Below are 57,671 nucleotides of genomic sequence, written 5' to 3' on the forward strand. Positions count from 1 at the left end.
TGTGCAAACATAAGTGCTTTACCTGCTTCAAGATGTGGAGCGATTTCAGCCTCATATACAGCTTTTTGACGCTCATCAGGAAGTAAAATTTGGATTACATCTGCTTCTTGTGCTGCTTCAGCAACAGTTTTTACATCTAATCCATCCGCTTTTGCTGCATCGAAAGATCCGCCTGGACGAACTCCTACTACTACATCGAATCCTGATTCTTTAAGGTTTAATGCATGCGCATGACCTTGTGAGCCATAACCGATGATTGCGATTTTTTTTCCTTTTAATACTTCCTCGTTGATGTTTTGATCATAGTACATTGTAGCCATAGTTTGTTTCCTCCTAAATTTGGGTTAATTTTTTTTAACTCTAGATGCACGGTACCAAAAAGTGCTATGCATCTAAAGCTATCCATTTTATATGCCAACTATTTTAAAATAGAGAGCTGCGTATTTGAGATTTTTTGTGTTTCACGTACTGATGCAGTAGCTCCTGTACGCGTTAATTCTTTAATACCATAAGGTCGAATTAGTTCAATAAATGCATCAATCTTATCTGGATGTCCTACTACTTGATATGTGACAACGTTTTTCGCTGTATCAATAATTTGTGGACGGAATGGTTCAACAATTGAATTCATTTCCAGTCGTAAGTTTGGTGGTGAAATTACTTTCACAAGTGCTAACTCGCGTAATACGATCGATTTATCTGTAATGTCATTGACCTTCAGCACATCAATTTGCTTTGATAATTGCTTCACTAGCTGTTCAATTTTACACTCATCCTCTACGTGTACAACAAAAGTCATTTTCGAAAAGTTTGGCTGTTCAGTATGACCAACTGTGATGGATTCGATATTGAATTGACGCTTCATAAGTAAACCTGTTACACGGTTTAACACACCGCTCTGGTTAATCACTGTTACTGTAATTACTCGTTTCACTTCTTTTTCACCCCAATCATTTCATGTAAACCTTTGCCTGGTGCTACCATTGGGTAAACACATTCCAGCTGTTTCACACGACAATCAATTAACACTGGATCATCAGAAAGTAGTGCTTCACGGAAAATACTTTCCGCCTCGTCGATTGTGTCAATTCGATAGCCTTTAATGCCATATGCATCAGCTAATTTAACAAAATCTGGTTGAATCGGCATAAGCGATGATGAATAACGCTCCTCATAGAACGTCTCTTGCCATTGGCGTACCATTCCAAGACAGCTATTATTTAAAATCACCACTTTTACTGGTAAGTTGAATTCTTGTAGCAGAGAAAGTTCTTGTGCAGTCATTTGGAATCCTGCATCCCCTACAATGGATACAACTTTTTTGTCTGGCTTCGCAAACTGGGCGCCAATTGCAGCTGGGAAACCGAAGCCCATCGTACCAAGTCCACCAGACGTTACCCATCCATGATCATTGTTTAAGCGATAATACTGTGCAGCCCACATTTGATGCTGCCCAACGTCTGTAGTGACAATCGCGTCACCTTCTGTAATTTTATGCACAAGCTCTAATGCTTCCTGCGGTAAAACTTCTTTATCGCCCGGCTTCTTGCTATACCATAATGGATATTCGTTTGCATGATTATTTAAGAATGCTAGCCATTCTGTTGTGTCCGGACCCTTGAAGTCTTTTTTCAATAATGCTTTTAATGCTTCTTTGGCATCTGCAACAATTGGAATATCGGTTGGAACATTTTTTCCAATTTCCGCTGGGTCAATATCAATGTGTACGATCGTTGCATTCGGAGCAAATGTTGCTAAATCACCAGTTAAACGGTCATCAAAACGCGCACCAATATTCAACAATAAATCTGATTTTGTAATAGCTGTATTCGCTGTTACAGTTCCATGCATTCCAGCCATTCCGATGAATAATTCATGTTCTCCATGAATTGAACCAAGCCCTAATAAAGTGTTCGTTACTGGGATACGATATTTCTCAGCCAATGCTGTTAGTTCCTCACGTGCATCTGCAAAGAGTACACCAGCTCCAGCTAAAATTAGTGGATTTTTAGCCAATGAAATTGCTTGAATAGCCTTTTGAATTTGTAAATAGTTCGGTTTGTATGTTGGCTGATAACCCGGTAAATATATTTCTTCAGGTGCTTGAGGTGGATTCTCCACATCAAATAACATTTGGGAAACGTTTTTCGGGAAATCGACAACAACAGGGCCCTTTCGACCAGTGCTTGCAATATGGAACGCTTCTTTTACAATACGTGGGATATCATTGACATCTTGCACCTGATAGTTGTGCTTTGTGATTGGTGTTGTAATTCCCATAATGTCTGCTTCTTGGAAAGCATCTGTACCAATTACAGAGGTTGCTACTTGGCCTGTGAAAATAACTAATGGGATGGAATCAATCATCGCATCAGCAATACCAGTTACTAGGTTTGTTGCTCCTGGACCACTTGTTGCAATTACAACACCAGGTTTATTGGAAACACGTGCATATCCTTCCGCTGCATGGATTGCACCTTGTTCATGTCTAGTTAAAATATGACGAACCGGATTTTTATACATTGCATCATAGATTGGTAGTACCGCTCCACCTGGGTACCCAAAAACAATTTCAACGCCTTGTTCATGCAATGCTTGCACTAATACGTCCGCACCATCTTTCGCTTGATAGGTTTGTTCAGCTTTTGCTGTTGTTGCTAATTCTTCTTTTTCATTGATAGAAACATTCGCACTCATCAAATCTGCCTCCTTCTTATCATTCAATTTCACATTAGCGATGCGCATCATTGAAGTGTCACTAGCTGGATGTCTCCTTGAAAAGGGACTCTTGCTAACATCGTCAAAAATAATAAAAAGCCTTTTTCTCCACACGCAAAGAACTACCTTACGTAGGGATGAAAAAGACTTTCCATGGTACCACCCTTCTTTATAGCAAATAATTGCTACCTCGTGAACAAATGTAAGCATTTATGCACCCATACGAGAAAAATTCGCATTCAATACCGTGTCATAAATCATTTATTCATTAATAACGAGCACTTCGATTATGCCCGGAGCTATCTAATGGCGAAAACGCGTTTAATAGCTCGCTCCGAGGGGATGTCAGATCTAGTTGTATCGCCGGCTTCCAGCACGACCGGCTCTCTGGTAAATACAAGGCTCTAGAACCTTTAACCTCATCAACGCTTTATCTTTTTCAATTGTGCCTTGGCATAATTGAGTCTGGAATCGGCTTTGTGCTTGCACAAAGAACTCCTTTCCGATTCCATGACATCCGCCGGAGGCTTTAACTTCTGAAAGAAGTTAAATTTTCATAACGCCACCTGTAGAAGCGTTTGTTACTAATTTTGAATATCTTGCTAGCCAACCGCGTTTAATTTTCGGTTCAAATACCGGTAGTTTTGCACGACGTTCAGCTAATACTTCATCTGAAACTTCTAAATTGATTGTTCGATTTGGTAGATCAATTGTGATCACATCACCATTTTCTACTAAAGCGATTGGACCGCCTTCTGCTGCTTCTGGTGAAATATGACCGATTGAAATACCGCGAGATGCACCTGAGAAACGACCGTCAGTAATTAATGCAACTTTTGTTCCGAGACCACGCCCTTGAATTGCAGAAGTTGGTGCAAGCATTTCAGGCATCCCTGGGCCACCTTTAGGTCCTTCGTAGCGAATGACGACTACATGGCCCTCTTTAACCGTCCCATTATCGATATTTTCCTGTGCTGCTTCCTGCGAATCAAAGACGATTGCTTCGCCTCTGAATACTTTAATAGAAGGGTCTACAGCTCCTACTTTAATAACAGATCCTTGCGGAGCGATATTGCCAAATAACACCGATAAACCACCAACTGGGCTATAAGGATTGTCTTTCGTACGAATAACTTGATCATTTGTAATATGATAATCCTTTACAAGCTCAGCCATTGTCACTCCTGCAACTGTTGGACGATCAGGATGAATAGCACCTGGAATAGATGTCAATTCATTAATGATGGCACTAACGCCACCTGCTTTATTAATATCATCCATTGAAATATCTGAAGCAGGCATAATTTTTGCTAGATATGGAACACGCTCTGCAACTTTATTAATATCTTCAATGTTATAATCGATTTCAGCTTCATTGGCGATTGCTAAAGTATGGAGGACTGTGTTTGTCGAACCACCCATCGCCATATCGAGTGCAAATGCATCATCAATTGCTTCTTTTGTAATAATGTCACGTGGCTTGATGTCCTCTTTAATCATACGAACTAATTGTTTAGCAGCTTCTTTAATAAGCTGATGACGTTCTTCAGAAGTAGCTACGATTGTGCCATTACCTGGTAATGCTACTCCTAGCATCTCCATTAAGCAGTTCATAGAGTTTGCTGTAAACATTCCTGAACATGAACCACATGTAGGGCATGCATTGTTTTCAATATCTAACAGCTCTTCAGCTGACATTTTTCCTGATTTAAGAGCCCCTACACCTTCAAAAACCGAAGTTAATGAAAGTTGCTTGCCTGTAGCAGAAGTACCAGCCTCCATTGGACCACCAGAAACGAAGATTGATGGTACGTTAGTACGAACTGCTGCCATTAACATTCCAGGTGTAATCTTGTCACAGTTTGGGATATAGAATACACCATCAAACCAGTGTGCATTAATAACTGTCTCTGCAGAGTCTGCGATAATTTCACGACTTGGTAATGAATAACGCATACCTATATGACCCATTGCTATACCATCATCTACACCGATTGTATTAAATTCGAATGGAATACCACCCGCTTCAATAATGGCCTCTTTGACAACATCAGCAAATGTACGTAAATGAACGTGACCTGGAATAATGTCGATATAAGAATTACAAACCCCAATAAATGGCTTGCCTAAATCTTTTGCTTTTACTTTGCCTGTTGCATATAAAAGACTTCGATGTGGCGCACGATCTACGCCTACTTTAATCATGTCACTTCTCATTTTAAACGCCCCTCATTTATTGCTATGTTCGTTGCTTTATACAAAATGTTCTGTCTATTTTGTATTTGTGTATAAGTTAATTGACTTAAAGACAACTAACTGCTGTAACGAACGTGTTAAATTGTTGTAATCATAGTACGAAAAAAAGGTCTCGTCAACACTATTTTTGAATTATTTAAACAATTCAAACAATCCAATAAATTTTGAAATCGTTTTCATGCTGACTAAGCATCACTTTTATCTCGATTTGATAAATATTTTGACATTTCGTTCAAATTTAAATTTTTTCAATAATCTTTTAAATTATTCAAAAGCGATTGGTTAGCTAGATAATAAGATTACACTTACAATGTGAATAATTTTCTTAAGTAGCCTGTAAAAAACACATGATCTGGATCATATTGACGACGAATCGCTAAAAATTTTTCGATATCTGGATATAACTCATACACGTATTTAGCTGTTAAATGATTTTGTTTACCCCAATGTGGTCGTCCCTTATATTTTTTCATCATTGTGTGAACCCATTCAAAATAGGGCTCTTCGGGCAGTCCTTTATACATGTGAAAGGCAATAAATGCTGATTCTTGACCTTGGGTAGGACTTAAATAACCTGCTTCGCCTGCCGATGTCCGACATTCTAACGGAAAATGTACATTAAAAATCTCTCTTTTCAAGGTTGCGTGTATCTCTTCCATACATGCCTCAAATTGCACTAATGGAATAGCATATTCACTTTCTTGGAACTTTACGCTACGTGGAGACGGATATATTTCATAACTGATCCCCGTTTTCTCACCTTCAACAACATTGGCTGCTGCTAATTTGCTCATAGCGCCACTTAGCGAAGGTCTCCATTTACAAAGCTCTGAAATAGCATAAAAAGCACCGTTCTCTACTATTTGAAGTTTCAATGTTTCCATTCTCTTACTCCAATCACTCTGATAAACAGGTGCTACAGCATTCATACGCTTCACTTGAATGGTTTCACTACCAGGGAAATAAAACCACTCAACATGTCGATATTGTCGAATATCTTCAGAAAATATTGCCAGTCCATTTGCTAAAGTATCTCTGGTGCCCACATAATGTAAGCTGTATAGCGGCATCACCCTAATCGTTACTTGCACAAGCACACCAAGCATGCCAAGTGAAACATGCAAAGCTTCCGATAAATCATCCATTCCTCTAGTATGCTCTCTATAAGTCCCTGTGCCATCAACAAAGCCCCATCTTGTTACGGTAGAGGATAACGAACCAAGTGTTACACCTGTTCCATGGGTGCCTGTTGATACCGCTCCTGCAATCGTTTGCTCCTGAATATCCCCCATATTTATAAGGGCTAAGCCATATTGCGCAAGTAATGGTCCAATTTCATATAAATACGTGCCAGCCCAAAGTGTCGCTTCTTGCTTCTCCTTATTCACAGCTATGAGCCCACGCATATTATGTAAAGAAAGTGCTATATGCTCAGGCATTGCAACAGCGCTAAAGGAATGAGCTGCACCTGTTACACGAATCGTTTTTCCTGATTCACGTGCATGCTTCACGATTTTTGTAACTTCTTCAATGGATTGAGGTAAGTACATCTCGGACGGATATGAGATGACATTATTAGCCCAGTTCGTCCACTTCTCTCCATTTTTCCACTTATCTATAGAAAACATTGTCCATCCCCCCTATAGGTTGTATAAGTTCCTATATACTTGTCCCCTCTAATTCCATGTAACACTTGAAATCTTTCACACAATTCACCAGCCTTCGCATGTCGAAAATACAGCGTGTCTCCCACATTAACTTTTTTACGATTAACTTTAACGGGTGTCTGAACTTCTCCTACTCCTTCTAAACTAAGATACGAAAAAAAGGTTGGTTCATAGAATACAGGTAATCGATCAATACTGATTGCACCCGAGGCGGTATAACCCCCACCATGACAAACAACAATATTTTTTTCTGGTTTTCTTGTTACCCTTAAAGCAAATCCAGCTGCTTTTTCAAGCTGTAAATGCGTAAATTGGTCAAATAAAGCTGGTGCATAAAACGCGGAACCAACCGTAATTTCTGTTACCTCCTTCTGTTGTGCCGTGTAGGCCATACTTCCTGAGCCACCACCATTTACAAAACGTAAGTTTGGGAAATACGCTTTTACATGGGCAATTGCTAATCTACGAAACTGGGTAACTTGCTTTTTTGCTTGCAATTGCATGACTTCTATAATTCTTCCTTTAACTGTATTTGCTGGACGATTACCGACTCCTGCAATTTGAGCCTCGTAACCCATCGCACCTACTACTTCAATAAACGGTTGATTTTTAATATATTCGAGAAATAGTGTTAGTAGCTCAAGTGAATGAAGTGAAGAGCGTTTTGTACCAAAATAAAGGAGCTTAAAATCATTGGATACATTAATATCAATGCATACACGCGCACGAACGCCTAACTCTTGCCCTAGCTCAGCTAAAAATTCGACATGCTCCTGCTTATCCACCATAAAAGTGACGGTTTTCCCTTCTTTTACAAAGTGCAATAACTGTCGAACAGCAGCTTCTTCCATCACTGGGTATCCTAGTAGTAAATCATCAAAATGCTGATGAAGTAGAAATATTGTTTCTGCCGCAGTAAACGTCATAAATCCCGTCACATTTGGGAGGGTTTTTTGTAAATAGCGTAATATTTCTACAGAACGAACTGATTTCGTAGCAAGGCGAATATTTTTCTCCCCACAAGCGTTGTGTACAGTTGTAATGTTGTTATCTAGTGCATCAAAGTCCAACCAAGCAAATGGACGCTCTAGTTCACGGAACACTCGATCAAATCTAGTTGTCATCCTATCACTCCTCTTTTTGTACTATATATCTGATATTCGTTAGAGACATTCCTTTTATTAGGTGCTATTTAGTATCCTCTATGCAAATTCTGGTTCATCATCATAACGTGTGGTTTATTTCCGTTCCGACTGGGGCGTCCAACCTCCACTCCAATTAACTTATATACAAGGTATATGTCTTAACAAATGTCATCCATAATTTTGGATGATGAGCACAAATTCTCTCAAGACAATAAAAAACAACCGTGGACATAATCTAATTTGTCTTCACGGTTGTTTTAGAATTGGACAAGCATTTAACTCACCTTTCTATTTTATTTAAGAGATTACGAGGCAAATAAAAAATCTGCTGCTATATTTAACATTACTAACAAATGTAAGCCTGCAATAAGAAATCCTTGTCGATTTAAACGTTTCATAGCTGTCATATTCATATAAAACACTCTCCTTTTTTCACATTATACTCTCAGAAAAATCAATTTTCAAACTATTCTTAATATTAAATTAGAATCATTTTTCTGACAAACAGGCCCAAATATGGCATAAAAAAAGTGAAATTATACCTATTAGGAGAGTGAAAAAGTTGAAAAAGGCTCTATTAGTTGTTGATTATACGTATGATTTTGTAGCTACTGATGGAAAACTAATATGTAGTGAGCCCGGTCAAGCATTAGATCAATTTCGCCTTGGCGTAATTGCCGCTGACGCTTTGCTTTCGCGCAGAAAACATTTGCCGCTGTCGCTACGCTTTCGCGCAGAAAAAACCGTGTTGCTGACGCTTCGCTTTCGCACAGATAAATTGCCACTGGATGTGCGCTCTTAGACTGAGTTCCTCTATTCCAGTAGATGTTGTTGGACACCACTGAAAAGGAATCACATTCGCATTCATCTAACACCTTTAGAGGCGGGAGTTTTACGCTGAATGAAGGTAAAACACGTTATAGCGCATTTGCCGGAACCAATTTATCGATTTTATTCAATGAAAGAGGTATCAAAGGAATTCATTTAGTTGGCGTTTGTACTAATATTTGTATTTTACATACAGCAGTTGATGCTTATAATTTGGGCATTTCAACGGTTGTTTATGCAGATGATGTTGCAAAAATTTGATGCTGCAGGTCATGAATGGGCATTACGTCATTTTGACCATACGTTAGGCGCAACAGTTGTTAAGTCATATAAACCAATTCGCGAAATTGTAATGATTACCAAAGAAGCTGGACGCGTTTAATCTGTTCCTTTCAGGGCATAACTAAGCAATCGCCATTATATCTTAATTTTAAGGAGATGAAAAAAATGATTAGCTTTATTTGGTATTTAATCATTGGCGGGCTTTTAGGTTGGTTAGCAGGCGTCATTATAGGTAAAGATGTACCTGGCGGCATCGTTGGAAATATTGTTGCAGGGATTGTCGGTTCTTGGATCGGAAGTATGGTTCTTGGGAACTGGGGTTGGCAAGTTAGTGATTTTTACGTATTCCCAGCATTAATTGGTGCTATCGTGCTGATCTTCATTGTAAGCATTATTTTAAAAAGTATGCACAAAGCAACCTAAATATGAATAAAGAGCCATCTTTTTTGATGGCTCTTTATTTGTTTTTGAAAAACCTGATTCAAGGAAATGATGAGAATAATTAACTCGCTTTCTTATGGGTGCCGAGTATTGAAATGGAACGTAAACCAACTTAGGCATCTTTTTGATGGCACTTTATTTTACTTTTCTTTATTTAAAACGACTGCTTCCTTTAGCTCATCATGATAGTCATTATACAGATTGAAATAATATAACACATCTTCAACATACTCATCACTGTGATTGTACTGAAATACGGCTTGCTTCACATCACCATCTGCCGCACCATTTTTCGCTAAATAATTCGCTGCACTAAATATTGCGTCCTCAATATCATAAGGATCCGCAACGCCATCCCCGTTAGCATCTACACCAAAACCACCATATTTTTTTATCGTTCCTGGATTCATTAATTCAGCTTTCGGTATATCTCCTTTTCCGAGTCCAGAGCAGGAAGGATGTTGCCAGCCAACAAATGTACAGGGCATAAATTGTAAATGACCTTCTGCCCCGGCTGGTGAAACAAGTGACTTCATCGTGGAAAAGCGTGTTTCAATTCGATGATGGGCGGCAAGTAAAGTCCAGGGTACACCGTATTTCTCTTCCGCCGCTACATAAATGGGAATATACTGCTCAGGAATTTCCATATCAAAATTTTGTTGAATTTCTTCTATTGCCTTTTGTTGCGCTAAATCTTCAAATATCGGTAATGTTTGAAGCTCCTTCCATGCAAAAAAAGCAAATACATAAACAGTTATCGCTATTGGTATTAATAATGCTATCATTCCCAATTGGGCGGAAGACGATAACATCGGTTTTTTCTTCTTTTTTTTCGCCATATGTCACACCTAATCTTGTATTCTATCAGGCGTGTTGATTAACCATTTTTATACATTCGAATAGACTGATTTCCGCTACGAGCTACTCGCTTTCCTTCGAGCGAGCGCCGAGCCGCTTCCTCCGCTAAAGGAACGAAGGCTAAGAGCGTCACGTCCTGTGACAATGCCTTCGTGACCAACATCGTGTTGGCCCCGTCTTCTCTTTTACGCGGGAAGCTTTGCTCTACAACGTAAGCGAAGCGGCAGGAGCACTCGAGTAGCCCTACGCTATAATCAGTTAAAATGGGTATATATTTACAAAACAGCAACAAAAAAATCTTTTATATCGCTCAATAATAAATCTATTTTTCCTAATCAACACAACTGATAATCTCTTTCTATATTACCAAAATTTCCGTTTTATGTAGTAGATTTTTCAGTATATGTTTACCACTTTAATAATAGTTGAAAAGATAGGGAAAAATATAGTAAAATATAGTTTGATTATTTTATAAGGATAAAAATAGGAGGAATTTATTTTGTGGAAAGACTTTAAAGAATTTGCTATGAAAGGCAATATTGTCGATCTAGCAGTGGCAGTTGTAATTGGTGGTGCTTTCGGTAAAATTGTTACCTCCTTAGTTGAAAATATCATTATGCCGTTAGTCGGTGTTTTAACTGGTGGTATTGATTTAACAAAAAGCTTTGTTTATGGTTCAGGCGAAGCGAAAATTCAATTAGGTGTATTTTTACAGTCAATCATTGACTTTTTAATAATTGCCTTTGCTATCTTCATGGCATTACGAATTATGACAAAGTTAACTCGTAAAAAAGAAGAGGTTGTTGTAGAGGAACCAGCACCAGAATTGGATGCTAAAGAAGAGCTTCTAAAAGAAATTCGAGATTTATTAAAAAAAGAGCAAGCTTAAATTATATTTAATTAAGAATCTGTTTTTTTCTTGGATCAACCGAGGAAATAGGCAGATTCTTTTTGTTTAATAGATTTATTCCCTTTAAGGTAGGAATTTCATGGTTCAAAAATAGTAACCTGATGACTTTACTTTTTAACCCTAAAAAACGTCCTTCAATTCTCCTCCTTTTAACATATCCTACTATTCCTAGGTGATTTCCTATAAATAATATCACCAATTTTCTGAAATTATCTTGTTCTTCTTTAGTATACATGTTAAATTGATAACAATTATTTAGAATATGGGAAATGAGTTCTAGTCTAACAGTATTTTTTTGACTTCCCGTTATTATGATGAAGAAAAGAGTGACGACATGACAAACAACAGAAGCATTGAAACAAAACTTGTACAACTTGGTAATTTAAGTGATCCGAGAACAGGCGCTGTCAGCCCACCAATTCATTTATCGACAGCATATAAACATACAGGAATCGGTGAATCCACTGGTTTTGATTATGCACGTACCAAAAATCCAACTCGTGCCCTATTAGAAGCTGGAATTGCTGATTTAGAGGGCGGAGACATGGGCTTTGCCTGTAGCTCTGGTATGGCAGCCATTCAACTAGTTCTATCATTGTTTAAGCCTGGTGATGAATTAGTGGTACCTGATGATTTATATGGAGGTACATATCGACTTTTTAATTTCTTCGAAGAGACATATAATATTAAGCCTGTTTACTCTAAATTTGAATCAGTTGAGCAAGTAGAAGCTGTAATCACTGACAATACACGTGCCCTTTTCATCGAAACGCCAACAAACCCACTTATGCAGGAATTTGATTTAGAAGTGTATGCTGAATTAGCTCATAAGCATGGCGCATGGTTAATTGTAGATAACACATTCTATACACCTTATTTCCAACGCCCTATCGAGTTAGGTGCAGATATTGTCCTTCATTCAGCTACTAAATATATCGGCGGACATAATGATGTATTAGCTGGTTTAGTTGTTGCAAAAGGAGCAGAATTAGCTGAACGTATTGGCTTTATTCACAACGGTAGCGGTATGGTATTAGGTGCGATGGATTCCTGGTTGCTGATTCGTGGCTTAAAAACGATGCATCTTCGATTAAAGCAGCACGATGCAAATGCGAAAGCAATTGCTGCCTATTTAGAGGAAGAAGAACTTGTGACAGACGTGCTGTATACAGGAAAAGGTGGCATGCTATCATTCCGCTTGCAACAAGCTGAGTGGATTGACCCATTCCTTCGTAACTTGAAGCTAATTACTTTTGCCGAAAGTCTTGGTGGTGTTGAAAGCTTTATTACATATCCTGCCACTCAAACACATGCAGATGTGCCTTACGAAGAACGTATTGAACGTGGTGTATGTGACAGATTACTGCGCTTCTCAGTTGGAATAGAAGAGGTTGAAGATTTAATTGCTGACTTAAAACAAGTATTCGATATCCTTAGAAAAGAGGCATAAAGATGAAGCAACATATTGAAACAAGCCTTATTCACGCTGGGGTTCGTGACGGCTATGAAAATAAAAAGGGTGCGGTTAATGTGCCTATGTATTTATCATCTACTTTCCATCAAGAGAGTATCGATGAATTTGGTGAATATGATTATGCGCGATCTGGAAACCCTACACGTGATGCACTAGAAAAAGCAGTCGCAGAGCTTGAAGGTGGTGTACGTGCACATGCATTCTCTTCTGGGATTGCTGCAGTTTCAGCGGCATTAATGCTACTTTCTCAAGGTGATCATATTGTGATTACTGAGGATGTTTATGGTGGAACGTACCGCTTTGTTTCCAAAGTTTTACCACGTTTTGGTATTTCCCATACTTTCGTTGATTTTACAGATTTAGCAGCGGTTGAAGCAGCCATTACTCCAGCAACAAAGCTGCTTTATATGGAAACACCGTCGAATCCAACACTTGGCATCACAGATATTCGCGGAATTGTTGCTCTAGCCAAACAGCATCATTGTTTAACGTTTTTAGATAATACTTTTATGACACCTTTACACCAACGTCCACTTGAGTTAGGCGTCGATGTTGTTATTCATAGTGCTACAAAGTTTTTATCTGGGCACTCCGATATTATCGCAGGATTGACAGTAACTGCTGACGAAAAGCTTGGTCAGGAGCTGTACTTTATCCAAAATTCATTCGGCAATATATTAGGTGTACAGGACTGCTTTACTCTTTTGCAAAATATTAAAACAACAGATGTGCGTTTTAGTCGTTCTGCTGAATCAGCACAAAAGATTGCGGAATTTTTAGCTGAAAATTCCCTTGTCGAGCAAGTATACTATCCAGGACTTGCATCTCATCCTGGCTATGAGATTCATCATCGTCAAGCCACGAGTGCAGGTGCAGTACTATCCTTCCGTCTACCAAGCTATGAAGCTGCAAAAGCACTTGTAGAAGCGATGAAAATTCCTGTTTTCGCGGTCTCTCTTGGTGGTGTTGAATCAATTTTATCCTACCCTGCTAAAATGAGCCATGCAGCCATGGAACCCGAAGAACGAGCAAAACGCGGTATTACAGATGGACTATTACGTTTCTCAGTAGGACTAGAGCATGTTGATGATCTGATTGCAGATTTCGCTCAAGCATTAGATGCTGCCGCAAAAGCTTAGAAAATGACAAAACAACCGCGTCTCTTTTATTTAGAGACGCGGTTTTGTTCAATTAAATGTAGCTTTTATATAGATGACAAATCAATTTTTCACACGAGCCAATACTCGATGCAAATAATCTCCATGTCCTTGTGCTAGTGTCACTTCCTGCTCGCTTGAGATCCAGTAAAATGAAAACACAAAACCTGACTCGTTTACACCTGTAGGACAATGCTGCCATGTATCTCGATTTTCATTCGTAGTTAAATGATAAAAATAACGTTTTTGCAGAACCCCTGAATGATGATTAAAATAATCTTGAGCAATTAACCCCTTAACTGTTAAATGGGATAAACCTGTCTCCTCAAACATCTCTCGGGTTACAGCCTCTAACGGTGTTTCCCCTTTCTCTACCGTGCCTTTAGGAATTTGAATTCCTGCTCCTTCTGTATTTTGCTCAAATACTAGCACCTGTAACCGACTCTCATGCTCTCTCGTAATATAGCCAAACGCTTTTTCAACAACTTGCATGAAGTCATCCCCCTTCGAGTAATTTAATGTTACAATAAATAGAAAATTTAGAATTGCGGGTGAAAAGTGTTGACATTAATTATACGACAGATGGTAGAGAATGACATCATTTTTGTGCAAGAAATTGCCAAGAAAAGCTGGCTTGAGCATACTCTCACTTCGTTCTAGTGATTCTGATTTTCTATCAGCGATGTTCTAGGTTTTATCAGCGATTCTGGCACTTTTATCAGCGATGTTCCAGGTTTTATCAGCGATTCTGGCACTTTTATCAGCGATGTTCCAGGTTTTATCAGCGATTCTGGTACTTTTATCAGCGATGTTCCAGGTTTTATCAGCGTTTGTGGTTCAAGTATGTAATTTAAGCAAGATTAATATGCTCGGATTGGATGACTAATGCTGTTAACCCTGTACTACTCCCAGATTCATGTGCCTCTCCAGTTTGCCAAAGAACACCGTCTCCAGTCTTTATACTTACTTTCTCTCTATCTTCACCACAAATCCATCCTTCGCCTTGAATAACAATAAATAACTGTGGGACGGGTGCCTCATGCATTCCAACAACACCACCTGGCTCTATATAAATGAAGCCAATATTTGCAGGCTCCACTGTTTTCATGATTTTCGTATAAAAAGCATCTATCGATTGATAATTGTTAATTTGATTGGCCAACTCTTGTGTGAAATTATATATTTTCATGTGATTTGCATGCTCCTTTCTATTAAAAGCTAAAATAATTATTTATGAACCATTTTATACATTAAAACATCATCTATATATTCATTGTCATGTAGCTTAATTTCATTGATTTTTCTTCCTTCTTCAACAAATCCCATCTTTTTATAGAGAGCAATGGCCCTTTCATTTGTTGAAAATACGCCAAGACTAATCTTTTCGATATAGGGGTTATGCTCTGCCCACGTTATTATCTTCTCCAGCAAAAGTTTTCCAATCCCTAGACCACGATATTCTTTTAGCACCATCATGCCAAAGGTACCTGTATGTGCTAATCGCTTTCGATGTGGTGATTGAAACATAAGCCAGCCAACCATTTTTTCTTCATATTTTGCAATAAAAATTGTTTCCCGTTCATTTGCTAATTTTGCTTGTATCCATTCTTTTTGCCCATCAATCGTTTGCTGAAATTCTTCGACTGTAGTTATTAAAAAATCTTCTTCTGCTAACACTTCTTTCTGTATTTCTAGCATAGTTGCTGCATCTTCTTCGAGAGCGACGCGAACTTTAATTTGTTGTTCCATTTCTCCACACCTCCTTTAAAAACACTGTAAAACAACCCATGCTTTATCAAATTGCTTATTTTTACAATCTTCCTCACGTATCCAGAAGTACAATCTGCCACTATCGCCCCACATTAACCCTAGATCATCCTCGGAATCAAATTGCAGCAGTAATCGCCAATCAGTTGCTCCAGCTTCTAATTCTTTTCGCAAAGGGTCGCTATACCCTGTTGAGTCGCCACAATATAAGCCATTTGTCACCAGTTGACATTCCAAATACATGTCGCCTTGAATCGCATCTGGATAACCGTCTATACGATGAGTAGCCCTAGACAAATCATCCTCCTCCATCCACTCATATTCAAAATCTCTATAGCTATCCGTCTCCTCTTCATTTAAAATTTCTTGTAATTCCATCGAGTATGGCGAGTCCCATGATGGAAGTGTTAATTCATTTTGAAATTGTAGTGCCGCGCTGTCAATGTTGCCATGCTCGTGTAATGAAGCAGGAATTTCCCTTCTATCCAGGCTACTAGTCTCTTGAGAAAAGTAGAAAACTTTAAAGCCATCATGGTCTTTCGGATCGTATCCCCAAGGTTGCTCGATAGCGTCATAGAAAAAAGACAGTATACCCTCTGCAGGTAATAAACTATTTGTATCGTAAGGCTTGATTTCTTTTAAATTTAGTTGACAAAGAAAATATAACGGTCTATTGTCGTTTGTATGTGGCCATGAGAAATCAGATGGTACATCCGGACAGCCACCAATTTTTGAGCTGCCAATCTGAATTTTTTCGTCAGGTTTTTGGTTTACCATCATTCGAATGGATTCCTTTGCGAGAGGTAATAATTCCTCCGCTTTATGTTCTAAGCCAAATTCCTTTAATCCCTTTTTCAGTTTTTCAACGTTGCTCATTTTCATTCCCCTCCTAAAAATCTATTTATTTCTTCATATATTCATTTTATCAGAGCAAGAATAAAAGTCCCATAAATTAACAACAAATAAAAAAACCCAGAATACATTCTGGGCATGATGACACTTACTTTTCTAGCATGATTAAAACTGACGGGCTTTTGCTTCACTTCTCAAGATACGGTTATGAAGGGTAATCTCCGTTTCCCCGTTAACTTGAGATTTTGAGTGCTTAATCCTTGACCAGTTGCGGTGGATTTTTTGAGATTTCGGGTCTAAATGTTCAAACCTACTCATTTGCCATCCTCCTCATCATTATAGATTTCATAAGTGAAATCTGAATTAGTATGACCTTGCAAGTAAAAATTATTCAGTTTTTCCCCACACTTCTTGCAATGTACTTCTAAATAACGCATCTAATTTTTGTGTTGGATCATCAACTTTGATATTTAAATTTTTACAGTACGTCTCAATATGCTTTATTTCTTTATCTAAATACTCATTAATACTGTCAATTTTCGGCTCCATATACAGTTCTTCTCCGGCTATTTTTCTCTTTAAAAGTTGCTGAATCTCCGTTTTTAAAGAGCCTTCAGGAATGATTTCATTTAATAATTCTTGAAAATCAATTGGTGGTACCGTTTGGTTTTTTTCAATCCATTTACATGCCAAAACCGGTCTTAGTACATAAAAATATTTTTTTATTTTAACTTCTGAACTTTGCAAATATTCCCGATAGTTGTTTTTAGCCATGTTTAAATAGTGATATAAGCTTGCGTTTGGATAAAATACTTCTTTTTCCAATAATCGTACATTGTCAATGAATGAATATTGCTGATCATAAACAATATTGCTTCGTAACCATTCTAAAAGCGGTGGATTACTTTTACGAAATAGCCTTAATGCTTTTGTTATTTCCCAGCCACTAATATCCAACAAATCATTAATAGGCACTTCAATAACATCTCTCTTAGCACCAATTCCTTGTGGATCTATTGAAAGGTACCACTGTGGTTGATGAATATATATGAAACGAACATCATAATCACTGTCCTTGGAAGGAAATCCCCAAGCGCGACTACCCGATTCTACTGCATATAAAATTTTTATTTGATACTCTTTTTCAATTTCTTTTAATTTATTTAGTATCATTTCTTTCATTTAATACATCACCTTCCAAATTCTTCAAAATATTCAAAAGCCTTCTATCACAGCTATAATTGTGGCAGCGGGGAAATTAGTCGATTCTTTTATTGCAATAAAATTTGAAGAATTGTAATACATACAGCCGCAACAATGGGCACTACTTTTAAAGATGTGTAGCCGACTGAAGATGTACATATTGGTTCTAACGGATCCTTTGTTGGTGAAGCTAAATATTGAAGAAAACGTTGCCAGCGACTTTTCTTATATGTCATTAGCTGCTTGGGAATCTCCACTTCATCTTTATCTAAGCTGTCTTTTAACCATTGCTCCTTTTGAAATTCATCCTTAAGCATCGAAATCCTCCTTTAGCTCTTCCTTTAAAGTTCTTATCGCATTATGTAGCCTCGATTTAACGGTACCAAGCGGAATGGACAAAATTTGTGCAATTTCCTCCTGTGGCAAATCATGATAGTAAACGAGCAAAATAACTGCTCGTTGCTTTTCGGGTAATTGAAGTATCGCCTCTTGTATCGTTAATTTCTCGTCAGCAGACATTCGATGACTTGACGTCGGTACTAAAAACGGGAAGAGTGTGCGCCATTTTTTGCGCCGATTCAATTTATTAATCATTAAGCGATAGGCGATTTGAAATAAAAAAGCTTTCACCGTTCCCTTTTGCTGATCAAAATCTTCTTTTATATATTGTAAACGCTCAAAGGTATCTTGCACAATATCAATGCTTAGCTGTTCTTCCCGAGTATAGCGAAATAAAAAGCAGTACAATGGCTCATATAACCGACTATAGAGCTGTTCAAAGCCCTCGATATCGCCACTTTTATAGGCCTCCATCCACTCTTCATTGTTCATCATCTAGCTCATCCCCCCAATGAGCCTTAATGGACTTTAAAGTTAAAGAAAGACGTGAAACTAAGTATCCAACTATTACAATGACCCATGTTGACGATTGATTTGCAAAAAACTGCAAATATGGATTTTCGATTGTTTGAGAGGAAGTTAAAAGTATAAAAACTGCCTGCACACAAATTATTGTATATATGGCTAAAACGAGCGTTAAAGTATCAAATACATTCCAACGTAAATAAATGGTTGTTTTTTTATAATTAATTTTCCCATTTTCGCGAACAACATATTTTTTATCCATCGGGATTGTAATTCCCAAAATAATAATACTCCAAACGCCAATGACAATTAAAGATACAATAAATCCAATTCCCATAAAATCACCTACTTACTTGTATATACTTTTTTAGCGATGGCTGCCAACACCAGGCTAAGAACTGCCAAAATTATACAATATTGATATTGCGGAAGCCATGTGTCGTTAATTAAATTCAAATACTTTTGCAAGCTATCATTTAAATAAAGCATTGGATTCCAGCTTAAAAAAATATAATAATCATGTGGGTTCTTCCCCGCAATTGATAAAAACATCGTTGTCATCGTTACTGAAAACATAAATAATATCATAATTGGCACTAACATACTTTGAGCTACTTTCTCGTTTTTAAATAGACTTGCCAATATAAAGCTCAATGGATATAATGCCAGTAAAACAAAATTACTAATCAAAATAATCATAAAATAAGATGAAAGTGAAATATCAATGATAAAGGAATAACCAATGAGTAGTAGCACTAAAAATATATTTAGTAATGTAAAGACACCTATTCCCATACCAATATAGTAAGTGTGTGGCTTAACGCCTGTTCGTTGTATCCATTGGAACGTTTTATTAGCCTTCATATCTGCCAAATATATAGTAGCGCTAGAAAATGCAAATGAGAAAATTAACATTAAAATTGAAACTGGTAAAAACTGACCTTTAATCAGATAATCAAATGATTCTTCGGTCATCATGTTTTTACAAATAACTGACATGATCAAAAAAATAAAGGCTGGCGACAAGTTTCCAATAGTCATTCCTAGGTTACGAATATTTTCCAACATATACATACGTGCAATTTGTTTCATCATCCTGCTCTTCCTCCTAAAATTTGACCTGTCACTTCATAGTAAAGACCTTCAATTCCCGGCAATTTCGCCTCTGTGTATTTTCTATGGAGCTCATCCTGTGTACTATTTTCAATAAGCTTCCCATCTTTTAAGATCACTACATAATCAAATAACGATTCTAATCCTGCCACCTCATGACTAATAATGATGATCATTTTGTTACGTTGACGAATTTCACCTTGTAAGTAAAACATCAATTGCTTTTTCTTCGTTAAGTCTAAATCAGCAAATGGCTCATCTAATATGATAATCGGTTTATTTAATAAAAAAGAAAGGAAAATCGATACTGCTTTTCGCTGACCACCTGACGCATTTTTCAACAAGATATGGTCATAAGTTGGTAAACCTAATATTTCATAGAGCTCTCCCAATTCAACTTGGTTGTTCGTTAATGTAGTAAAAAGTGCCATTACTTCACGAATTTTCAGATGCTGATAACTCGTAAAAAGTTGGTATTGCAATGCTACTTGCTCATGCACTTGTAGCGACGAATCATTGAATAAAATAGAACCTCCATCAGCTTTTTCATCTCCAGCTATACATTTCGATAATGTAGATTTCCCCGCTCCATTCTGCCCCAACAATAAATAACAATAACCCATTTTAAATGTGGCCGACACACCATCTAAAACGTTCACACCATTATAATTTTTCACAAGATCCTTCACAATAAGCTTCAAAATAAACCCTCCCTATTTTGTATTTTCACTAACTATACAAACGAGGATTGCAAAAGGTTCACTTTATTTTTAAAAAAATGAAATAAAATTATATGTTTCTATAAAATGATTTTTTATGTAAAATAAATAATTATTGGAAATTATTTAAAGACAAAGGCTCATTACCATAACGTGGGGCGATGAATATACACGGAAAATATTCCAACAAATGTTCGATTAGAATTCACCCTTCAATATCCTATTGGCTACGGTATTTCACAACGAACAAAACTAAAATCGTATTTATATAGAGAAAAAAATTTTATTGTTTTTACAGTACGAATAATAGAAAACTATGTTAAAGGGAGTTACATAAGTGAGTGATTTAAAAGAACTTAAGTATTTTTTAGGACCATATTTTGGTTCAGAAATTGGCTGGGAGCTAATCGAATACGCTGTAATTAATCATAGAAAATTAAGTAGAGAAGAACGTTCCAAATTTAAAGAAGAACTTCTTTATATAAAACAACTGTTAGAACAAAATCAGTATGATAAAATACAACAGATTATTGAGAGGAATAATTTTGAAAATACAAAGCTTTACGATATTAAAAAAATACAAAGATTTATTGAAGAGATTTTACCTATTATTGAGAAATATGAATATAAGGAAGAGATCCCCTATGTACCTTTTAAAGCGTTAAATTATTTATTTGATACAATTAATATCCCCGCTAAAGCATTTTTATCTTTTGACTTTATTGCTGTAGATATTAAAAGGCAAGGGGATACATTTATACATCATATCTTGCAGGATTTACAATATGTTAAAAAAGTCTTTATAGAGAAAGATGAGACTAAAATCGAAAAGTTACTCCAACTTGCACGAGAAAAAGGAGTTTATATTTTAGACTCTCAATATCGTGATGAATTTATCCAAGTCGTAACGAATGAACTAAGTTAATGAACAAGAAAGTCCTTTGATTAGCTTGCCAAACATCACAAAAGACCTCTCATCAAAGAAAGGTCTTTTTGTTGTTTAGGATTTAATGATTTTCCAAAATTCTGTTCCATAGCTTTTATGACAAAATTCAACAGGTATTTGTGTCTTCTCTAAGTTGTCACCGACACCTATTTTATTAACTTTATTTTGTAATGGTGAGCCAAATGAAAATGCCAGTTGCAAATCAGTAAGGTTAAATAAAATTGAATGCACTGTGCCAAAGCCTTCTTTGTAATTATGAACAGATAACCCCTTAGGAAACTCTGTTAAAAGTAGTTCTTGGATTTCATCACTAGATCTTTTTCCGCCTTCCTTACACTTTTTCTCTAATATATCGTATCTTAACTGAGAATGCTCAAGTTTGCCTGGCTCCATTTCTTGTATTGTTGAAAACAGACCATGGTTAGTTGCAATTAAATAATCTAATTCGGCACGTTTAACTTCTTTTACACCGTCATATGTTCCAACCAAAGCTGCGTCGCCATGTGCATCAGCTATAAGTAAATTCATATTCGTTCCTACCGGCATATTGTTAACCATATAAATTGCTTCTTCAACATTTTTACAATTTTCTAATAGCGCTCTGACGATAACCATAAACTGTAAACCATGTACAGCTGGTGATCTCATACCTGGATATTTGCCAATAGGCATACCACACGATGCATAAGCAACACACAGACCTTTTTCGTTTAAACCTTCACTTCGGCCGAATGTAGAAACAGAAAATCCTGTATGGGTATATTTCCCTTCTACATTTGTTGTACATAAGCGCATATCAGAAATATCAGGAGAAAGATCATAATTTCTTACAACATATGTTTTACCATCAGCCATTTTTCCTGGCAAAATAGCCCCTAAACTACATCCTCCAGGAATTAACCACGCATTTTGATAATAATTTAATTGGTTAGGTTTATAGCCAAAGCCTTCCGCAAAGCCTTCTAATTCTTCGTTTAAACCTGGGCAATACTGTGCTATTTGTGCTTTCATTTCAAAATAAGCTTTATCGGAAGTGATATTTTCCGTAAAAAAAAGTGATTTAGCAATAGGATTTTTTTGGAATTCTCGCGCTTGTTGTTTTCCAATCTCGTATGAATTGCCTTTAAGAAATGTAAATTGTCCTGTATTAGTTCTCATTGATATACTCCATTCTGTTTGTTACTAGCAAGCCATTGTTACCTTGCTAATTACAGAATAAAGTCTCCATTTACTGGAGAGTTTAGCTAGTATCGTTCTTCCTTGATCGACTTTCTTACCTTCACAAACACTTTTGTCAAAAAATCATTTGGATGTATCTCAATATTCGGTTTAATATTTATTGGGTTTACTAGTTCAGATGGGATTAACCCCTTTATGTATTGCTCCATAAACATCCCTTCTACCTGAAGGAATTGCTTTGTAAGCCATTCCTGTAAGCACCTATAACCATAATGTAGCTCTGAATAGGGTCCTTTTATATTGATACAAGCATACTTGCCTTCTGGTATTTCTTTTATATTCGAATTCTGTTGAGATGCTTTTACTGGTAACAGTAGCTCAACATCTGCTATATTTTGATGTCTATCATGTTGATGAAAAATCGCAAGAAGCTCCCCATCAATCTCTAATTGATAGGCATATATTCGTTCAAATAATTTTTGCACTAGCTTATCCATGCCAATGATATTTATCTTTTCACGGAGGGATAGCACGAGTATTTTTGGTCGTTCTTCTATGTAACAAGTGGATAATGTTGGCTTTGGGGTTAATGTCTCAGCACTCTTTAGAGAATTTTTCACCTGGACTATATTATGAATTTGTTGCACGATCATTTCTTGTTGGTGCTCTAATTCCTGAATTTTATTAGTTAATCTCAGCTCTAAATCTTCCCTATCATTTTGTCCTTTAGTAACCTGTTCAATTTCTTTTAATGAAAAATGGCAATTTTTTAGAACCTGTATCGTCTTTAGCTCTTCAATTTTATCGTAATCATAATAACGATAGCCGGTCACTTGATCTATAAAAGATGGCTCGAGTAACCCAATATCATTATAATATCGAATCGTTTTTATAGGGACATCGCACAGTTTCGAAAACTTTCCAATGCTATACATAATAAAACCTTCTTTTCAAATTTTGTTGAATTCAATTAATCGTACTATTTCTTTTACTTTCAAATCGCTCCTTGCTTAGTTATTATATATCGTACGATAGAATGTGGTAAATGTTTCAAATCGTATGACCATAACATGGGGTTGATTGGGTCGTTCGATGACCTGCTCCGTTCGCAGTCTCATCGATCAGCTTGCCCAAATACATAAGATGATTTATATAAAGAGCCCTAAGAAAACAAAAGAGTATGCTCTGATTTGAGCATACTTCCTTTGTTAGATACTAATTATGAGCATTTCTGATACTATGCAATGGATGATTATACAGTTTCGTAGGGGCATCGTCTTTCTTCCGTGGGTATTTACTAATTTCAATCGTTTCACCTCTTAATAAACAGGAGATGAATTGCTCATATAGAAACTTACTTTTTAAAGCGATTGCCTGTATTGGCGTATACAATTGTGAAAATTGTAAGCCCTATAAAGAGAATTAGCCCTACGATAAATAGCCATTCCGTCTTAAATAGCTCATTTAGCCCCCATAATAGCAAGCAAAAACAGTAGCCATACATCACCTTACCCATAAATTTAGCAAGTGCTTTTTCGTTATATTTCTCTTTTTCACTGTCAGACATCGTATTATAGCCTGCTAGTAAAAATGCTCCTTTTCCTTGAGATAAAACGATCGCAAAGATTAGGAATGGAGTCATGTATCAATTATGCCTCGGCATAATTGCGTCCGGAATCGGCTTTGTGCTAGCACAAAGAACTCCTTTCCGATTCCGTGACATCCGCCGGAGGCTTTAACTTATTTCATCGGATGTTTGAACATCTGTTGAAAGAAGTTATAAAACAAACAACGGCTTCCATATACTTAGTCTCTATTTTCATTCATAATAAATTGCTGAATGGCTGGTAGTAGTTCCTTATGAAGTGGCAATGATGGGTCTGAATACGTCGCTAAATTGCCTGCACGATCTGCTGGGGCATCCTTTAACACATGATTCATGCCGTCCATATATAAGAGCTCAGCAACTTGTTTACCTTTCTTTAACGCCTCCGCATCCGTTGCTGTTACTTGTAGGTCATTCGTACCTTGGACAAGTAGAACACGGCTATTCACTTTTGCTAACTCACTTGCAGGGTTATATTTTAACCATGACATCATATAGGGTTGAACAGAAGAACGGAATAATGCTTGTAAATCTGGTGATACGTTCTTCACTAGCTCGCCTTTTTTCAGGGATGCCAGTATATCTGTTGATTCCTTTAGAAGCTGTGGTGATAACTGACCTTTTAATTGCTCTAGCAGAACTTCATCTATTGGTCTTCCAGTGCCTGCTATGGAAACAAAGGACTCTACATTTGTTTTTTGTGCTGCTAATAAACCGATTAGTGAGCCTTCGCTATGTCCAATAATATGGACACTTGAATAAGCTTTATTAGCTAAAAGGGTATTAATTACTTGAACTGCGTCGTCTACATAATAGTCAATAGACATATCCTCTTCCTTTGTTGAGAGAGATTTATTGTCCCCAATTCCACGCTTATCGTAACGAACAGATGCTATCCCTTCATTCGCTAAGCCTTCTGCCAGCATTTTCAAACTATCATTTTTCCCAGCTAAAGCCGAATTACCATCCTTATCAGTTGGACCCGAGCCAGCTAAAATTAGTACAACTGGAGATGGCTCCTTACTAGCCTTTTGAAGTGCCACTGTTAAATCACCATCTTTAACAGGAATCTTCACTGTTTCATAAGTCACAGGTTGTTCTTTATAAGGTTTTAACACTAGTGGGAATTTGCCACCATTTTGTTGGAATGTTGCCTCAATTTGCTGATCTTTTAATGTACCGTTAATTTCAATATTAGAACCATTTAAGTTGATTGCAACCGTTACTTGATCGCCGTTATATTTAAGGTTGTTAAATGGATAATTGGCTAAGCCTTGTGCTGGTACTGATAATGTCCCACTATCCTTTTTCAACTCAACAATAATCGGAAGTGCTCCGTTTGGTGTCTCAATATTGCCTTGCCATTTTCCTACTAGCTGTTCATTCATTTTATTGTTCCCCTTAGTCTCTTTTCCTTTTGCATTATCTTCCTTCTGAGCGCATGCTGCTAATAAAAAGAGTGCGCAACATATAAATAACAGTTTTTTCATAAAATCTCCCTCTCTATTTAAAGATGGTCAATAAGATTGGCAAAAATATGACGAATAAAATGATATAGCTCCATTTATTTGCCAGATTCAGGGTCCAACCAACACCGAATTTTTTTTGTACTAATAATGAAGGGTCATTTTTATTAATGTATAAAATACCCCATTTCCAGTATCGATCATCGGCAGCAGCTGTTTCATTTGTATGTAAATCATCAAAACGTTCATTACTTTTATTGAACTTCCAAATTAAGAGGATAAGCCCACCTAAAGTGACTACATTAAAAACGATAAAGAGCGGGAAAAAGTAAGGAACTATTTGATCCTCTAAAATCACTGTCGTGTAATGTGAAACTACAAAAAGAATGGTTAAACTAAAATTAATTGCAACTAAGTACCAGCTTCCATACTTACGTTGTTTAAGCTCTCTATTGGCTGAAGCTTCTTTGTCTTGTGCACTCAACTGTATTTTGGCACTTTTCATACCTTTACTCATGATGAAAAAGCTAATTTGTAGCCCTAGTAACATAAGTGGCAATTCGATAACTGATAGCCATGTTTTTTCTGTCCAGGCATCTACCTCACCTGCTGCATTCCAATGGGTAGCAAATACATCTGGGATGGAACTGTAATTCATATAAGTAAAGGTAATCAATGCTAAAGTGATAATAATTGGTAATGTAAAAAATGTAGATGAAAGTGCTTCATCTCTGTCTCGTATAGATAAATCCATGACATAAACAGTCTTTACGTGTGCTTCCCAATCTTCTTGTTTTTTCAGCTTTTTTGTTTTTAAATGATAAAACATATAAAGTCCAGCTGATATGAGTAGCATGATGTATAGTAAAATAAAGGATAATAAAACAAATTTCTCTTCCTGAATGGACGTATATAGTAGTAAAATTTGGCCTAAAAGAAAGGCAATTGCTATGCTCCCAACGAACATGCTGTAGTGCTTTTTGAATAATCGTAATTGCTGATGTTGCACATAGGGCTCTGGAATTGAAACACCAAACACGATTGTTTTTCTAGTTAAATGTGGTGTTATTGTTTCCAATACTCCTACGAAGATAAAAATGCCTAATATAAAAAGCATATTTTCCCTACTTCCATTGTTTTAAAATTCGATGAAACAAACTCGTCATCTGATCTTTTTCAAGGCCACGTGCCAATGCTTCAGCCATAATTGGCTTTAATGCATTTTCTACTTTTTCCACTTCTGTCTCTTCCAGTTCTTTTTTTTGACCACCGATAATGATCGCCTTTGCTTTCGGCTTTAATTCAATTAAGCCTTTTTCTTCAAGTTCATGATAGCTTTTACTTACCGTACTGACATTAATACCCAAATCCGAAGCCATTGAACGAACTGACGGTAATGTATCACCATTTTTTAATTCACCCTTAGCAATTAACTCAATTAACTGATTCGCTAACTGTTTATAAAGCTGTAATTCACTGCTTGGATCTAAATGAATTTGCATCTTACCCCTCCAATCTGTATCGCTTATCACCAAACAGAAATCTGTCATACTTAGAATAATACAGATTTGTATTTAATGTCAAATTAATTACCAATCTCCTCAAATAAAAAGGACCCAGAAAAATTCTGGATCCAAGAACACTTATTTCTATTTGATTTTATTTGTATCGGTTTTTGCTTCTTCTTAAGCTACAGCAAAACAGAAGATCCTCTGCCTCACCAATTCCTTAAGATTTTTAGAAGCTCACCTTATACAACTGTGGCGGACTTTCCTGAGATTCCTGGTCTTTGGGTGTTAGACTACTCATTCTACATCCTCCTAATCATATTAGATTAATAAGTGATTCCGCACTTAATATGAACCGTTTCATAAGTGTTTATTCATGTGAAGAGCATTTCATAGGCAAATTCAATAATCATTTTACGTAAATCTGGTGCTACATCAGCTAGTGCATCTGCCTCAATCATTCGTGCCGCTTCTTCCTTTGTCACATACTGTTTAATTGTTTCGTACCCCTTTGAAAAACGCTCATTCATTGAAATCCCTCCCATTGTTATTTCTTTAAACAAAAACCCCAATTCCGCGTCTCCAGAATTGGGGATTGTCCTTCACGTATGTAAGGGTCTCTATTCCGTCTCACCCTCTGGCTCTGACGAAAAAGGATAATGGTTTTCATAGTGCCTCACTGGACAGCTTTAATGAATATCTATGCAAAAGTCACGAGGACATGCACGCTAAATTATGGTTAAGCAAAACAAGCTTTTGCTTTTTCGATTTGGATTTTTACTTGATCAAATCCTGTGCCACCTAAAGAATGACGACGACGAACTGCTGCTTCAGGCGCTAATACATCGTAAATATCCCCTTCGATCAGATCACTTTCTTGTTTCATCTCTTCAAGCGGTAAATCTAATAAATAGATGCCCTTTTGAATACATGTGAATACAAGTTTTCCTGTCACTTCATGTGCTTCACGGAAAGGCATACCTTTTGTTGCAAGGTAATCTGCAAGCTCCGTAGCATTGGAGAAGTCAGAGTGTACTGCCTGGTGCAAACGCTCTGTCTTGACAGTCATTGTGCGAATCATACCTTCAAAGATTTTTAGGGAACCAAGAATTGTATGGACGGTATCGAACATACCTTCTTTATCTTCTTGCATATCTTTGTTGTATGTTAACGGTGTTCCTTTAAGGACTGTTAATAAGCCCATTAAGTTACCGTATACACGTCCTGTTTTTCCACGAATTAACTCGGCCATATCAGGATTTTTCTTTTGAGGCATAATGGAAGAACCTGTTGAGAAGGCATCATCCAATTCGATAAATTTGAATTCGTCTGTTGACCACAAAATAATTTCCTCTGCAAAACGAGATAAATGCGCCATTAATAATGATGAATGGCTTAAAAATTCAACGATAAAATCACGGTCACTTACCGCATCCATGGAATTGGCATAAACTTCGCTGAAGCCTAGAAGCTCCGCTGATTTTAATCGGTCGATTGGGAAAGTTGTACCAGCCATTGCTCCTGCACCTAAAGGCAGAATATCAATACGCTTCATCGATTCCGTAAAACGTTGTTTATCACGCTCTAACATCCAGAAATAGGCCATTAAGTGATGAGCAAATGAGATTGGCTGTGCACGTTGTAAATGTGTATAGCCTGGAGCAATCGTTTCCACATGCTCTTCTGCCTTTTCTAGCAATGTTTTTTGGAATGTTTCAATTAAACCGATTGCTTCCTTCACACGCTTCTTTAAGAAAATATGCATATCCGTTGCTACTTGGTCATTTCGGCTACGGCCTGTGTGAAGCTTACCACCTACAGGACCAATTAAATCAATGAGCATTTTTTCCAGATTTAAGTGAATATCTTCATTGGCAACTGTAAATTCAAGCTCTCCTGCGATTGCTTTCTCTTGTAATTGTGCAAGGCCACCGAGAATTGCCTCTACGTCAGCAGCTGGTAAAATTCCTGTTGCGCCAAGCATCGTAACATGCGCTATGCTACCTTCTAGATCTTCTAGAACAAGCTGTTGGTCAAAGCCAATCGATGCGCCGAACTCGTCCACCCATGCTTCTGCTGATTTTTGGAAACGTCCGCCCCAAAGTTTTGTCATAACAGCTCACCTTTTCCTTCATGACTGATCAAAAAGGTGCAGCGCAATGCTACACTACACCTTACTTGTCAAAATTATTTTTTATTAACAGAAGAATTCACTACTGTTGGCAGACCCCATAATTCGATAAAGCCTACTGCTGAAGCATGGTTGAATTGGTCTTCTTTAGAATATGTTGCTAGCTTCTCACTATAAAGTGAATTTGGAGATTTACGTCCTTCCACAATTGCATGACCTTTGTAAAGCTTCACACGCACAGTTCCATTTACAAATTTTTGTGATTCAGCAAGGAATGACTCCAGTGCTACACGTAATGGAGAGAACCATAAACCATCATAAATTAATTCAGATAATTTTTTCTCAATGACTGGCTTGAAGTGTGCTAACTCTTTTACAAGCGTTAAGTCTTCAAGCTCTTTATGAGCCGTTAATAGCACTTTTGCTCCTGGAATTTCGTATACTTCACGAGATTTTATACCAACTAATCGGTTTTCTACGTGATCGATACGACCAACACCGTGTGCTCCAGCTACTGCATTTAGCTCTTGGATTAAATCAGCAAGCTTCATTTCTTTACCGTTTAAAGATACTGGCTTACCAGCAACAAATTCAATTTCTACGTATTCCGCTTCATCTGGAGCATTTTCTACAGAAACTGTTAAACCATATGCTTCTTCTGGTGGAGATACCCATGGATCTTCCATTACGCCCGCTTCATTTGCACGACCCCATAAGTTTTGGTCGATAGAGAATGGTGAATCTAACGTTGCAGGAATCGGTACATCATGTTTCATTGCATATTCGATTTCCTCATCACGGCTCCAGCCCCACTCACGTACAGGTGCTAATACTTCTAAGTCTGGATTTAACGCTTTGATTGAAACTTCGAAACGAACTTGGTCATTCCCTTTACCTGTGCAACCATGAGCTACTGCGTCCGCACCTACTTGGTTTGCAATTTCCACTAATTTTTTAGAAATTAATGGACGAGAAAGTGCCGATACTAGTGGATATTTTTGTTCGTACCAAGTATGAGCTTGTAATGAAATTAATGCATATTCTTCAGCAAACTCATCCTTCGCATCTACCATATATGATTCAATAGCTCCTACTTGAAGAGCTTTATTTTTTACAAATTCAAGATCCTTACCTTCACCTACGTCAAGACAAACTGCAATAACGTCCCAACCTTGTTCTTTTAACCATGGAATTGCTACCGAAGTATCAAGACCGCCTGAGTATGCTAATACTACTTTTTTATTTGCCATAACAAATGCGCCTCCAATTTGCTCTATAGGATATGTATTTTTATACATTCACTTAAAAGTTTATACACGAATAGTATCATGTTATAAAAATAAAAACAAGTGTATTTTTATAAATTTATAGACTTTTATGTTTATTGTAAAAAGTAAGTCATTCCTACACTTTCAGCCATTGTACAAACTGTGAATATTTTCACTCGGAAAAACGATTTTTTACTCGCTACATGAATGTATATAATATAAATTTTAGGAAAGTAAATGGCCCATCACCATAACGGGGTTGATTTCCGTTCCTGCTGTGCGCTTTTTGAGGACGTCCAGCCTTCACTCCAATCAACCTATAAACATGGCATATGTTTTAACAAAAATAAAAAACTGTAAACACACTCAATTCTTACTTAAGTATGTTTACAGTTTGATTAAAATTATTTTATTGAGATTTTCGTTACTTCTTATTGAAAAATGATTTGCCTAAAAATTCAACTGTTGCAGGCGCGATCGCATAAAGCTTGCTTGATAACCCCATGATTCTTGGTAAATTTACCTCTCGCACAGGGCGTTCAATTGTTTTTACAGTAGCCTGCGCCACTTCTTCTGCTGTTAATAAAAATCTTCCTAAAGACTCTCGATAGCCACTTTCATCACTCGCTTTATCTAAAAATGGTGTATCGATTGGACCTGGATGTATCGCTGTAACTTTAACATTGTACGGAGCCAGTTCCATGCGAAGACCATTTGTAAAGCCGACAATCGCATGCTTTGTTGCAGCATAGACACTGGCCTTCGGTGTCGCTACTTTCCCAGCTTGTGAGCCAATAAAGATTAACTGACCTTGCTGACGTTGTATCATTGCTGCTGCAAGACGTTTTACTAAATACATCGGTACACTGACATTTAACTCTACCATTTGTCTAATAGCTTCATCTGATAAGTCAGGTGCAATGCCAAATTTACCTACCCCGGCTGATAAAATAGCTACATCAAGAGGCGGTAGCTGTGCACATACTTCATCTATTGTTGCTAAATTAGTTAAATCTGCTTGGATCACGTTGGCGCCTACCCGTTCTAATGCTTTCAATGCCACTGTATTGCGTCCTGTTGCATAAACCGTATGACCTTGTGCGACTAATAATTCTGTAATTTTCAATCCTACACCACTTGTTGCACCTGTAACGAAGATCGTCTTTTTATTCATTTTCTTGTATAAACCTACTTCCTTTTATATAAATAGATACCTTCTTCGGTTTTCGTCGATGTAATATAATTGTTTGCTTCTAAGTAATCTATATGGCCAAGCGTTTTGGACAGTGTCAATCCAAATTGACGCTGAAAAATTGCCGGATATAAGCGTTTCGTTACTTGCACGACAGTTAATGGTTCGTCCTCAAATAATTCGCAAACTTTCAGAGATTGCTGATGTTGGCGTTCTAGTCGTTTATCAATTAAATGAGGAATATCCTCTAACTCCGCACCATGACCTGTATACATCGTTTTTACTGGTAATCGACGTAAAATTTCAAGCGATTCATTATATTGTAGTATCGATTTCGTACGCCCGATTGTCCGATCCAATGGTGGTTCAATCAATGGATTTGGCGTTATTTTTTCAAGCAATAAATCTCCACCAATGACATGATGAGATTTTTCATCCCAGAAGATGAGGTGGCTTTGTGCGTGACCCAATGTTTCAATTGCCTTTAATCCCGGATGTCCTGGCACTTCATCACCATCATATAGAATTTGTGTTAATGGTCGTTCACCTACAAGCTCTAATTCACGACGTACATGTACATTTGTTTGGATATATTGTTGAGGAACACCGTTCTCAAACAAGCGTTCACTATAAAACTGCTCATGGTAATTTAAAAATTCCTCATCATGACGAAGCCACTTATCATTATAGGCATGCCCTAAAATTTCTGCATGTGGAAAGGCATCCACCCAACCTGCATGATCAGGATGATGGTGGGTTAACACAACCTGTTCAATATCTCGCATATCAAAGCCCGCTGCGCGAATACCCCATTTTAGCGCATCATAGGCATCCATTGTTTTTGGACCTACATCAAAAATTGTCAATGCATCGCCTTTTACAACAAAAGCATTGACATCTCCTACTTCATAGGGTGTTGGTATTTCTATTTTGAATATAGACAAAGCTGTTTCCCCCTTTTGTGCAACTAGTGAATACCGATTCATTCTATTTTACAAGTTTTTCTTCTGTTCGTCATCCTTCTGTTGACAGGTTGACGTATTATCAATATAATTTTGAATAATCAAATTATTTTTGTGCGTTGATGAAGCCAAGTACGTATTTGGTGAAGGTGTTTAGAGAGTGTTACATTTGCTGAAAGTAACATCACCCGCTCCCATTACCGAACCTACTTCTGAGCAGTTATGAAAACATAACCGTCTCCCTTGCGATAAAAGGGCTGTGAGTTGTGCCAATTGGCAAACAAAGGTGGTACCGCGGAAACAATAGCGTTTTCGTCCTTCTATATAAGGACGAAAACGCTTTTTTATCTTCTTTCAGCAAATGTTTTCTATGCGAAAGCGAAGCGTCAGCTACAATTACGCCAAGGCGAAATTGATTTTGAGAACTGGAGGTTTTAATCATGAAAAAAATACTATTTATTGGTGCAGGCTCTATGGCAGAGGCATTGATTCAGGGCTGGATTAAACAAAAGGTATTTACAGCACAAGAAATTTACGTCACCAATCGCTCAGACAAAGAACGTTTACATTTTTTACACGACACATATGGTGTAAATTGCAATTTTAGCCATGATATTTATCAACAGGCTGATTTAATCATTTTAGCTATGAAACCTAAGGATGCCGTGGCAGCGATGCGTGAGTTAAAGCCTAAAATTACAGAGCAATCATCCGTTCTTTCAATTTTAGCAGGTATTGCTATTACTACTATTACAGAACATTTAGGTGCCCGTCCAGTCGCACGCGTTATGCCTAACACTTCTGCCACGATTGGGATGTCTGCAAGTGGGATTGCATTTAATGACAAAGTTACAGCTGCACAGCGCTCAATTTTCTTACAGCTTTTAGAGGCGGTTGGTTCAGTCATTGAGGTGGATGAGGATCAATTACATGCGGTAACGGCCCTTTCAGGTAGTGGTCCAGCTTATATTTATTATTTAATGGAGGCTTTTGAACGCGTCGGTACAAAGGTCGGGCTCTCAAAGGATACTGTACGACTATTAATGACACAAACACTTGCTGGCACTGCGGAAATGTTGAAGCAATCTGTTGACGAGCCTGATGTATTGCGTCGAAAAGTAACAAGTCCAGGTGGCACAACGGAAGCCGGAATTAAGGCACTTGAACAATATCAATTTAATGAGGCCATTGAAGCATGTATTAAAGAAGCTGAGGCGAGATCTCGTTCACTTGCAAATAGTTAAGTAATGAGTGCAAAATAAAGTGAAACTTTAATCAGTGGGGGTTTTCTTCATTCCCCCACTAATTATTAGTTGAACGAATCGGGCTTTTACGGACAGTTTATCTCCCATTTAACTAACTTCTTTGCTTTTGCTAAAATTTTGAGGTGGGCGTATTACTGCACGTTAATGCGGGGTAAAGTATATTTCTAGGAATTAGGGGGCTTTATTTTGACTAAATTATTCGAACCTTATCAATTACAAACTATTTCTTTAAAAAATCGTATTGTTATGGCACCGATGTGTATGTACTCAGCACAGGATGATGGGCTGGTCACACCATTCCACCAAGTACATTACGCAACGCGAGCGGCTGGTCAAGTAGGTTTAATTATTGTCGAAGCTACCGGTGTCGTTCCAGAGGGGCGTATATCTAGTAACGATCTTGGGATTTGGGATGACGCTCATATCGAAGGGTTAAGCCAATTAGTTCAAGGCATGAAGGCGTACGGGGCAAAAACCGGCATACAACTTGCACACGCTGGCCGTAAAGCAACTGTAGAGGGAGAAATATTTGCACCATCAGCCATAGCATTTAGCGATGCTTATAAAACACCAACTGAGATGACTTTAGAAGATATTAAATATATTGTAGAAGCATTTAAGCTAGCAGCTATTCGAGCAGCGAAAGCAGGCTTTGATGTACTGGAAATACATGGAGCACATGGCTATTTAATTAGTGAATTTTTATCACCAGCAACGAATAAACGCAATGACCAATACGGTGGCTCTCAAGAAAATCGTTATCGCTTCCTTCGTCAAGTCATTGATGCTATTCGTAGTGTTTGGGAGGGTCCATTACTTGTGCGTGTTTCCGCTGAAGACTATGCAGAGGATGGCACTACAATGGAAGACTTTATCGTCTTTAGCCGTTGGATGAAATCACAGGGGATCGATTTAGTGGATGTTTCTACAGGTGGTGTCGTGCACGCACATATACATGTTTTTCCAGGCTACCAAGTACCTCATGCTGAAGCGATAAAGCACGGTGCTGATATTCCAACTGGTGCAGTCGGCCTTATTACGACAGCCATCCAAGCTGAGGAAATTTTACAAAATAATCGTGCTGACTTAATTTTCTTAGCACGTGTTCTTCTTCGCGAACCCTATTGGCCACTACATGCTGCCAAGGATTTAGGAGAAGAAGTGAAACCTCCAGTGCAATACGTACGAGGTTGGTAAAAATAAACGGTATATTTACTATACCCCATAAAAAAACAGCTTGTGCAACAAGCTGTTTTTCATTTTAATAAGGCCACATCGGCGGCGATTCGATCATATTGACTCAATAGATAAGTATTCTTTGTACTTGCTGCGGCACGTAGCTCTTTCACTAACTCTAAGGTTTATACACACCAGCTTCATTTGAAGGGACAAAGGTAATACCCTTCAATTTAAGTTTTTCAGCTTCTTTTTTAAATTCTTCTGAACAAAACATCACGCTGTAAAGTTTTATATTATTAATTAGAAACACTTCAGGAAAAGTAATTGTATCTTTCAATTGTAAATCCCATATTTTTTTAAGATGTCCATTTTGCTTATAGAATTCAATGTTTGATTTTTCCATATCTATAACATTTTCCAACTTATCGAAAAATCGTACATAAAAATAATCCTTTGACGATATGCTTTTTTTATGCTTGTTCACCATATACAATTTAGTGTATTGAAAATTGTTAATTCCAAATTTCTGCAAAAGGTTTAGAAAATCTAACGATGCAAAAAATCCACCACCCCCCCATCGTAAATCAAAATCATATTTTATATCTTTTGTAACAAACCATATTTCCTCAGGTAACTCTGTCATAATATTTCTTGAGGTTCTCCATTCCCCAGCATCAGAGTCTCTTGCTTCAAAAGGATTTTTTTCAAAAAATTCTGTATGTATTATTCCTTCTAGGTAAGTGGGACAGAATATACCTTCTTTTCCGAAAATCGCAAATGTATTTCCCATATTAAAAACGACATTCCCTTCATTTAAGATATTCTATCACTTGGTGTTTTAGTTTTTATTTTTTCAGAAGTAATTTTCTTACTTAGATTTCTTTGTAGAGATTCAGTATATTTTTTACACTTGTTTCAATTTGGTGAAAACAAAAGCCTAATTCACTTCTCTAATTTAGTTCCCACAAAAATGATTCTTAATATGTCATCTATAGTTTCTATTGTAGCTGTTTTTCCGAAGCGCTTTTTATATAGACTTTTCTATTTTTTGTATATATTCAAAGATGATGGCCCAACCGTCCATAGGGCTACCATATCCCCAAAGAGGTCCCGTCATTTTATCCAATTGATTGAGCTTTTCCTGATATTGCGTCACCATGGCTTGACGCTCTTCTTGCGTATACGCGTTCAAACGTTCGTTACTTACCTTAAGTCGCATATTATGTAGGAAGTTGATCATTTCACAATAAAGTGAATCATCCTTAAATGTAATGAAATCTGGGAAAATCGCAATAACTTCGTCAAAAGCATGATGCAAATGCTGCAAGCCAAATTTCGCCAAAACCTCGGAAATATACGGCACGAGATGCGGCTGATACGCGATAATACCGTCCCAACCATCACACTGCCAGTTACCAATCATATTGATGGCGATGTGAAGTTGAAATAACTCTGGCGACACCTTCTCTTGGATGGCATCCAGTTCGCCGATCTCCCATATTTTATCGGATAATTCCGCTAAATTCATTTCATCTGCAGGGATTTTTCCATTCCATATCTCATTCAATCCAATACTCATAGTTACACCTCTCTTGGAATCAGAATTCTGCTCGTTCTCGCTTCTCTATGTTCATTCCTCCGTTGCTTTTAATTAATATTTTACATGTTTAGTTCTGTTAAAATCTCCTTGCATGCCTTTGCAATTTCTCGCATATCATCTTCCGGGCAAAACTCCGCCAAATCATAACTTAAAGGGTGATGAATAAAATCTTCCAATATTCCCCTCAAAAAAGCCATTTCTTCTTTTTCCACTTTTAAAGTAATAACAGCATTTTTGTCCATGATGTTACCAGCTAATTCCGTTAGATGAACCTTACCGTTTTTTTGACATTCCAGAATAATAGCCGTAACATCCATCAACAAATTGATCACACAGCTTATATCTTGAAAAAAATCTTTTTCTATAATAAAGTAAATGTCTTTCGTTTGGCGTAAGTCTTTTATTTCCCGAACATTAGTCAGTTGAAAGTCTTGAAAAATATTTTTAACGTTTATTTCTGTTGGAATATCCGACTCAAATTCTCTGTCAACTAAATAGTCGATTAAAGTGCATGTATCATCGGTTCCGCCAATATATTCTCCCCACCATCGCTCAATGTACATCATCGCTTTTCTATCCCCTTCCAAAGTCTTGTTTGTTTAGCAAATTGGGAAAACTGGTTGTAATTGTTTTCGCCATTCTATTTGCGTATCGTGGCAATATAGATAAAGTTTTCTTATATTTTCCTATTTCGGAAAAGGCGTAAATGAATTTCAGTTTTCAGAAGCTTTCTCACTCTCAATATGATTACTAATCAAGAGTAAGCTGACCCTATACCAATTTTTCACCAATCGCGTTCTCTAAGAGCTTCTTCAATATCGATATCAATCTCAAAATATTGTAAAATATCTTCTACTGTTACTCCGATTGAATCCCGTGCAAACGTTTCTATTTCACTGTCATTTTCATAAAACTCATTTTGTAGCTCATTGATAGCTATAGTCATTTCGTCTAACTTTTCCTGAATCGCTTCTACAGTATGAGTGCTCTCCTCAATAAAATGAACTACTTTAACAATATGTAATTTCAGTTTATCCACTAAAAACGTTGGAAAAAAAGGATCTTCGTACATATCCACTAAATATTTGAATTCAGAATCAAGTTTCTTCAAAACATTTCCTCCCTTTGATATAAAAAATAAAATCTAAGCCAATTTTTATTTAGAAAAATTTTCACCTATTCATACTTTGGAACCCCAGAGCGCCACATTTCTTCTACTGTTTTTAATGGATAGTTATCTTTACCAAGCAATCGCTGTTCTTTTAATGGATCGATCCAACGGCTATTCTCAAAAGATAAAATTAAGCGACGTACAAATTCATAACCAGTGTTGTATCCAACAATTTCATAGTTATCTAAAATTCCCAGGTCATTTCTATTGATATTATATTGGATAATTTCATTACCCATAAGACCCTTATCACCGACTGTGGGATCAATTCTCACCAAATTATATATAAGTTCATCATCACTAAATTCCGATCGCTTTCCCCACTGTCCTCTGTCACTACTAATAAAAATCTCTGGTATAGGGATATTCAAGTTAGGTTTTACATTTTTTACCTTTACGACAGAACACTTTTTAAAAAACGCGTTTAAAACCATACATACCCCAAAAGGTTTTAAATCATTTAAGTCAAGTGACTTCTCGTTAAAATTATTACTTTCACTCGAGATATTAAAAAATGCAACATATGGACTTTCTAATAATTGAGCAATGATATATAAATTATCTTTTAATTGAATTGAATGTATATCATTTTTCTTCCAGCTAAACCTTTTTAACATTCCATCAACCTTTCTTATCTATTTTGCCAGTCGGATTATTCTTTAAACTTTTAGTATATGTGTTATCAGTTTCTTAGAATCATACTAACCTATGATTTAAACTATATTCGCAACATTAAAGTTATAATTTTCATCTTCGCATGATCATTAAAACTTTCTAATTCATTTTGAAGATAAATATTGAATATGATTATCCTGAAAATTTTTTAAACCTTTTTTAAAAGCTTTTTTGACCTAACTTTTTCTTTATTTTAAAATCTTCTAACACGTCTAATGAAAATAAACAAATTCCGTAACCGGAGGCAGTTAACATTCTCATCAATTAAGATTTCCTTTTCTCCTAATGCAAGTCCAATCCAAATTGTTTTAGGTTTACCTAAAGTTATTAAATCGCCATTATCGTAATCCTCACTACATATACTATAATTACCATAAATAGTTTTATATTTCCACAAAAGTTATTACATTTTGTTTTCGCTGTAAACGTTTTATGTATTGTTATAGCCAAAATGCAATAAGCTTCTTGGCTACCATTATTACAAATTCAGTCGTAGGACGAAATCACAGGGGATCGATTTAGTGGATGTTTCTACAGGTGGTGTCGCGCACGCACATATACATGTTTTTCCAGGCTACCAAGTACCTCATGCTGAAGCGATAAAGCACGGTGCTGATATTCCAACTGGTGCAGTCGGCCTTATTACGACAGCCATCCAAGCTGAGGAAATTTTACAAAATAATCGTGCTGACTTAATTTTCTTAGCACGTGTTCTTCTTCGCGAACCCTATTGGCCACTACATGCTGCCAAGGATTTAGGAGAAGAAGTGAAACCTCCAGTGCAATACGTACGAGGTTGGTAAAAATAAACGGTATACGGGCACTCATCAAAAAAGAATAAACAGCTTGTTGATTTATGCTAGCAAGCTGTTTTCATTTTAATATAGAGGAATTTGTTTATTTATTTATCAATTGCCTTCACTGGCGCATGTTTCGCCCTATAAAATCTTAAACAATCTGAAAATAATACCTTTAATCCAATAATTCTGCACGAGAACATAAATCCGTAATAGTAGATTCATCTTCACATGTATTATTAAATGAAATAGCAAATTTCTCTAACGCTTTCTGAGGAATAAGCACAAAACATACTAGCTTCGGAATCAAACTTGACAATTCCTTTTAATTCGGGCATTTTTTCTTCAAGAAAGACAATCGCCAAAGATTCCCAATCATAACCTCCTCCTTCAAACTCCTCATCAGCTCGTGTATCAAAAAGCTCTTGCTTATATTCACCTACATAAAAACACAAGGACGCAGAATCACTCTCACGATCCACCCAAAAAAACGGAGCTATTATCTGTTTATCATTAATAAAATTCATCTTAAGCCACCATCAAAATAAAATTTTTTTGAACCTTGAAACCTCACACTTTCACCGAGCACATGATAATCACAATACTTAAAACTACATTATTACCTAGTTTAAGAGATAGAATTTACCTTAGACCATATCATGTCGGCAAATATGAATTAATTGGAGAATAATGAATTGAGTTAATGAGTGATAAAGTTTAATAAATCGAAGAAGAGAATAACTAATCAGTTAGAGGAATTAGAATCTAGTAAGAGATAGCAAAGTTATGATAATGATAGAAGAAATGGTATAATTAAAGAGTAACAGAATAAAGGTATTTAAGGGTGATTGGCGATCTTCTCTACTACTCCTAATTCAAATTTTGCTATTTAGTTCTAGGAGAGAAAGGAGGGATTGCTTATGACAACATATGAAGCATTAAACATAGCTATTGGTCTCGGTACTTTAATTATAGCTATCCTTGCATTGTCATATACTTTTTCACAAAAAAAGTAAAAGCACCCTTTCAAACCTAAGCAGGGTTAAAGTGCTTTTACTTTCGCTCTTGCCAATCGCTCTAAAAGCGTTTGTTTTGTTACTTGACCGCATGGTGTTACAGCACCATACGGTCTTTTTCTTACCCCTATTATAACACATCGCTTTTATTTCTCAAGAATTTATACCCCTATTACCCAGTATCTATGCTAAACCTGCTTGCTCAAACAATTCCTTTAACCTTGCATTTACATCTTCATGATCCTCGACCATTAAAATTCTCAATACAATCACGCCTTTTTAAAATATATCTCTCATACTATATAAAACTTAATTACATTTATAAAAATCTCACAAATAATCCCTCGTTTGAAATAAACTTAATAATTCTTCTGGAACTTGTACAGAATCCTTATAAAAAAGATAAACAGGAACACTAGGCAAATCTATTTCATCGAAAGGAACGATGTTAAACCGCCCTTCCATACGCTCTCTTCTAACAATCATCCGTGGCAAAAATGATATACCGAGCCCATCTTTTATTAAGCGCTTTACGACATAAGATTGAGATATGGAAACTTGCTTGGTAACTACATATTTTTCCTGTATTTTATGTAATAAATCCCCCCAAATAGTCGGATGATGGTGCGTAAATAACGTGTAGGTTTGAAATAATTCCTCATAATCAATATAAGCTCCTGTCTCATCATCACAAGCATCCAGTGGAATAACCAATTCTAAAGGACTCTCTACTACAAGCTCTTGACGCCAATGTCGATAATGAGTTGGCAATAAAGAAATACCAATATGTGCCTTGTCATTATTGATTAAATCTTCAATTTTTGCTGATTCCTCCACTAGAATAGATATTTCGATAGAAGGATTTTCATTAATAAACTGATAAATAACATGAGGCAATATTGTTTCCACCATTAAAGGGGTCATGGCAATAACTAGCTTTTCTTTAATTCCTTTCGTTGCTAACTGAAAACGTTCAATACTTTTTTCCCATTGAGAGATGATTTGCTGAGCTTCTATTAGAAAGAGCCTTCCCGCCTCCGTTAATTGCACACGATTTTTCTCACGTTTGAATAATTTTACATTCAAAGATCGTTCTAACTGATGAATATGGACTGTGATACTTGGCTGCGATAAATGTAATTCTTCTGCGGCCACTCGAAAATTACAATATTTAGCTGCTACTACAAAAGACTGTATCCATTTATAATCCAAAACCGCACCTCTTTCGATCAATTATGCCTCGGCATAATTGCGTCCGGAATCGGCTTTGTGCTTGCACAAAGCCGATTCCTTGACATCCGCCAGAGGCTTTAACTTCTTTCAGCGGATGTTTGAACATCCGCTGAAAGAAATTAATGTTTTTAATCAACTTCATTAACTATATTTAATTTACTAAATTATCCAATAATAATAAACTCTAAATTAGATAAATTAATTTTTTTCAAAGGGGAGAATCGTATGTTAGCTAAATTAAGTAAACAATTCCGTACTTTTGCAAAAAATGAATGTGAAAACTCAAGTCCACTTTATGAACATTTAGCAAATAAAATTGCTGATGATGATGAAATGTTAAAAATCGCCACATTCGTACCTCAAGGACAACCTGTACCTAATTTATTTTTAGCTGGGGTTCATTATTTACTGTCATCATCAAAAGACGAATTAGTTCATTTTTATCCATCCTTCACGACAACGCCAAAACCAATCAATGAAGTGTATCCTGTTTTTAAAGCGTTCGTTTTGTCACATTCAGACGAATTAAAGGCTTTATTTCAAGAGAAACTAGTCCAAACTAATGAAATTCGCCGTTGTTCATACCTTTATCCGATGATGACAGAAATCTATGAACGTCATCAAAAACCGTTAGCCTTCATAGAAATCGGAGCAAGTGCAGGACTTCAGCTCGGTATGGATCGATACAATTACTATTATAATGAAAAGCTTCACATAACTAATTCAGAGAATGCTTTCGTTTTGTCTTCAGAAAATCGTGGAGAATCACTGCCAGCCTCTATAACGAACCCTCCTGTAGTTTGTCAAAGGATTGGCATCGATTTAAATCCTATTGATATCCATAATGAAGAAGAACTTCGATGGCTCCAAGCGTTAATTTGGCCAGAGCATCAAGAACGAAGACTTTTATTAAATCAAGCACTCCCTATTTTAAAAGAGCTCAATTTACAGCTGATGAAAGGAGATGCTATTAAACTTATAAAGGAAATTAGTAGTGATATTAATCCAGATGCAATGTTAGTTGTCTATCATACTCATGTGGCCAATCAAATCCCAATGGAATTACGCCTTGAATTAATCGAACAATTAAAAGAGGTAAGCAAGGAACGACCGCTCTATCATTGTTATAACAATTTATTTGATTCACAACTGCATCAAGATTTTATTGACCAAGGAGAAATAGAATCTATACGAATCATGGAACGTCCGGATGGTCATGCGCGATGGTTCAAGTGGTCCAACCCAAAATAATAAGCACGAAAAAACGCTACATAAGATTTTCTCTCATGTAGCGTTTAAACTTTATTAAATTCGTAATCTCTAAAAATCATATTCCTCATCTTTTTTCGCACGGATTGCTGTAAACGCATCAGCTACCATCACTGTATCCTCAGCTAAACGCTCAAGGCGGAATAGGACGTCATCATTCACAATTTCCTTCCGCAAAAAATCCTTCTCCTCTATAAATACATATGTTGGAACAATATGTGCTTTCATATAAGCAAGAATTGGCTTTAACTGCTGCTCAACCATTAGATAGTGTTTAGATGTGCCTGCTGTGACAACTATACTTACCACTTTATCACGAAAAGCATTGACTGGTAGTAAGTCAAAAATATTTTTCAACGTTGCCGGAATCGAAGCCTGAAATGTTGGTGTTCCAATGACAATTGCATCTGCAGACATAATTGTTTCGTTCACATATTTTGTATCCCTATCATATTCAAAATAATTTCGTCCATCACTGAATTGCATGTTGTATTCGGCAAGATCAAGTAACGTTACTTCATGCTCTGGATATTTTTCTTGTAAAATTTCAACCACTTTACTAATAGCTGTTTTTGTTTTTGAGCCGACAATGGAACCAGCTAGTGCAACAATTTTCATACTGTCCCCCCTTATTTCGCAGTATATTTTTTAATGGCAGGCAGAATATCGTTCCCGATAATTTCAATATTTTTCATCAATTTTTCAAATGGCACACCGCCAAAATCAATTTGTGCCATAAATCGTTGCATGCCAAATAGCTCGTATTGATACAGTAGCTTTTCAATAATTTGTTCCTTACTTCCGACCATTAAGGCATCACGTGTATCTGGCGCTTGTGCGAACTGTTGCTTTGGATAACCGCCGCCACGAATTGCTTGGAAACCACCATTTATATGTGGATACATCCCTTGTAGTGCTTCTTTCGTCGTATCAGCAACATAGAAAAGGCTTGTTGTAGCAATCGGTAACTCTTTCGGATCAAAGCCACTTCGCTCTGCCGCTTCTCTATAGGCATCCACTGAAGGTTTAAAATTAACAGCTGGTCCGCCTAATGTCGTCAACATCATTGGGATGCCCATATAGCCTGCTTTAATGGCACTAGCAGGTGGTCCGCCAACAGCCCGCCAAATTGGCAACGAGCCATTTTTAGGTTGTGGCAAAATTTGCGCATTATGAAGCGGTGCACGGTATTGTCCTTCCCAAGTGATAAGCTCCTCTTCATTAATTTTTTTCAGCAGCTCTAATTTTTCCTCAAAAATTTCTTCATAATCCTGTAAATCAACGCCAAGTAAATGATATGCGCCAACACGAGACCCACGACCTGCAACGATTTCTGCACGTCCATCTGAAATTAAATCAATCGTCGCAAAATCCTCATATACACGTACAGGATCAGAGACACTCAGTACCGTTGCCGAGCTTGTTAATTTGATTGTCGATGTAGCTTGAGCGATCGCTCCTAATACAACCGTGTGTGCCTGTGTTGTAAAGTACGATTGATGACTTTCACCTACGCCAAATACATCAATACCTGCTTGCTCTGCTAGCTGGCTTACTTCAATTAGCTCCTGAATGCGTTGCTGAGCTGGAATACGTTCACCTGTTAAAGGATTTGGAATATGATCACCTAATGAATACAAGCCAAATTCAATGCCTTTTGATTGGTCAATACGATATTTTTCCATGTTCACGCTCTCTCCTTAATCTAGTGGCTCTAGAATGACCTCAATTTCAGCACGTTTTTCTTCTAAAAATGGAGGAAGATCGAGCTCTTTACCAAGATCCTCTACCGCCGCATCAACTGTAAACCCTGGGCCATCTGTTGCCATTTCAAATAAAATTCCATTACGATCTCTAAAATAAAGACTTTGGAAGTAATAACGATCCACTACTCCAGTACTATCTAAGCCCCGCTCCTTAATTTTGGTGTCCCATTCCTGCAATTCCTCGACGTTTGCGACACGTAGCGCAAGATGATGAATACTACCTCGGCCAGGTTTCTCACTCGGTCCTTCTAATTCTTTAACGACGATTTCTCCAAGTACTTCACCAGGTATAGATTGTAAAACTGCTTCTTTCTCGCCTTCAGCAACAACTGTGTAATTAAAAAGCCCTTTTAATAAATTCACTGTTCGTTGCAAGTAACGAACTGTAATTTCAACTGTACCCATTCCTAAAATGCGATGTTCTGTAGGAATTTCGGAGCCGTCCCATGGTTGCCAATGAGCCGGTTTTTCGTGACCATGGTAGTTTAAAAGCACCATTCGTAACCCTTCATGATCCTCAAAAAACAATGCATCTTTATCTGCATATGTGGAAATTTCACTATGTTCAACGTCTAGCTGTTGAAAACGATTTTTCCAATATTGCAGACTGTCATAGCTTGGCACTAGTAAGCCAATACGTGTGATGGCATTTGTGCCTCGAACGGTTCTTCCTGCTACAGGCATTTCAAAAAATGTTAATTCTGTACCTGCCGCCCCTGTTAAATCTCCATAAAATAGATGATACATGGATGGCGAATCTTGATTGACTGTTTTTTTCACACGACGTAATCCAAGAATCTTTGTATAAAAATCATTATTACGTTTGCCGTTTTTCGTTAGCATGGATATATGATGATGTCCGCTTAGTTTGTTCATTATATTTCCTCCTTGTTTTCACTTGATTAAGCAAGTGATAGTGTAAAAAAATCACGCTGGTGGTAATTTTTTTTCACGACTATGCTTTTCTATTTTTGACATAAGTGTATATAAAGATTTCATTTCTTCTTCTGTTAATACTTCTTCAAAAAATGAGGATTGAAAGTGAAGCTGACTTGGCGTCGCCGCATCAATCATCTGCTCGCCTTTAGCTGTGAGCGAGATTGTTTTCGTCTTCCAATTTTGCTTTCGCTCAATTAGTCCCTCTTTTTCAAGTCGAGCAAGCATTCGAGACATACCGCCTTGCGTGACTGTCACTTTTTCCGCTAATTGTGATTGCGTTAACGGTGCATAAGTCTTTATTTGTATAAGGACATCAAATTGTGCAGTCGTTAAGTCAAAGCGTTTTAAAAATTCATTGGATAGCTGGTTACTTTGATTTGTAAAGCGCATCATCCGAATCCATGTCAGAGATCCAAGTGTGTGTTTTCTCATCGCTTCATCCTCCTTTCAAATATCACTTTACTACGCAAGTAATAAACATGCAAGAAAAATATCTTGAATTCGAGATATTTTTTAGTGTAAAGATCACACTATATAATGCCATGCGTAGTAATTGGATATAAGTTTCCTTGAAAGGCAAACGAAATTCTCCCTGTTTCTTCAGACACCACTATGACGAGCGCATCACTTACTTCACTGAGCCCTAATGCTGCTCGATGTCTTGTGCCTAATTTCTTTTCTCCAACATCTCTCTCTGAAAGCGGCAGTACATTGGCTGCTGACTGAATTAAATTTTTGCTTACTAAAACTGCTCCATCGTGAAGCGGATTTCCAGGAAAAAAAATAGTTTCTAATAAGGAATGTGTTACTTCTGCGCCAATATGAATACCAGGCTGAATAAGAGACTTTAAAGAATCCTTTCGTTCAATCACAATTAATCCACCATGTTTTCTTGCAGACATATTTTGTACACTATGCGAAAGCTCAGGATATTTTTCAGTAAACGGGGAAAGATAGCAATTTAAATAAAACGTTGCAGCTTTCATTTCAATCGTGACAAACTTCTCTTTAATTTTTTCAAAGTCCCCAAGAAGACAGTTTGTATCAGTATCCATCGCATCTACACTTTGTTGTAATGAATTAATCACCTGCTGAAGCTCTTCCTTTAATGTTTGTTTCATTGGTGAAAAATCGCAATTCGTTGGATCCACGAAAACACCCCTTTCAAAAAATGTGAAACATCCCTTTCTGTAGTTTCCCTAAATGGAATTTTTTTATTCGCATTAGATTTGTTTAACAAACATAGTTACACCCATCTTTCAACCTGATAAACATAGAAAAGAGGAATCGTGGAATTATCTTTACGTAATTTTACGATTCCTTTTTTTAGATTAATAAAATAATATACCTCAGAGAGCTTGCGTATAAGGGAATTTAATAATAGAAAAAAACACGTGTATTTATTAGATATCTAATAAATACACGTGTTGTAATTTAACTTACATATGTCCAGCACGAATTTTTTTCACAATGCTGAATGTTGTGTAGGCAGCAGCTGGTGCAAGCACTACGATAAAAATAAGCCAAACCGTCAAGTTGTCCGTTGCTTTTAATGTGTCATAATTAGTTTTAACAAAAACAATAAGTCCAAATAGTAATAAATAGCTCAGCACATTTGGAAAAATAACGATTAAACGTAATAGTGCTGGTGGCATTTTTTGCTGATTCATCCAAACCACTCCCCTTTATTCAATTATACGAAAATCTACTATTAACCGCATTATATTTCTTTAATATCCCAAATCCTTGTTTTCACTATCTATTTTTTAGACTTTATATTTGCCTGCTGATTGTTGTAAATTGTCTGCTGTTGTATTTAACCTATCAATAATTGATGTCATTTCATTCATATTTACTGCTTGATTTTTAGCCTTTTGTGCGACATCGGTGACACTTGCTGAAGTCTGTTTTGCCAATAATGATACATCTTCCATTGTAGCCGTGACTTCCTCTGTGCTGGCTGCGATTTCCTCTGTCGTACTCGATACTAAATCTACTTGATCTGCTATTACTTGGACATCATTGTTAATGCCTTCAAAAGATTGCTGTGCTTCATGGACAATAGTTCGACCAGCATTTAATACATCAGCAGTAGAATAAATGACTGATACAATGTTAGCTGTTTCCCTTTGTACATTCATCACAACTTGAGAAATACGCTCAGCCGCTAGTTTTGAATCCTCTGCCAATTTGCGAACTTCCTCTGCCACTACGGCAAATCCTTTACCCGCTTCACCAGCTCGTGCCGCTTCAATAGATGCATTTAGCGCCAATAAGTTTGTTTGTTCTGAAATTCCAGTAATGACATTTGTAAACTCACCAATCATGCCAGATAATTTTTCTAATTCCTTTGTACTTTCTACTGAAAGATTTGTCTTTTCATTAACTTCTACTAATTGCTTCTGTAACTTGTTCATAATTTGTAAGCCATTATTCGCATTTTCTTCTGTATTGCGAGAAATGGTAGAAATCTCAACAATGGATTCTGAAATATGTTGGATACTGCGTGCTAATTCTTCCATTGAAAGTGCGCTGTCTTCTGTATTTTGCTGTTGCGCACAAGATGCTTGAGCAACCTGACTAGATTCTTTCTGAATGATTTCAGATGAATCAAGTGTATGATGAGCATTTTCTTGAATTATGTATGTTGCCTCCTGAATTTGGCTAGCTTCCTGCTTCAATTCACGCATTATGAATTGAAAGTTTTCCATCATTCCGTTAAATGATACTACTAATTGACCAATCTCATCCTTAGAGTTTACATTTATTCGCTTAGTTAAATCCGCTTCGCCCTTACTAATTTCCTCAAGTGAATCGCGTACACTTACAATTCGGGAGACCTGTTTAGAAATAGAAAATCCAGTAATGATGAAAATGACACATACAACGATTAATGAAGCAATAATTGTTCCTATCAAAATATGTGAAAGTACTTCATTTGAAACAACGATAGCTAAATATGTACCATTTGATAACGGTTTTACGTATTGAGTAACACGAGTTCCATCATAACGTCCCGAAAAGTCAGATGCTTTTTGTGTTGAAAATGTAGCTGGTAAAAAACCAATATCCGCTAGATTTCTTTCTGCTGTAGCTGCTATTGCTTCGCCTTTGTCATTCACGACAGCTGCATAAAGGACCGTTGAGGATAATGATTTGTTAAGCTGATCAATGTAATATTCACTACCGATACTAGTCTCTAAATCTAATAGCTGCTGTCCTTGTCGAGCAACCTGTACAATTTGAGGTGTTGCTGGATTCCAACTACTTACCCCAACGAACTTGTAAAATTTATCGTCTACATCACGTATTTGCGCCTTCTGTACAATTTCTTTTGCACGTCCATCTACTAGCTGCATATATTCTGCTGCTTGTCCGTCTGGATCAGAACCGAAGTTAAAATCAATTGTCGGTGCTACAGAAGTGACGGTGGTATTTCCTTTATCATCCGTACTCCATATTTCATCAATGCCTCCACGTTCAGCAATCGCCTTCAAATCTTCATATGTAGCGCCTTTATCGATAATATAAGAAGCCATTACTGATTCAGAAATCATTTCCTTTTCCATTATTTCTTCCGCTTTTTCTCTTGATTGAATAGCACCCTCCATCCCCATAACAATGGAATTAGCGAGCGCCTCCCCGTTATTCTTTACACTTTTATATGTTGCTTGATAAATATAAACAGAAAATGCACCGATAATAATTACGACTATGCCCATGATTTCCAGCAACATTTTCCATTTCATTGTTTTCCCCATCTCAACAATACCCCCTAAAATATGCGATTATTTCCATTTCATCATACAATATCAATTTTAGGTTTTTCATTACTTTTCTTTCAAATTTAATATAATAATTTTCAATAATATAAAAATCGTCACAATTTTGTCATTTTAAAATCAGGAGAAAATACTTAGATAAAAAAGACTATAAAACAAACAACTTTTCAAAAGAGAAATAAAGACAATAGCGTAACATATATAAGACGTTTTTAAAAAAATATAAATAATTAACGAATGAAATCCCACTAGTCTTAAAGTGCTAATTTAAAGAAAAGAACCTTTTAAATGACGAATCATCTAAAAGGTTCTCCCTTATCAATAATGTTATTCTAGGATAATTTATTGTTGTGCCATGTAAACACTGATTGATCAGATGTTAGGTAGGTCTGTGGGAAAATCTCCTGTGCATCTGCTAATAATAGTGGTAAATCGTGAGGTAAGAAGCGGGCACTTAAATGGTTCAGAAGTAAATAGTTTGCTCCTGCTTGTTGAGCCACCTTTGCCGCTTCGAGATTTGTAGAGTGTCCATAGCTGGCTGCTAAATCTGTCGTAGTGCCATCAAAAGTCGCTTCATGAATAACGATATCTGCACCATTGGCTAATAAAATTGCCTCTTCGCAATATTTTGTGTCTCCTAAAATAGTGAGCGTAAAGCCTTTTTTCGGCGGAGCAACAACATCTTGTGCATGAACAATGGTGCCATCCTCTAGTACAATATCTTTCCCACTTTTTAATTGTCCTAGCAGAGGACCTTTTGGAACACCAAGAGCTTGAGCTTTTCCCATTAATAACTCACCAGGCAAATCCTTTTGCTCAATACGGTACCCAAAGCATGGAACTACATGCCGCAATTCACTTGCGCTTACAGTAAAATGTTCATCTTCATAAATTACACCTTCATGGACTTCAACAAATTGTAATGGATATGTTAAATGCGTCTTTGACAAGGCAAAGGTTTGCTCGATCCATTGCTGTAAACCTTGCGGGCCAAAAATTGTTAATGGCTCATCCCCACCTTGAAATGAACGAGAGCTTAAAAAACCAGGTAATCCAAAAATATGGTCACCGTGTAAATGTGTAATGAATATTTTCGTTACTTTACGTGGCTTTAACGATGTATGCAATATTTGATGTTGAGTCGCCTCCCCACAATCAAAAAGCCACATTTCGCCCACTTCATCTAAAAGCTTTACCATCAGGGCACTTGTATTTCGTTCCTTTGAAGGCATTCCTGCGCCTGTCCCTAAAAAATGTAGTTGCACATATGCCACCTCATTTCTATTTCTATCGCTTTATTGTACCCTATCGTTGACAATAAGAAAAACCTTTGGTGACTAGCTTTCCAAAGGTTTTAATATTATTTTGGTTCCCATGATACGAGTGCAGCATGGAAATCATGACGATAATAATAACGTCCGTTCTTTTCCTCAATAAACGGCAAGAGCGCCTCCTCAACATGTGCTCTATTAAAAGTATCATTTAATATTTTTTTACTTTGTGTTGTTACAAGCTGCTCATAGCTTTCATATTCATACACTCGTTCTAATGGGATGATTTTGCACTCTGCATAAATATCCATCTCATATAGCAAATTTAAAAATTCTATATAATCTCTTCGTGGAAATTTAATATCGTAGCCATACTTTTCGTATAAAATTTCATAATGGGGCTGTATCGGCCCTGTTGTCATGCCAATAATTGCACACTTTTTAGCAAGACGATTCATATGATAAAGTGCTGATTTGATTTCATACATACGATAAAAGCAATTGACCCCAATCACGATATCATGAGCTTCTACCTCATTCTCAGCAAGGCTTTCCCATTTCGCATGAATATAAGACACATGCTGCTTATCCTGCATGCAATTTTGTAAATAGCTAAGGATGCTTTCGGAGCTATCTATACACGTTAGCTTTCTCACATGTTCAGCAAGTGGAAACGTATAATTGCCCCAGCCTGGACCAATTTCCAATACAGAGTGCTCCGGCTCAATACTTTTATTTATTTCTTGAAAAATTCTTGCAGCATAAGGATCTGTCTGTCCCGTTTTCTTTCGGGCAATTGACTGCGCCCAAAATTGCTCCTCTAACTGATCATTAACCATTCTTTCGGGCATATGACCATGCCAGTCCTTCATACCTTCCTGCCATAATGCCTCATAATTAATAGCTAACGGTCCTTTTCTTGTCATACAGATACCTCTATATTCATGATTTCGTATACTTTTTTCATATCGAGATTCGCGCGCACATGCTTAGCTAGCATATTGTAAGCGTCCTCTCTACGTTCTGCGTCACTTTTCACATCGCTAGGTAGAGCATGAAGCCCTTTTTTCACGCGTATGTCATTGACAAGCTGTCGTGTAAAGGTGCGATTATGGAATAAGCCATGGAAGTATGTTCCGATAACTTGATCATCAGCACTTACCGCTCCATCCACTCGCCCATCTGCAAGTTGTAAAAATGGTGACACTTCGTTACGCAAAATCTTTGTACGTCCAAGATGAATTTCATAGCCAGTAAACGTATCTTGTCCTCTTGTTCCTGTCATTTGAACCGTTTTTTTATCACCAACAAAAACAGTTTCCATTGGCAATAACCCTAGACCTTGTGCAGAATCGCCGTTCCCTTCAACTGCATCAGGGTCTAATAACGTTTCACCGAGCATTTGGAAGCCACCGCAAATGCCAATAATTTTTGTCCCTCGTTGACGTAAATTAGTTATCGCTTGATCAAAGCCTTGCTCCTTTAACCATACTAAATCATCCATTGTACTTTTTGTTCCAGGTAGTATAAGTAAGTCAGGCGTACCAAGCTCATTGACATTGCCGATTAATCGTACACCAACCTCTGGCTCATCAAAAAATGGATCAACATCCGTAAAATTTGAAATACGTGGCAAGCGAATCATTGCTACATCCACAGAGAATTCCCCTGGCTTTGGCTTTTTAAAGCGTAATGAAGAGAGTGCCAACGAATCCTCAGCTTCAATATTGACCTCTACATACGGCACAACACCAAGTACAGGAATGCCAGTTTCACGCTCTACCCATTCAATACCATCATCGAGTAATTCACGCATTCCTCTAAATTTATTAATGATGAGACCCTTTACACGTGCACGTTCTGCATCGTCAAGCAACGCGAGTGTTCCAACAATCGATGCAAATACACCACCTCGATCGATATCGGCAACTAGCACAACTGCAGCATCTGCTAAATGGGCCATTCGCATATTTGCAATATCACGATCCTTTAAATTGATCTCTGCCGGGCTTCCTGCTCCTTCAAGGACAATGACATCATATGTATTTTGTAAAGTTCTCACAGACTTTTCAACAATCGGCATCGCTTCTTGTACAAATTGATTACGATAGCTTTTAGCGTCCATATTTAAAAAATGCTTGCCATGAACAATCACTTCTGAAACCATATCCTGCTTCGGTTTAAGCAATATAGGATTCATATCCGTAGTGGCGACAACGCGTGCCGCCTCTGCTTGTACCCCCTGTGCACGTCCGATTTCTCCACCATCATGCGTTACAAATGAATTCAAGGCCATATTTTGCGATTTAAACGGTACTACCTTTAGCCCATCATCTGAGAAAATACGGCACAGCGCAGTACAAATCATACTTTTCCCAACATCAGAAGCCGTTCCTTGAATCATAATAGATTTTGCTGGCATAGTCTTTTTCCTCCGTATCTATAGTTGAAGCGTAGGTACACAGCTTTTTAGCGCGGGGATTCTCTTCGCTTCCGCGGGTATTTCCCTCTAAAGCGCGGATATTCTCTTCACTTCCGCGGGTATTTCCCTCCGAATCGCGGATATTCTCTTCGCTTCTGCGGGTATCCCCCCAAGCGCGGATATTCCCTTCACTTCCGCGGGTATTTCCCTCCGAATCGCGGATATTCTCTTCGCTTCCGCGGGTATTTCCACCTGAAACGCGGATATTCTCTTCGCTTCTGCGGGTATCCCCCCAAGCGCGGATATTCTCTTCGCTTCCGCGGGTATTTCCCTCCGAATCGCGGATATTCTCTTCGCTTCCTTCCGCGGATATTTGCCCCCGAATCGCGGATATTCTCTTCGCTTCTGCGGGTATCCCCCCCAAGCGCGGATATTCCCTTCGCTTCCGCGGGTATTTCCCTCCGAATCGCGGATATTCCCTTCGCTTCCTTCCGCGGGTATTTCCCCCCGAATCGCGGATATTCTCCTTATTAATAACTGCTTAGAATTCTAGGCCCTTGACTGCTGGAATTCCTTCGTCATAATAATGCTTTGTCGCATCAATGTTCGATACTAAATCTGCCATCGCGATAAGTGCTGGATTTGCGCTTCGTCCGGTAACTACTAAATGCATTGTCGATGGACGTTGTTGAATGGCTTCTATGATTTCGGCTAGTGGTAGCACATCATCAATAGGGAATTTTGTTATTGCCAGTGCATTATTCAGCTCGTCTAGTACGAGTAAATCAATATTGTCGTCTTGCAATGCTGCTTTTGTTTTCTTCCATGCTTTTGCTAAGGCAGCACGATGCTCTTCCGGTGTTTTTGTCCAAGTGAAGCCAATGCCCATCTGCTCCATTTCTACGCCAAGCTTACGAAGTGCGATTTGCTCTCCGTATGTACGCTCTGGTGATTTAATAAACTGCATATAGCGTACATTTAGACCTCGACCAATTGCGCGCAGTGTGACACCTAGAGAAGCTGTTGTTTTGCCCTTCCCTTCACCTGTATAAACTAAAAACAAGCCTTTTCTAGCCATTGTTCAAGCCTCCCTTAAAGCCATGTTGTTTTTTCTTCAAATGGTGTGCGTTTCTTGTCGTTAGGCTCCTGCTCTTCTGGATAGCCAATAAAAATAGTACCTACTACTTTTTGTGATTCATTCGCTCCGATAAATGCATGCATTCTTGCATCATGAACAAGCCCTACTCCGCGTGTACGCCATACAAAGCCAAGTCCTAGCTCCTCCGCAGCAAGCCACATCGACATGATCGCACTACATACAGCAAAGACATTATCCTCTGTCGCATCAGCATCATCTTCCACCATATCTGCCGTAACAACAATGGCAACAGGCGTCGTTTGCACAACTTTTAATGAACTTTCTACTAAATTTGGCTTTGTTGGGAATCGCTCCTGTAAATAAGCATTAGCCATTTCCTCATAGCGTTTCATCGCTTCGCCTTGAATAACATAAAAATGCCAAGGCTCGCGCATACGGTCATTTGGAGCATAGGTAGCTGCTTGTAATATTTTCTTGATTTTCTCTTGTTCAACAGGCTGTGTCGTGTAATTGCGAATCGCCCGACGATTTTTTAAAGCCTCAATTACTGGCATGATGTTTCCTCCTTTGTTAAAATCTTTGCCCTCATTTCATTACGATAAAGCAAGTCCCTGCTCTTCAAACCATTTAATTTTCTCGCGGACATTTACTACTTCACCCACAACAATCATGGAAGGATTATGATAGCCTTCACGTTCAATAATGTTGGCTATTTCATCGAGCTGACCTGTAATGGTACGTTGTTGATTTGTTGTTCCCCATTCAATCACTGCTACTGGGGTAGTTGGCTTACGACCATTTTCGACGAGCTTTTTAGTTATATAAGCAATATTGCCAACACTCATATAAAAGGCAACTGTATCAATACCTGTTGCAAGTGCAGACCAATTTAAAAAGTCCTGTCCTTTTTCCTCACGACCATGCCCTGTTACTAGAGCAAAGCTTGTCGCAAAGTCTCGGTGTGTTACAGGTATACCTGCATATGCTGGCGCAGCAATTCCTGCAGTAATACCAGGGACGATTTCATAAGCAATACCATGATTTTTTAAGATTTCGGCTTCCTCTGCGCCGCGACCAAAAACAAATGGATCGCCACCCTTTAATCGTGTGACAATCTTGCCTTCTTGTGCTTTTTCGACAAGTAATGTATGAATCTCATCTTGAATGAGGTGATGCTTACCAGGTAATTTACCACAGTACACAAGCTCAGCATCTTTTTTTGCAAACTCTAGCAATTTAGGATTCACAAGACGATCATACGCAATGACATCAGCCTTTTGAATACATTCTAGCCCGTACACTGTAATGAGCTTTGGATCTCCTGGTCCAGCTCCAACTAAATACACTATTCCGTCTTTCATCGCGCTTCTCCCATCAGTAATTGTTGTAAATAAGCTTCGCGTCTATCAATCTCTCCACTACGTGTCCATTCTAGTAAGCTCGGTTCAAGTAATGCTTGTAATAAAGCACGTCTTTGTGGACCTTTCTCAAACTTAGCAGCAATCATTAAACGTGCCTGCTGCAAGAAGCATACATAGTCATCATAAATCTCATCAAATTGCTCTTCGAGATCCGCTTTGATTTTACGCGCTAGTGATGGACTGGCACCTGACGTTGATACAGTTAACACTAATGGACCACGGCGCACTGTTGCTGGCGTTATAAAATCGCTCTCCGCTTGTGCATCAGTACGATTGATTAGCTGCCAATGCTGTGCTGCTTCTTGTACAGCTTCATTTATTGTCGTATCATTTGTTGCCGCAATGATGAGAATTGCATCATCTAAATCACGTGGTTCAAATGCTTTTTCACGCCATGTAATTTGACCTGATTCAGCAAGAGGTAGTAATGAATCATCTAGGGTTGGACTTACTATAACAATATTTGCTTTAGCCGGAAGCAGTGCTGCTACCTTCTGTGTTGCTACGTGACCTCCACCAACGATTACTACCGTTTTATATTCAACATTAATATGAATAGGAAAATAATTAGTCATAATTTTTCACCTTCTTACAAGCTGTTAACCAGTTGTCAACAAGTTTTGGGTTAGATACAAAATGAAAATGCGTATAGCCAGCCACTAGATTTCCTGCTTGGTAGCCCTCTTGTTTGTTACCAAATCGCCCTTTCGTTTGGTAAGCTGGTGTGTTATGTGTGCCACTATACTTTGAATAGTGGAATTCATGTCCCTTTGCCTCTTCATCCGTACCAATTAAGAAATTACCTTGTGTGCCAAAGATTTCACGGTAACCAAGGGCTGCTAATTTTGTTTGCATTGCAACTTCACCTGGAATAACACCTACCATGTCATAACGGTCCCCATTACTATTCGTAATAGCCTCCGTCAAGTACATATAGCCCCCACACTCTGCTAATGTTGGTAACCCTTTGGCGATTGCTTCACGAATAGATTTTTTTACAGCAGTATTTTTTGCCAGGATATCAGCAAATTCCTCTGGGAAGCCCCCCCCTATATACAATCCGTCTGCTTCAGCTGGAACAGGTTCATTTGCTAGCGGAGAGAAAAATTGCAGTGTTGCTCCCTTTGCACGTAACAGTGCCAAATTTTCTTCATAATAGAAGTTAAACGCGGCATCCTTTGCTACAGCAATGCAAATATTTTGAGAAGGTTCTTCCACAAATAGTTGCCCGGATTCTTGTAAAACAGGAGCCTTTGTTAATGCAAGTAATTGATCTAAATCAATCGTCTCTGCCATTAATGAGCCTAGCTTTTCAAAAAATGTATCGAGTTCTCCTCGTTCAATCGCAGGCACTAACCCTAAATGACGACTAGGAATATCAATCCCTACCTCACGCTTCAAGTATCCGATAACAGGGATTCCACATTCCTGCTCAATGGCAGCTTTCGCAATTTCATAATGTCCGACACTACCGACCTGATTGGCAATAACACCAACGATATTCGGCTTATCAGACAACAATTGGAAGCCTTTCACAATCGCTGCTACACTTCGTGCCATACTTGCACAATTGACAATTAAAATAACAGGGCTCTCTGTTACTACACTAATGTCCGCTGCAGAACCTTCATCAGATAATGGACTTTTACCATCATAAAAGCCCATAACGCCTTCAATAATTGAAACATCCGCATCAACGCTTGCGCGCGCAACAATATCACGCACGGCTTCATGTGAAAACATCCAGCTATCGATATTGCGCGATACCCGTCCTGTTACGGCAGTATGATACGTTGGATCAATATAATCGGGACCACATTTAAAGCCCTGCACAGTCTTGCCCTTTTCTTGTAATGCTTTCATGAGTCCAATGGTAAAAGTCGTTTTACCAACTCCACTGCCAGTACCAGCAAGTACAAAGCGATTTGTTTGCATAGGCTTCCTCCTAAAATGTTAATCTAGCAACAGAAATCGTAGCATTGCCCGATTTTTTCTTCTGTAACACAAGCGACTCCACCTGCGCATAACGCATCGCTGCAGGCTCACTCACTCCATATGCACCTGTATATTGAAAGACCGTCTCTGAAGGTGTTGGAAAATCGATTTCATTTAATTCAGTAGGTGAATATGTTACAAATTCCCAATCATATCTCTTTGTTATCTCAAGGAAGCATTGCTCATCTTTCTTCAAATCGATTGTACATAGTGCCTTGACACTTTTTTTCGAAAGTTTAAGCTCTGCAAGTGTGTCATC

At 37.6% G+C, this 57,671-nt stretch carries 63 protein-coding genes and 2 pseudogenes (2 of these 65 running past the window's edge); 11 read left to right on the top strand and 54 right to left on the bottom strand.

The window, feature by feature from the left end:
• From ilvC to BFJ97_RS10775, 6 genes are all read right to left on the bottom strand, one after another.
• Positions 1 to 320, bottom strand: the 5' portion of a protein-coding gene (gene ilvC, locus BFJ97_RS10750) for a ketol-acid reductoisomerase (RefSeq protein WP_068984644.1). 715 nt of this gene lie to the left of the window's left edge; only the first 320 of its 1,035 coding nucleotides appear in the window; it begins with the start codon at positions 318 to 320; its stop codon lies beyond the left edge, outside the window.
• A 98-nt stretch (positions 321 to 418) separates the two neighbouring features.
• Complete coding sequence (gene ilvN / locus BFJ97_RS10755) at positions 419 to 934, bottom strand: acetolactate synthase small subunit (protein ID WP_068984645.1); 516 nt, start codon at positions 932 to 934, stop codon at positions 419 to 421.
• A complete protein-coding gene (ilvB, locus tag BFJ97_RS10760) occupies positions 931 to 2,697 on the bottom strand; it encodes a biosynthetic-type acetolactate synthase large subunit (protein ID WP_068984646.1) in 1,767 nt (588 codons plus the stop codon). Before ilvB ends, ilvN begins: the two co-directional genes overlap by 4 nt.
• A 567-nt stretch (positions 2,698 to 3,264) precedes the next feature.
• A complete protein-coding gene (ilvD, locus tag BFJ97_RS10765; RefSeq protein ID WP_068984647.1) occupies positions 3,265 to 4,935 on the bottom strand; it encodes a dihydroxy-acid dehydratase in 1,671 nt (556 codons plus the stop codon).
• A 344-nt stretch (positions 4,936 to 5,279) separates the two neighbouring features.
• Complete coding sequence (locus tag BFJ97_RS10770) at positions 5,280 to 6,602, bottom strand: D-arabinono-1,4-lactone oxidase (protein WP_068984648.1); 1,323 nt, start codon at positions 6,600 to 6,602, stop codon at positions 5,280 to 5,282.
• Positions 6,590 to 7,765 (bottom strand): amino acid deaminase/aldolase, encoded by a 1,176-nt coding sequence (locus tag BFJ97_RS10775; RefSeq protein ID WP_068984649.1) that lies wholly within the window; start codon positions 7,763 to 7,765, stop codon positions 6,590 to 6,592. Before BFJ97_RS10775 ends, BFJ97_RS10770 begins: the two co-directional genes overlap by 13 nt.
• Positions 7,766 to 8,348: 583 nt before the next feature.
• Between BFJ97_RS10775 and BFJ97_RS25830 the strand changes: the two are divergent.
• A pseudogene (locus tag BFJ97_RS25830) lies at positions 8,349 to 8,996 on the top strand (cysteine hydrolase family protein).
• Between the two features lie 65 nt (positions 8,997 to 9,061).
• Positions 9,062 to 9,319, top strand: a complete 258-nt coding sequence (locus tag BFJ97_RS10790) for a GlsB/YeaQ/YmgE family stress response membrane protein (RefSeq protein ID WP_068984652.1) — start codon at positions 9,062 to 9,064, stop codon at positions 9,317 to 9,319.
• Between the two features lie 158 nt (positions 9,320 to 9,477).
• Here BFJ97_RS10790 and BFJ97_RS10795 read toward each other — a convergent pair whose 3' ends face one another.
• The gene (locus BFJ97_RS10795; RefSeq protein WP_068984653.1) at positions 9,478 to 10,176 is read right to left on the bottom strand and encodes a lytic transglycosylase domain-containing protein; all 699 of its coding nucleotides are present in this window, start codon (positions 10,174 to 10,176) and stop codon (positions 9,478 to 9,480) included.
• Positions 10,177 to 10,214: 38 nt separating this feature from the next.
• Positions 10,215 to 10,358: a hypothetical protein gene (locus tag BFJ97_RS24690; RefSeq protein WP_175401732.1), complete on the bottom strand. Its 144-nt coding sequence runs from the start codon at positions 10,356 to 10,358 to the stop codon at positions 10,215 to 10,217.
• Positions 10,359 to 10,694: 336 nt separating this feature from the next.
• Here BFJ97_RS24690 and mscL point away from each other — a divergent pair, with 336 nt between their 5' ends.
• The 3 genes from mscL (at position 10,695) to metC (ending at position 13,718) form a co-directional block, all read left to right on the top strand.
• Positions 10,695 to 11,084: a large conductance mechanosensitive channel protein MscL gene (mscL, locus tag BFJ97_RS10800; protein WP_068984654.1), complete on the top strand. Its 390-nt coding sequence runs from the start codon at positions 10,695 to 10,697 to the stop codon at positions 11,082 to 11,084.
• Positions 11,085 to 11,439: 355 nt separating this feature from the next.
• The gene (locus BFJ97_RS10805) at positions 11,440 to 12,555 is read left to right on the top strand and encodes a methionine biosynthesis PLP-dependent protein (RefSeq protein ID WP_068984655.1); all 1,116 of its coding nucleotides are present in this window, start codon (positions 11,440 to 11,442) and stop codon (positions 12,553 to 12,555) included.
• Positions 12,556 to 12,557: 2 nt separating this feature from the next.
• On the top strand, positions 12,558 to 13,718 hold the full coding sequence (metC, locus tag BFJ97_RS10810) for a cystathionine beta-lyase (protein WP_068984656.1): 1,161 nt from the start codon (positions 12,558 to 12,560) through the stop codon (positions 13,716 to 13,718).
• An 81-nt stretch (positions 13,719 to 13,799) separates the two neighbouring features.
• Here metC and BFJ97_RS10815 read toward each other — a convergent pair whose 3' ends face one another.
• The 11 genes from BFJ97_RS10815 to BFJ97_RS10865 all read right to left on the bottom strand — a co-directional run bounded on the left by BFJ97_RS10815 (position 13,800) and on the right by BFJ97_RS10865 (position 20,236).
• A complete protein-coding gene (locus BFJ97_RS10815; protein WP_068984657.1) occupies positions 13,800 to 14,228 on the bottom strand; it encodes an NUDIX hydrolase in 429 nt (142 codons plus the stop codon).
• A gap of 358 nt (positions 14,229 to 14,586) precedes the next feature.
• Positions 14,587 to 14,925, bottom strand: coding sequence for a cupin domain-containing protein (locus BFJ97_RS10820; protein WP_068984658.1), 339 nt, complete (start codon positions 14,923 to 14,925; stop codon positions 14,587 to 14,589).
• Between the two features lie 38 nt (positions 14,926 to 14,963).
• Positions 14,964 to 15,485 (bottom strand): GNAT family N-acetyltransferase, encoded by a 522-nt coding sequence (locus tag BFJ97_RS10825; RefSeq protein ID WP_068984659.1) that lies wholly within the window; start codon positions 15,483 to 15,485, stop codon positions 14,964 to 14,966.
• A 15-nt stretch (positions 15,486 to 15,500) separates the two neighbouring features.
• Positions 15,501 to 16,379 (bottom strand): YwqG family protein, encoded by an 879-nt coding sequence (locus BFJ97_RS10830; protein ID WP_068984660.1) that lies wholly within the window; start codon positions 16,377 to 16,379, stop codon positions 15,501 to 15,503.
• 141 nt (positions 16,380 to 16,520) lie between these two features.
• A complete protein-coding gene (locus tag BFJ97_RS10835; protein WP_068984661.1) occupies positions 16,521 to 16,673 on the bottom strand; it encodes a YpzG family protein in 153 nt (50 codons plus the stop codon).
• A 69-nt stretch (positions 16,674 to 16,742) separates the two neighbouring features.
• Positions 16,743 to 17,537: a nucleotidyltransferase domain-containing protein gene (locus BFJ97_RS10840; RefSeq protein WP_068984662.1), complete on the bottom strand. Its 795-nt coding sequence runs from the start codon at positions 17,535 to 17,537 to the stop codon at positions 16,743 to 16,745.
• A gap of 89 nt (positions 17,538 to 17,626) precedes the next feature.
• Positions 17,627 to 17,875, bottom strand: a complete 249-nt coding sequence (locus BFJ97_RS10845) for a hypothetical protein (protein WP_068984663.1) — start codon at positions 17,873 to 17,875, stop codon at positions 17,627 to 17,629.
• On the bottom strand, positions 17,868 to 18,371 hold the full coding sequence (locus BFJ97_RS10850) for an RNA polymerase sigma factor (RefSeq protein ID WP_068984867.1): 504 nt from the start codon (positions 18,369 to 18,371) through the stop codon (positions 17,868 to 17,870). Before BFJ97_RS10850 ends, BFJ97_RS10845 begins: the two co-directional genes overlap by 8 nt.
• A gap of 7 nt (positions 18,372 to 18,378) precedes the next feature.
• On the bottom strand, positions 18,379 to 18,759 hold the full coding sequence (locus BFJ97_RS10855; RefSeq protein ID WP_068984664.1) for a group-specific protein: 381 nt from the start codon (positions 18,757 to 18,759) through the stop codon (positions 18,379 to 18,381).
• Positions 18,760 to 18,767: 8 nt separating this feature from the next.
• Positions 18,768 to 19,517: an ABC transporter permease gene (locus BFJ97_RS10860; RefSeq protein WP_068984665.1), complete on the bottom strand. Its 750-nt coding sequence runs from the start codon at positions 19,515 to 19,517 to the stop codon at positions 18,768 to 18,770.
• Positions 19,514 to 20,236, bottom strand: coding sequence for an ATP-binding cassette domain-containing protein (locus tag BFJ97_RS10865; RefSeq protein ID WP_068984666.1), 723 nt, complete (start codon positions 20,234 to 20,236; stop codon positions 19,514 to 19,516). Before BFJ97_RS10865 ends, BFJ97_RS10860 begins: the two co-directional genes overlap by 4 nt.
• 355 nt (positions 20,237 to 20,591) lie before the next feature.
• Between BFJ97_RS10865 and BFJ97_RS10870 the strand changes: the two genes are divergently transcribed.
• Positions 20,592 to 21,179, top strand: a complete 588-nt coding sequence (locus BFJ97_RS10870; RefSeq protein WP_068984667.1) for a hypothetical protein — start codon at positions 20,592 to 20,594, stop codon at positions 21,177 to 21,179.
• A 75-nt stretch (positions 21,180 to 21,254) separates the two neighbouring features.
• Here the strand turns inward: BFJ97_RS10870 and BFJ97_RS10875 are convergent, their stop codons facing one another.
• The 11 genes from BFJ97_RS10875 to BFJ97_RS10925 form a co-directional block, all read right to left on the bottom strand.
• Positions 21,255 to 22,358, bottom strand: coding sequence for a C45 family autoproteolytic acyltransferase/hydolase (locus BFJ97_RS10875; protein WP_068984668.1), 1,104 nt, complete (start codon positions 22,356 to 22,358; stop codon positions 21,255 to 21,257).
• 86 nt (positions 22,359 to 22,444) lie between these two features.
• On the bottom strand, positions 22,445 to 23,314 hold the full coding sequence (locus BFJ97_RS10880) for a MerR family transcriptional regulator (protein WP_068984669.1): 870 nt from the start codon (positions 23,312 to 23,314) through the stop codon (positions 22,445 to 22,447).
• A 419-nt stretch (positions 23,315 to 23,733) separates the two neighbouring features.
• A complete protein-coding gene (locus BFJ97_RS10885; RefSeq protein ID WP_068984670.1) occupies positions 23,734 to 24,021 on the bottom strand; it encodes a DUF3784 domain-containing protein in 288 nt (95 codons plus the stop codon).
• 164 nt (positions 24,022 to 24,185) lie between these two features.
• Entirely contained in the window at positions 24,186 to 25,475 is a 1,290-nt protein-coding gene (locus BFJ97_RS10890) for an alpha/beta hydrolase (RefSeq protein ID WP_068984671.1), read from the bottom strand.
• 13 nt (positions 25,476 to 25,488) lie between these two features.
• Positions 25,489 to 26,568, bottom strand: coding sequence for a DUF1648 domain-containing protein (locus BFJ97_RS10895; RefSeq protein ID WP_068984672.1), 1,080 nt, complete (start codon positions 26,566 to 26,568; stop codon positions 25,489 to 25,491).
• Between the two features lie 7 nt (positions 26,569 to 26,575).
• Complete coding sequence (locus BFJ97_RS10900) at positions 26,576 to 26,953, bottom strand: GntR family transcriptional regulator (protein WP_068984673.1); 378 nt, start codon at positions 26,951 to 26,953, stop codon at positions 26,576 to 26,578.
• Between the two features lie 380 nt (positions 26,954 to 27,333).
• Positions 27,334 to 27,489, bottom strand: coding sequence for a hypothetical protein (locus BFJ97_RS10905; RefSeq protein ID WP_223553269.1), 156 nt, complete (start codon positions 27,487 to 27,489; stop codon positions 27,334 to 27,336).
• A gap of 209 nt (positions 27,490 to 27,698) precedes the next feature.
• Complete coding sequence (gene argH / locus BFJ97_RS10910; RefSeq protein ID WP_068984674.1) at positions 27,699 to 29,072, bottom strand: argininosuccinate lyase; 1,374 nt, start codon at positions 29,070 to 29,072, stop codon at positions 27,699 to 27,701.
• A gap of 74 nt (positions 29,073 to 29,146) precedes the next feature.
• On the bottom strand, positions 29,147 to 30,340 hold the full coding sequence (locus BFJ97_RS10915; protein WP_068984675.1) for an argininosuccinate synthase: 1,194 nt from the start codon (positions 30,338 to 30,340) through the stop codon (positions 29,147 to 29,149).
• Between the two features lie 442 nt (positions 30,341 to 30,782).
• Complete coding sequence (locus BFJ97_RS10920; protein WP_068984676.1) at positions 30,783 to 31,532, bottom strand: SDR family NAD(P)-dependent oxidoreductase; 750 nt, start codon at positions 31,530 to 31,532, stop codon at positions 30,783 to 30,785.
• 14 nt (positions 31,533 to 31,546) lie between these two features.
• Positions 31,547 to 32,536 carry an MBL fold metallo-hydrolase gene (locus BFJ97_RS10925; protein ID WP_068984677.1) on the bottom strand — a complete coding sequence of 330 codons (990 nt, stop codon included), beginning with the start codon at positions 32,534 to 32,536 and terminating at the stop codon, positions 31,547 to 31,549.
• Between the two features lie 416 nt (positions 32,537 to 32,952).
• Between BFJ97_RS10925 and proC the strand changes: the two genes are divergently transcribed.
• Both proC and namA read left to right on the top strand, forming a co-directional pair.
• A complete protein-coding gene (gene proC, locus BFJ97_RS10930; protein WP_068984678.1) occupies positions 32,953 to 33,756 on the top strand; it encodes a pyrroline-5-carboxylate reductase in 804 nt (267 codons plus the stop codon).
• 207 nt (positions 33,757 to 33,963) lie between these two features.
• A complete protein-coding gene (gene namA, locus BFJ97_RS10935; protein ID WP_068984679.1) occupies positions 33,964 to 34,974 on the top strand; it encodes an NADPH dehydrogenase NamA in 1,011 nt (336 codons plus the stop codon).
• A 157-nt stretch (positions 34,975 to 35,131) separates the two neighbouring features.
• Here the strand turns inward: namA and BFJ97_RS10940 are convergent, their stop codons facing one another.
• The 5 genes from BFJ97_RS10940 to BFJ97_RS10960 all read right to left on the bottom strand — a co-directional run bounded on the left by BFJ97_RS10940 (position 35,132) and on the right by BFJ97_RS10960 (position 38,344).
• Positions 35,132 to 35,746 carry an Imm43 family immunity protein gene (locus tag BFJ97_RS10940; RefSeq protein WP_068984680.1) on the bottom strand — a complete coding sequence of 205 codons (615 nt, stop codon included), beginning with the start codon at positions 35,744 to 35,746 and terminating at the stop codon, positions 35,132 to 35,134.
• A gap of 237 nt (positions 35,747 to 35,983) precedes the next feature.
• Positions 35,984 to 36,535 carry a hypothetical protein gene (locus tag BFJ97_RS10945; protein WP_068984681.1) on the bottom strand — a complete coding sequence of 184 codons (552 nt, stop codon included), beginning with the start codon at positions 36,533 to 36,535 and terminating at the stop codon, positions 35,984 to 35,986.
• A gap of 80 nt (positions 36,536 to 36,615) precedes the next feature.
• Positions 36,616 to 37,122, bottom strand: coding sequence for an imm68 putative immunity domain-containing protein (locus tag BFJ97_RS10950; protein ID WP_068984682.1), 507 nt, complete (start codon positions 37,120 to 37,122; stop codon positions 36,616 to 36,618).
• 218 nt (positions 37,123 to 37,340) lie between these two features.
• Positions 37,341 to 37,667, bottom strand: a complete 327-nt coding sequence (locus BFJ97_RS10955) for a DUF5713 family protein (protein ID WP_302621793.1) — start codon at positions 37,665 to 37,667, stop codon at positions 37,341 to 37,343.
• A 65-nt stretch (positions 37,668 to 37,732) separates the two neighbouring features.
• Positions 37,733 to 38,344: a hypothetical protein gene (locus BFJ97_RS10960; protein WP_068984683.1), complete on the bottom strand. Its 612-nt coding sequence runs from the start codon at positions 38,342 to 38,344 to the stop codon at positions 37,733 to 37,735.
• A gap of 543 nt (positions 38,345 to 38,887) precedes the next feature.
• On the opposite strand from BFJ97_RS10960, the pseudogene BFJ97_RS10965 reads away from it, so the two are divergent.
• Positions 38,888 to 39,205: pseudogene (locus BFJ97_RS10965) on the top strand (NADPH dehydrogenase); the annotation flags it as partial.
• Between the two features lie 233 nt (positions 39,206 to 39,438).
• On the opposite strand, the gene BFJ97_RS10970 reads toward BFJ97_RS10965, so the two are convergent.
• Complete coding sequence (locus BFJ97_RS10970; protein ID WP_254660156.1) at positions 39,439 to 39,726, bottom strand: Imm51 family immunity protein; 288 nt, start codon at positions 39,724 to 39,726, stop codon at positions 39,439 to 39,441.
• Between the two features lie 393 nt (positions 39,727 to 40,119).
• Here BFJ97_RS10970 and BFJ97_RS25175 point away from each other — a divergent pair, with 393 nt between their 5' ends.
• Positions 40,120 to 40,215: a putative holin-like toxin gene (locus BFJ97_RS25175; RefSeq protein ID WP_223553293.1), complete on the top strand. Its 96-nt coding sequence runs from the start codon at positions 40,120 to 40,122 to the stop codon at positions 40,213 to 40,215.
• 330 nt (positions 40,216 to 40,545) lie between these two features.
• On the opposite strand, the gene BFJ97_RS10975 is transcribed toward BFJ97_RS25175, so the two are convergent.
• On the bottom strand, positions 40,546 to 41,427 hold the full coding sequence (locus BFJ97_RS10975) for a LysR family transcriptional regulator (RefSeq protein WP_068984685.1): 882 nt from the start codon (positions 41,425 to 41,427) through the stop codon (positions 40,546 to 40,548).
• 246 nt (positions 41,428 to 41,673) lie between these two features.
• Here BFJ97_RS10975 and BFJ97_RS10980 point away from each other — a divergent pair, with 246 nt between their 5' ends.
• Positions 41,674 to 42,699 (top strand): DUF2332 domain-containing protein, encoded by a 1,026-nt coding sequence (locus BFJ97_RS10980; RefSeq protein ID WP_068984686.1) that lies wholly within the window; start codon positions 41,674 to 41,676, stop codon positions 42,697 to 42,699.
• A 69-nt stretch (positions 42,700 to 42,768) separates the two neighbouring features.
• On the opposite strand, the gene BFJ97_RS10985 is transcribed toward BFJ97_RS10980, so the two are convergent.
• From BFJ97_RS10985 to BFJ97_RS11065, 17 genes are all read right to left on the bottom strand, one after another.
• Entirely contained in the window at positions 42,769 to 43,335 is a 567-nt protein-coding gene (locus BFJ97_RS10985) for an NADPH-dependent FMN reductase (RefSeq protein WP_068984687.1), read from the bottom strand.
• Positions 43,336 to 43,346: 11 nt separating this feature from the next.
• On the bottom strand, positions 43,347 to 44,402 hold the full coding sequence (locus tag BFJ97_RS10990) for an LLM class flavin-dependent oxidoreductase (RefSeq protein ID WP_068984688.1): 1,056 nt from the start codon (positions 44,400 to 44,402) through the stop codon (positions 43,347 to 43,349).
• A 15-nt stretch (positions 44,403 to 44,417) separates the two neighbouring features.
• Entirely contained in the window at positions 44,418 to 45,359 is a 942-nt protein-coding gene (locus BFJ97_RS10995; protein ID WP_068984689.1) for a ring-cleaving dioxygenase, read from the bottom strand.
• A 51-nt stretch (positions 45,360 to 45,410) separates the two neighbouring features.
• Positions 45,411 to 45,854 (bottom strand): MarR family winged helix-turn-helix transcriptional regulator, encoded by a 444-nt coding sequence (locus BFJ97_RS11000; protein WP_068984690.1) that lies wholly within the window; start codon positions 45,852 to 45,854, stop codon positions 45,411 to 45,413.
• 98 nt (positions 45,855 to 45,952) lie between these two features.
• Positions 45,953 to 46,573 carry a sporulation-specific diadenylate cyclase CdaS gene (gene cdaS / locus BFJ97_RS11005; protein WP_083227000.1) on the bottom strand — a complete coding sequence of 207 codons (621 nt, stop codon included), beginning with the start codon at positions 46,571 to 46,573 and terminating at the stop codon, positions 45,953 to 45,955.
• A 288-nt stretch (positions 46,574 to 46,861) separates the two neighbouring features.
• Entirely contained in the window at positions 46,862 to 47,092 is a 231-nt protein-coding gene (locus BFJ97_RS11010; protein ID WP_068984691.1) for an acyl-phosphate glycerol 3-phosphate acyltransferase, read from the bottom strand.
• 96 nt (positions 47,093 to 47,188) lie between these two features.
• On the bottom strand, positions 47,189 to 49,183 hold the full coding sequence (locus BFJ97_RS11015; protein ID WP_068984692.1) for a methyl-accepting chemotaxis protein: 1,995 nt from the start codon (positions 49,181 to 49,183) through the stop codon (positions 47,189 to 47,191).
• Positions 49,184 to 49,536: 353 nt separating this feature from the next.
• Positions 49,537 to 50,469 carry a ribonuclease Z gene (gene rnz, locus BFJ97_RS11020; protein WP_068984693.1) on the bottom strand — a complete coding sequence of 311 codons (933 nt, stop codon included), beginning with the start codon at positions 50,467 to 50,469 and terminating at the stop codon, positions 49,537 to 49,539.
• Between the two features lie 95 nt (positions 50,470 to 50,564).
• Entirely contained in the window at positions 50,565 to 51,401 is an 837-nt protein-coding gene (locus BFJ97_RS11025; RefSeq protein ID WP_068984694.1) for a class I SAM-dependent methyltransferase, read from the bottom strand.
• Complete coding sequence (locus BFJ97_RS11030) at positions 51,398 to 52,897, bottom strand: cobyric acid synthase (RefSeq protein ID WP_068984695.1); 1,500 nt, start codon at positions 52,895 to 52,897, stop codon at positions 51,398 to 51,400. Before BFJ97_RS11030 ends, BFJ97_RS11025 begins: the two co-directional genes overlap by 4 nt.
• Positions 52,857 to 53,321, bottom strand: coding sequence for a hypothetical protein (locus BFJ97_RS11035; protein ID WP_068984696.1), 465 nt, complete (start codon positions 53,319 to 53,321; stop codon positions 52,857 to 52,859). Before BFJ97_RS11035 ends, BFJ97_RS11030 begins: the two co-directional genes overlap by 41 nt.
• 117 nt (positions 53,322 to 53,438) lie before the next feature.
• Positions 53,439 to 53,975, bottom strand: a complete 537-nt coding sequence (locus tag BFJ97_RS11040) for a cob(I)yrinic acid a,c-diamide adenosyltransferase (protein ID WP_068984697.1) — start codon at positions 53,973 to 53,975, stop codon at positions 53,439 to 53,441.
• 14 nt (positions 53,976 to 53,989) lie between these two features.
• Positions 53,990 to 54,550, bottom strand: coding sequence for a nitroreductase family protein (locus BFJ97_RS11045; RefSeq protein ID WP_068984698.1), 561 nt, complete (start codon positions 54,548 to 54,550; stop codon positions 53,990 to 53,992).
• A 39-nt stretch (positions 54,551 to 54,589) separates the two neighbouring features.
• Complete coding sequence (gene cobA / locus BFJ97_RS11050; protein WP_068984699.1) at positions 54,590 to 55,357, bottom strand: uroporphyrinogen-III C-methyltransferase; 768 nt, start codon at positions 55,355 to 55,357, stop codon at positions 54,590 to 54,592.
• Positions 55,354 to 55,992: a precorrin-2 dehydrogenase/sirohydrochlorin ferrochelatase family protein gene (locus BFJ97_RS11055; RefSeq protein WP_068984700.1), complete on the bottom strand. Its 639-nt coding sequence runs from the start codon at positions 55,990 to 55,992 to the stop codon at positions 55,354 to 55,356. The genes cobA and BFJ97_RS11055 overlap by 4 nt, the downstream gene beginning before the upstream one ends.
• Positions 55,985 to 57,352, bottom strand: coding sequence for a cobyrinate a,c-diamide synthase (locus BFJ97_RS11060; protein WP_068984701.1), 1,368 nt, complete (start codon positions 57,350 to 57,352; stop codon positions 55,985 to 55,987). Before BFJ97_RS11060 ends, BFJ97_RS11055 begins: the two co-directional genes overlap by 8 nt.
• A 10-nt stretch (positions 57,353 to 57,362) precedes the next feature.
• Positions 57,363 to 57,671, bottom strand: partial view of a cobalt-precorrin 5A hydrolase gene (locus tag BFJ97_RS11065; protein ID WP_068984702.1) — the 3' portion only. 813 nt of this gene lie beyond the right edge of the window; the window shows 309 of its 1,122 coding nt (coding positions 814-1,122); its start codon lies beyond the right edge, outside the window — the gene reads right to left on this strand; its stop codon occupies positions 57,363 to 57,365.

Source organism: Lysinibacillus xylanilyticus, from assembly GCF_001708185.1.
In the GTDB taxonomy this organism is placed as follows: Bacteria; Bacillota; Bacilli; order Bacillales_A; family Planococcaceae; genus Lysinibacillus; species Lysinibacillus xylanilyticus_A.

Bases quoted from the DNA above. Each gene is read 5' to 3' on its own strand.
- ilvB (WP_068984646.1), bottom strand. From the start codon at position 2,697: ATGAGTGCGAATGTTTCTATCAATGAAAAAGAAGAATTAGCAACAACA.
- ilvD (WP_068984647.1), bottom strand. From the start codon at position 4,935: ATGAGAAGTGACATGATTAAAGTAGGCGTAGATCGTGCGCCACATCGA.
- BFJ97_RS10770 (WP_068984648.1), bottom strand. From the start codon at position 6,602: ATGTTTTCTATAGATAAGTGGAAAAATGGAGAGAAGTGGACGAACTGG.
- BFJ97_RS10775 (WP_068984649.1), bottom strand. From the start codon at position 7,765: ATGACAACTAGATTTGATCGAGTGTTCCGTGAACTAGAGCGTCCATTT.
- BFJ97_RS10790 (WP_068984652.1), top strand. From the start codon at position 9,062: ATGATTAGCTTTATTTGGTATTTAATCATTGGCGGGCTTTTAGGTTGG.
- BFJ97_RS10795 (WP_068984653.1), bottom strand. From the start codon at position 10,176: ATGGCGAAAAAAAAGAAGAAAAAACCGATGTTATCGTCTTCCGCCCAA.
- BFJ97_RS24690 (WP_175401732.1), bottom strand. From the start codon at position 10,358: ATGTTGGTCACGAAGGCATTGTCACAGGACGTGACGCTCTTAGCCTTC.
- BFJ97_RS10805 (WP_068984655.1), top strand. From the start codon at position 11,440: ATGACAAACAACAGAAGCATTGAAACAAAACTTGTACAACTTGGTAAT.
- metC (WP_068984656.1), top strand. From the start codon at position 12,558: ATGAAGCAACATATTGAAACAAGCCTTATTCACGCTGGGGTTCGTGAC.
- BFJ97_RS10815 (WP_068984657.1), bottom strand. From the start codon at position 14,228: ATGCAAGTTGTTGAAAAAGCGTTTGGCTATATTACGAGAGAGCATGAG.
- BFJ97_RS10820 (WP_068984658.1), bottom strand. From the start codon at position 14,925: ATGAAAATATATAATTTCACACAAGAGTTGGCCAATCAAATTAACAAT.
- BFJ97_RS10825 (WP_068984659.1), bottom strand. From the start codon at position 15,485: ATGGAACAACAAATTAAAGTTCGCGTCGCTCTCGAAGAAGATGCAGCA.
- BFJ97_RS10830 (WP_068984660.1), bottom strand. From the start codon at position 16,379: ATGAGCAACGTTGAAAAACTGAAAAAGGGATTAAAGGAATTTGGCTTA.
- BFJ97_RS10835 (WP_068984661.1), bottom strand. From the start codon at position 16,673: ATGAGTAGGTTTGAACATTTAGACCCGAAATCTCAAAAAATCCACCGC.
- BFJ97_RS10840 (WP_068984662.1), bottom strand. From the start codon at position 17,537: ATGAAAGAAATGATACTAAATAAATTAAAAGAAATTGAAAAAGAGTAT.
- BFJ97_RS10845 (WP_068984663.1), bottom strand. From the start codon at position 17,875: ATGCTTAAGGATGAATTTCAAAAGGAGCAATGGTTAAAAGACAGCTTA.
- BFJ97_RS10850 (WP_068984867.1), bottom strand. From the start codon at position 18,371: ATGGAGGCCTATAAAAGTGGCGATATCGAGGGCTTTGAACAGCTCTAT.
- BFJ97_RS10855 (WP_068984664.1), bottom strand. From the start codon at position 18,759: ATGGGAATTGGATTTATTGTATCTTTAATTGTCATTGGCGTTTGGAGT.
- BFJ97_RS10860 (WP_068984665.1), bottom strand. From the start codon at position 19,517: ATGATGAAACAAATTGCACGTATGTATATGTTGGAAAATATTCGTAAC.
- BFJ97_RS10875 (WP_068984668.1), bottom strand. From the start codon at position 22,358: ATGAGAACTAATACAGGACAATTTACATTTCTTAAAGGCAATTCATAC.
- BFJ97_RS10880 (WP_068984669.1), bottom strand. From the start codon at position 23,314: ATGTATAGCATTGGAAAGTTTTCGAAACTGTGCGATGTCCCTATAAAA.
- BFJ97_RS10885 (WP_068984670.1), bottom strand. From the start codon at position 24,021: ATGACTCCATTCCTAATCTTTGCGATCGTTTTATCTCAAGGAAAAGGA.
- BFJ97_RS10890 (WP_068984671.1), bottom strand. From the start codon at position 25,475: ATGAAAAAACTGTTATTTATATGTTGCGCACTCTTTTTATTAGCAGCA.
- BFJ97_RS10895 (WP_068984672.1), bottom strand. From the start codon at position 26,568: ATGCTTTTTATATTAGGCATTTTTATCTTCGTAGGAGTATTGGAAACA.
- BFJ97_RS10900 (WP_068984673.1), bottom strand. From the start codon at position 26,953: ATGCAAATTCATTTAGATCCAAGCAGTGAATTACAGCTTTATAAACAG.
- BFJ97_RS10905 (WP_223553269.1), bottom strand. From the start codon at position 27,489: ATGAATGAGCGTTTTTCAAAGGGGTACGAAACAATTAAACAGTATGTG.
- argH (WP_068984674.1), bottom strand. From the start codon at position 29,072: ATGACAAAACTTTGGGGCGGACGTTTCCAAAAATCAGCAGAAGCATGG.
- BFJ97_RS10915 (WP_068984675.1), bottom strand. From the start codon at position 30,340: ATGGCAAATAAAAAAGTAGTATTAGCATACTCAGGCGGTCTTGATACT.
- BFJ97_RS10920 (WP_068984676.1), bottom strand. From the start codon at position 31,532: ATGAATAAAAAGACGATCTTCGTTACAGGTGCAACAAGTGGTGTAGGA.
- BFJ97_RS10925 (WP_068984677.1), bottom strand. From the start codon at position 32,536: ATGAATCGGTATTCACTAGTTGCACAAAAGGGGGAAACAGCTTTGTCT.
- proC (WP_068984678.1), top strand. From the start codon at position 32,953: ATGAAAAAAATACTATTTATTGGTGCAGGCTCTATGGCAGAGGCATTG.
- BFJ97_RS10940 (WP_068984680.1), bottom strand. From the start codon at position 35,746: ATGGGAAATACATTTGCGATTTTCGGAAAAGAAGGTATATTCTGTCCC.
- BFJ97_RS10945 (WP_068984681.1), bottom strand. From the start codon at position 36,535: ATGAGTATTGGATTGAATGAGATATGGAATGGAAAAATCCCTGCAGAT.
- BFJ97_RS10950 (WP_068984682.1), bottom strand. From the start codon at position 37,122: ATGATGTACATTGAGCGATGGTGGGGAGAATATATTGGCGGAACCGAT.
- BFJ97_RS10960 (WP_068984683.1), bottom strand. From the start codon at position 38,344: ATGTTAAAAAGGTTTAGCTGGAAGAAAAATGATATACATTCAATTCAA.
- BFJ97_RS10970 (WP_254660156.1), bottom strand. From the start codon at position 39,726: ATGAATTTTATTAATGATAAACAGATAATAGCTCCGTTTTTTTGGGTG.
- BFJ97_RS25175 (WP_223553293.1), top strand. From the start codon at position 40,120: ATGACAACATATGAAGCATTAAACATAGCTATTGGTCTCGGTACTTTA.
- BFJ97_RS10980 (WP_068984686.1), top strand. From the start codon at position 41,674: ATGTTAGCTAAATTAAGTAAACAATTCCGTACTTTTGCAAAAAATGAA.
- BFJ97_RS10985 (WP_068984687.1), bottom strand. From the start codon at position 43,335: ATGAAAATTGTTGCACTAGCTGGTTCCATTGTCGGCTCAAAAACAAAA.
- BFJ97_RS10990 (WP_068984688.1), bottom strand. From the start codon at position 44,402: ATGGAAAAATATCGTATTGACCAATCAAAAGGCATTGAATTTGGCTTG.
- BFJ97_RS10995 (WP_068984689.1), bottom strand. From the start codon at position 45,359: ATGAACAAACTAAGCGGACATCATCATATATCCATGCTAACGAAAAAC.
- BFJ97_RS11000 (WP_068984690.1), bottom strand. From the start codon at position 45,854: ATGAGAAAACACACACTTGGATCTCTGACATGGATTCGGATGATGCGC.
- BFJ97_RS11010 (WP_068984691.1), bottom strand. From the start codon at position 47,092: ATGAATCAGCAAAAAATGCCACCAGCACTATTACGTTTAATCGTTATT.
- BFJ97_RS11015 (WP_068984692.1), bottom strand. From the start codon at position 49,183: ATGGGGAAAACAATGAAATGGAAAATGTTGCTGGAAATCATGGGCATA.
- BFJ97_RS11025 (WP_068984694.1), bottom strand. From the start codon at position 51,401: ATGACAAGAAAAGGACCGTTAGCTATTAATTATGAGGCATTATGGCAG.
- BFJ97_RS11030 (WP_068984695.1), bottom strand. From the start codon at position 52,897: ATGCCAGCAAAATCTATTATGATTCAAGGAACGGCTTCTGATGTTGGG.
- BFJ97_RS11040 (WP_068984697.1), bottom strand. From the start codon at position 53,975: ATGGCTAGAAAAGGCTTGTTTTTAGTTTATACAGGTGAAGGGAAGGGC.
- BFJ97_RS11045 (WP_068984698.1), bottom strand. From the start codon at position 54,550: ATGCCAGTAATTGAGGCTTTAAAAAATCGTCGGGCGATTCGCAATTAC.
- cobA (WP_068984699.1), bottom strand. From the start codon at position 55,357: ATGAAAGACGGAATAGTGTATTTAGTTGGAGCTGGACCAGGAGATCCA.
- BFJ97_RS11055 (WP_068984700.1), bottom strand. From the start codon at position 55,992: ATGACTAATTATTTTCCTATTCATATTAATGTTGAATATAAAACGGTA.
- BFJ97_RS11060 (WP_068984701.1), bottom strand. From the start codon at position 57,352: ATGCAAACAAATCGCTTTGTACTTGCTGGTACTGGCAGTGGAGTTGGT.